This window comes from Micromonospora sp. AMSO1212t (genome assembly GCF_008868145.1).
In the GTDB taxonomy this organism is placed as follows: Bacteria; Actinomycetota; Actinomycetes; order Mycobacteriales; family Micromonosporaceae; genus Micromonospora; species Micromonospora tulbaghiae.
Genome location: NZ_WBKS01000032.1, coordinates 1 through 48,677 on the forward strand (window position 1 = coordinate 1; position 48,677 = coordinate 48,677).

Sequence of the window (48,677 nt, forward strand, 5' to 3'; positions counted from 1 at the left end):
GAGGGGGCCGGTGGGATGTGACAGCCCGTTGACTGTTTGATCGATGCATGTAACTGTTTCGACCACCGGTCCCGGCACCCCCGCCCGCCGAACCCCCACGAGGAGTCTCCATGAGACGCAGAACGCCGACCACGAGCCTCGCGCTCGCCCTCGTCGCCACCCTGACGACGGCGAGCCTGGCCGGCACCGCCTCCGCCGCGCCCGCGACGGCCGCCGCCCCCGCCCCGGCCGTCGCCGCGCTCGCCGCGCCGGACGTCTCCCTGAGCAACATCCAGGCCCACCTCACCCAGTTCAATTCCATCGCCACCAGCAACGGCGGCAACCGGCGCTCCGGCTCGGCCGGCTACACGGCGTCGGTCAACTACGTCAAGGGCAAGCTCCAGGCCGCCGGCTACACGGTCACCGAGCAGAACTGCTCCACCTGCACCTACCCGGGCAACAACCTGATCGCCGAGTGGCCGCAGGGCCCCTCCGACCAGGTCGTCATGTTCGGCGCGCACCTGGACGGCGTCGCCGCCGGCCCGGGCATCAACGACAACGCCTCCGGCTCGTCGGCGCTGCTGGAGAACGCGCTGGTGCTGGCCGCGCAGAACCCGACCATGACCAAGCGCGTCCGGTTCGCCTGGTGGAACGGCGAGGAGCAGGGCCTCCAGGGCTCCAAGCACTACGTCAACCAGCTCAGCTCCACCCAGCGGGGCTACATCAAGGGCTACTACAACTTCGACATGGTGGGCTCGCCCAACGGCGGCTACTTCATCAACCGGATCACCTCGGCCACCGCCGCGCCGCTGAAGGCGTACTGGGACTCGTTCGGCATCTCGCCGGAGGAGAACACCGAGGGGCAGGGCCGCTCGGACGACTACTCGTTCGCCAACGCCGGCATCCAGACCTCCGGCTACGCGGCGGGCGCCAGCTACACCAAGAGCTCGGCGCAGGCCAGCAAGTGGGGCGGCACCGCCGGTGCGGCGTACGACGGGTGTTACCACCGCTCCTGCGACAACACCAGCAACATCAACACGACCATCCTCAACCGGGCCGCGGACGGCGTCGCGTACGCGATCTGGGCGCTCGCGGTCGGCGGCGGCACGCCGTCCAACGACTTCTCCGTCTCGGTGAGCCCCACCTCCGGCAGCGTCGCCCGGGGCGGCTCCACCACCGCCACGGTCAGCACCGCCACCACCGCCGGCAGCGCGCAGACCGTGGCGCTGTCCGCCAGCGGCGCCCCGAGCGGCGTCTCGGTGAGCTTCAGCCCGTCGTCGGTCACCTCGGGCGGCTCGGCCACCATGACCGTCACCGCCTCGTCGACGGCCACCACCGGCACGTTCACGCTCACCGTGACCGGCACCGGCTCGGCCACCCGCACCGCCAGCTACACGCTCACCGTGACCGGTGGGAGCGGCGGCTGCACCGGCGGCCAGCTCATCGGCAACAGCAGCTTCGAGTCCGGCACCACGCCGTGGACGGCCAGCTCCGGCGTGATCACCAACAGCTCCAGCCAGGCGGCCCGCACCGGGTCGTACAAGGCGTGGATGAACGGGTACGGCTCCTCGCGTACCGACACGCTGTCCCAGTCGGTCACGCTGCCGGCCGGGTGCAGCAGCTACACGTTCTCGTTCTGGCTGCACATCGACACGGCCGAGACGACCAGCTCGACCGCGTACGACAAGCTGACCGTGCAGGTCGGCTCGACCACGCTGGCCACGTACTCGAACCTGAACAAGGCCACCGGCTACACCCAGCGCACCTTCAACCTGGCCGCGTACGCCGGTCAGACGGTCACGCTGAAGTGGACCGGGGTCGAGGACTCCTCGCTCCAGACCAGCTTCGTCGTGGACGACGTGACGCTGCAGGTCGGCTGAGCGGTCCCGGGCGGGGTGGGCGCCGGCCCGCCCCACCCGGGTCTCAGGTGATCGGCAGCGCCTTGGCGCCCGCGCCCCTGACCGATCGGGTCAGCGAGCGTTCGGAGACCCACAGGAAGCACTGCACGCCCCGGTCGCCGTCGCGCCACTGCTCCTCGAACGGGTGGTAGATGATGGTGCCGGCCCGGTACTGCATGTTGCCGTCGTTCGGCAGCTTCGCGTACTTGGCGATCAGGCCGCGGCACGCCTTGTGCGTGCGCAGCGGCGTGCGCTCGAACTCGGCGTAGGTGATGTCCGGCGCCTGGTAGACGCCGACGAACTCGGCGTGGTGCCGGGAGGTGCAGGCCACCGGCCGCATCGACTGCACCTCGTCCTTGCTCAGCTTCGGGTTGAAACAGCCGAACGCGAGCTTCGAGCCGGGCTTCAACGCGCCCCGCAGGCTGCCGGTGCGCTGGGCCACGGCGCCCTCGTCCAGATCGGTGATCTCGGCGACGTCGCAGCGGTACCAGCGGGCCCCGCCGGACCACGCGAGCGCCGAGGGGAACACCACGGCAAGGCGCAGCCGGCCGCCGCGCCAGTCCGCGCCGACGGCCCGGGTGACCTGCCGGGCGCAGTCGGCGTGCGCGGCGCGCATCCCGGCCGAGCCGGTCCGTGGCGGCGCGGAACGCTCCGCCTCCGCGCCGGTCATCGTGCCCACGTGCAGCGTCTCGGTGCGGTGCGGGGTGGCGCAGTCGACCGGCTGGTAGCCGCTGAGGTAGCCGACGTCGGCGACTGTGGGGTGACAGGCCCCGGACTTCGGCACGAAACCGACCGGCGCGGCGAACGCCGGCCAGTCGTCGATCAGGTCGCGGTCCACTCCGGCCGGCGCGGCACAGCCGCCGAGCGCCAGCGCCAGCGCCGCGCCCACGGTGACCGCCACCCGCCATCGCCGCATCCCGACCGACCTCCCCGCGCATCCGGCGCCGCCCGGTCGACCGGTACGCCTCGGCGGTGCAGCATACGACAGCCGCTCAGGTGACCGGGAGTCCCTCGGGTCCGGCGCCGCGCACCGAGCGGTTCAGCTTGCGGTCGTCACTCCACAGGAAACAGCGCACGCCCCGGTCGCCCTCCTCCCACTCCCGCTGCGACGGCGGGTAGAAGATGGACCCGGCCCGGTACGGCAGTTCGGCGTTGTCCGGCACCTCGGCGAACGCGGCGATGAGCGTCATGCAGCGCCGGTGCGTGGCGGGCGCGCCCCGGGTGAACTCCGCCCAGCTCATGTCGCCTTCCTCGTACACCCCGACGAACTCGGCCCGGTGCGGTTCGGTGCACAGCACCGGGGCCATGTAGTTGAGGTTCTGGCCGATCAGCTTCGGGTCGAAGCACCTGTGCACCAGCGGGTTGTCGCCGACGAGCGCGCCGCGCAGGCTGCCGACCCGGTTGACCGGGCGGGTGTTGTCGATGCTGTCGGTCTCGGCCAGGTCGCAGCGGAACCAGCGGGCGCCGGACGTCCAGGCGGTGACGGTGGGCAGCGCGATGTTCAGGGTCAGCCGGGCGGCGTGCCAGTCCCCGCCGATCATCTCCCGGGCCCGCTGGTCGCACTCCGCGCGCGCGGTCCGCAGCGCGGGTGAGCCCGGTTCCGGGCGTACGCCCTGCGCCGCCGGCCCGCTGAACCGGCCGACGTGCACGGTCTCGGCCAGGTGGCTGCCCGCGCAGTTCACCGTCTCGTACGTGGCGGCGGCCACCACAGTGCTCAGCCGGGGCAGGCACGCCTCGGTCGCCGGGACGAACAGCTGCGGCACCGGCAGCGCAGCCCAGTCGTCGATCAGGTCGCCGTCGGCCCGGTGTGTCTGAGCGCATCCGGCGATCACCGCAGTCACGGCGCCGGCCAGCGCGAGCACGTGGAGCCACCGTCGCATCGTCCGCCCCTTCCGGGAGAGATGACAGCCGGTCGCCACAGGCCCGACCGGCGTCCCCCGCGCCCGGGCGTGCAGCATACGTGACCGTCCCTGTAGGAGTTTCGTCATCTTTCAATCGATCGGCCAGTCACCGGCGACTATTCGTGCCGATTTTCTCTCCGGACGGCCGGATGGTGCACCACCGGTGAATGGGACATCACCACCTGTCACTCCGGGAGACGTGCCGCGACCTCCGGATCACCGCGTTCGTACACTGGCCCGGTGACCGTACCGCCGCCGATCGTCGCGCCGAGCATCCTGGCCGCCGATTTCGCCCGCCTCGCCGACGAGGTCCGTGCCGTGGAGCCCGCCGCCGACTGGCTGCACGTCGACGTCATGGACAACCACTTCGTGCCCAACCTGACCATCGGACTGCCGGTGGTGCAGAGCCTGCGTGCCGTCACCGGGATCCCGTTCGACGTGCACCTGATGATCACCGACCCGCGCCGCTGGGCGCCCGGGTACGCCGACGCCGGGGCGTACAACGTCACGTTCCACGCCGAGGCGTGCGACGACCCGGTGGCGCTGGCGAAGGACCTGCGCTCGGCCGGGGCGAAGGCGGGGCTGGCGATCGACCGGGACACCCCGATCGAGCCGTACCTGGAGCTGCTGCCGAGCTTCGACACGTTGCTGATCATGACGATCAAGGCCGGCTTCGGCGGCCAGCGTTTCCTGCCGCAGCTGCTGGACAAGGTGCGCGCGGCCCGCCGGCACGTCGACAGCGGGCACCTGGAGCTGCGCATCGAGGTCGACGGCGGCATCGCCGCGGACACCATCGAGCAGGCCGCCGCGGCCGGCGCCGACGCGTTCGTCGCGGGCACCGCCGTCTACGGCGCCGACGATCCCGCGGAGGCGGTACGCCGCCTGCGGGGCCTGGCGGAACGCGCGATGACCGGGGCCTGAGGTGGACCCGGCCGGCGAGCGACCCGACGTGATCCTCGTCGTCGACGACGACGAGGACATCGCCCGCTTCGTCGAGTTCAACCTGCGCCTGCACGGCTTCGAGGTGCTGCACGCCGCCGACGGCCAGGAGGCGCTGGAGATCATCGAGCGGCAGCGGCCCGACCTCGCGGTGGTCGACCTGATGATGCCCCGCATCGACGGGCTGGAACTGACCCGGCGGCTGCGCGCCGATCCGATGACCTCGGCCCTGCCGGTGATCATGCTGACCGCCAAGGGGATGACCCAGGACAAGGTCAACGGGCTCAGCGTCGGCGCGGACGACTACCTGGTCAAGCCGTTCGACACGCTGGAACTGGTGGCCCGGGTCAACTCCACGCTGCGGCGCAACAAGGAGTTCCGGGAGGTCTCGCCGCTGACCGGGCTGCCCGGCAACAGCCGGATCCGGCGGGAGATCAGCGACCGGGTACGCAACGGCGTCGACTACGCCGTCGGCTACATCGACATCGACCGGTTCAAGAGCGTCAACGACCGGTACGGCTTCGTGCGCGGCGACGAGTTCATCTCGGCGCTGGCCCGCAGCCTGCACCGGGCGGTGGTGTCGATCGGGCTGCCGCCGGCGTTCCTCGGCCACGTCGGCGGTGACGACTTCGTCATCGTCTGCACCCCCGGCCAGGTCCGGCCGCTGACCAGCCGGGCCGTCGTCGACTTCGAGAAGGCCGCGGACGCGCTCTACGACGCGACCGACCGGGAGCGCGGTTTCGTGGAGCTGAAGGACCGGCGCGGCAACATCCGCCGCGCCGCGCTCGTCACGCTCTCCATCGGCGTGTCGCTGTCCGATTCCGGCAAGCGGTTCACCGATCCGCTGGAGGCGATCGCGGTGGCGTCGGAGATGAAGACGGTGGCCAAGAGCCAGCCCGGCTCGTACGTGGCGGTGGACCGCCGGCGCGGTGTCACCTGACCGGTCCTGTGAGGTAGCTCGCCTCTGTGGCGCGCGCCCGGGCGGAACGTGTAAGACTTCCCCTATACCCACCACGCGCTGGCGGGGCTCGGTGAAATTCCGAACCGGCGGTGATCCACGGTCCGACCGTGGTAAGCCCGCGACCCGGACGGCTTCGGCCGGACGGTGGACCTGGTGAGAATCCGGGGCCGACGGTTGGGGTGCGGCTCGTCCGTCCCCAGAAAGTCCGGATGGGAGACAGCGCGCGGAACGGGGGAGGCCCCTGCCGGCCGCTGAGCACCCTCAGCCGCCGCGTGGGCTTCTCGGGGTCGGCGTCGCCGTCCCCCGGGTTCTCCGCCGCCGCGTGTCCGCGGCTTTCGTGGCCGTTCCTCCCGAACCCGCCCGCGCGTGACCGGCGAGCGGGAGGACAGGCGGCCATGGCGAGCGTCTCCGTCGACGAGGCGATGCGTCGTGCCATCGAACTGGCCGCGCGCGGCCTCGGCGCCACGAGCCCCAACCCGGTCGTCGGCTGCGTGCTGCTCGACGCCGACGGCGAGGTCGTCGGCGAGGGCTTCCACGCGTACGCCGGCGGCCCGCACGCGGAGATCGTCGCGCTGGCACAGGCCGGCACGCGCGCCCGCGGCGGCACCGCCGTGGTCACCCTGGAGCCCTGCGACCACACCGGCCGCACCGGCCCGTGCAGCCACGCGCTCATCGCCGCCGGGGTGTCCCGCGTGGTCATCGCGGTGCCCGACCCCAATCCGGTCGCCTCCGGCGGCGCGGCCACGCTGCGCGCCGCCGGGCTCCAGGTCGCCCTGGGGGTACGCACGCAGGAGGCCGAGGCCGGCAACGTGGCCTGGCTGACCTCGATGCGCCGCGGCTGGCCGTACGTGATCTGGAAGTACGCGGCCACGCTCGACGGACGCTCCGCCGCCGCCGACGGCACCAGCATGTGGATCACCTCCGAGGCGGCCCGGATCGACGTGCACGCGCTGCGCGGCACCGTCGACGCGGTGCTCGCCGGGGTGGGCACCGTGCTCGCCGACGATCCCCGTCTCACCGCCCGCAACCTGCGCGACGGCACCATGGCCATCCGGCAGCCGCTGCGGGTGGTGGTGGACAGCTCGGGGCGTACCCCCGCCGACGCCCGGGTCCGCGACGGCGCCGCCCGCACCTGGGTGGCCACCGCCGCGGAGGTCGGCGCCGGGCCGGACGGCCGGGTCGACCTGCCGGCGCTGCTCGCGGAGCTGCACCACCGGGGCGTGCGGGCCGCCCTGCTGGAGGGCGGGCCGACGCTGGCCGGCGCGTTCCTCGCCGCCGGCCTGGTCGACCGGATCGTCGGGTACGTCGCGCCGAAGCTGCTCGGCGCCGGCCCGACCGCGCTGCTCGACGCCGGCGTGAGCACCATCGCCGACGCCATCGATCTGGAGATCACCGACGTTACGCGGGTCGGTCCCGACCTGCGGATCACCGCGCTGCCCCGGAAGAGGGAGGCCTGACATGTTCACCGGCATCGTCGAGGAACTGGGCGAGATCGTCCGGAGCACCGAGACCGGCGACGACTCCGCGCTGGTCGCCATCCGCGGCCCGCTCGTCACCTCGGACGCCCGGCACGGCGACTCGATCGCGGTCAACGGCGTCTGCCTGACGGTGGTCGACGTCGACGGCGGCGTCTTCACCGCCGACGTGATGGGCGAGACGCTGCGCCGCACCGCGCTCGGTGCGCTGCGCCCCGGCGACCCGGTCAACCTGGAACGGGCCGCCGCGCTCAACAGCCGCCTGGGCGGGCACCTGGTGCAGGGCCACGTCGACGGCGTCGGCGAGGTCGTCGCCCGGGAGCCGGCCGCACAGTGGGAGACGGTCCGGTTCCGGCTGCCCGCCGGGCTGGCCCGGTACGTGGTGGAGAAGGGCTCGATCACCGTCGACGGCGTGTCCCTGACCGTCGCCGAGGTGGGCGACGACTGGTTCTCGGTCGGCCTGATCCCGACCACGCTGAAGCTCACCGTGCTCGGCACGAAGCGGGTCGGCGACCCGGTCAACCTGGAGGTGGACGTGCTGGCCAAGTACGTCGAGCGGCTGCTCGGCGACCGCACCGGGGAAGGTGCGCGGTGATGGGCCCGCTCGGCTGGCTGCTCGACGCCCAGGTGCACGTGGCCGGCTCGCCGGTGCTGGTCCGGGAGATCGTCGGCAACGGCTTCGGGCTCGCCTCGGCGCTGCTCGGGCTGCGCCGGGTGGTCTGGGCCTGGCCGGTCGGCATGATCGGCAACGCGCTGCTGTTCACCGTGTTCCTCGGCGGCGTCTTCGTCACGCCGCAGGCGCACGACCTCTACGGCCAGGCCGGCCGGCAGGTCTTCTTCTTCGCCGTCAGCGTGTACGGCTGGTGGCGCTGGTCGCGTAACCGGCGCTCCGGCGGCGGGGACCAGCCGGCCGTGGTGCCGCGCTGGGCCACCTGGCCGGAGCGGCTCGGCCTGCTCGTGGCAGCCGCCGTCGGCACCGCCGCCGCGTACCCGGTCCTCGCCGCGCTCGGTTCGTGGGGGCCGCTGCCGGACGCCTGGATCCTGGTCGGCAGCCTGCTCGCCACGTACGGCATGGCCCGCGGCTGGGTGGAGTTCTGGCTGATCTGGATCGCCGTCGACGCGGTCGGCGTACCGCTGCTGCTGCGCGGCGGCTTCTACCCGTCGGCCGCCATGTACCTGGTCTACGGCGCGTTCTGCGCGGCCGGCCTGTACAGCTGGTGGCGCACCTCCCGGGCCGTCGCGACCGCGTCCGCCCCGATCCCGGCGACGTACTCGGAGGCCGCGGCATGAGCACGTTCGGTTCGATCGAGCAGGCGGTGGCGGACATCGCCGCCGGGCGTCCGGTGGTCGTCGTCGACGACGAGGACCGCGAGAACGAGGGCGACCTGATCTTCGCGGCCGAGCTGGCCACGCCGGAGCTGGTCGCGTTCATGGTCCGCTACACCTCCGGATACATCTGCGTGCCGCTGACCGAGGACGAGTGCGACCGGCTGGACCTGCCGCCGATGCACCACACGAACCAGGACCGGCGCGGCACCGCGTACACGGTGACGGTGGACGCCCGGGAGGGCGTCAGCACCGGCATCTCGGCCGCCGACCGGTCGCACACCATCCGGCTGCTCGCCGACGCCGCCACCGACCCGACCGACCTGGCCCGGCCCGGTCACGTGGTGCCGCTGCGCGCCCGCGCCGGCGGGGTGCTGCGCCGCCCCGGGCACACCGAGGCGGCGGTGGACCTGACCCGGCTGGCCGGGCTGCGCCCGGCCGGGGTGCTCTGCGAGCTGGTGAACGACGACGGCACCATGATGCGCCTGCCGGACCTGGAGAAGTTCTGCGCCGAGCACGGGCTGACGCTGGTCACCATCGCCGACCTGATCGCCTACCGGCGGCGTACCGAGAAGCAGGTCGAACTGGCCGCCGAGGCCCGGATGCCCACCCCGTACGGCGTGTTCCGGGCGCTCGGCTACCGCGCCGAGCACGACCCGGCCGAGCACGTCGCGCTGGTCATGGGCGACCTCGGCGACGGGCGGGACGTGCTGGTGCGGGTGCACTCCGAGTGCCTCACCGGCGACGTGTTCGGCTCGCTGCGCTGCGACTGCGGGCCGCAGTTGCAGGCCGCGCTGGCCCGGGTCGCCGCGGAGGGGCGCGGCGTGGTCCTCTACGTGCGCGGGCACGAGGGCCGGGGCATCGGCCTGCTGCACAAGCTGCAGGCGTACCAGCTCCAGGACCAGGGCCGCGACACCGTGGACGCGAACCTCGACCTCGGGCTGCCGGCCGACGCCCGCGACTACGGCACCGGCGCGCAGATCCTCTACGACCTCGGCGTCCGGACGATGCGGCTGCTGACGAACAACCCGGCCAAGCGGGCCGGCCTGGAGGGGTACGGCCTCACCGTGACCGGCCGGGAGGGCCTGCCGGTGCGGTCCAACCCGGAGAACGTGCGCTACCTGCGCACCAAGCGGGACCGGATGGGTCACCTGCTGGACGGACTGGACGAGGTGACCGAGGCGCCGATGGGCCGCCCGGTCGCCGGTGACGAGATCGGAGCGTAGGGCCATGGCGGGTTTCGGTGAGCCGGGCGTGACCGCGGTGGACGCCGCCGGGATGACGGTCGGCGTGGTGGCCGCCCGGTGGCACGGCGACCTGACCGACCACATGACCGAGCGGGCGGTGGCCGCCGCGCAGGCGTGCGGGGCGCGGGCCGTGGTGGCCCGGGTGGCCGGCTCGGTGGAGCTGCCCGTGGTGGCCCAGGCGATGGCCCGCCGCTTCGACGTGGTGGTCGCGCTCGGCGTGGTGGTACGCGGCGCGACGGCGCACTTCGACTACGTGTGCCAGTCGGTCACCGAGGGGCTGACCCGGGTGGCGCTGGACGAGGGCAAGCCGGTGGCGCACGGGGTGCTGACCGTGGACACCATCGAGCAGGCCCGGGACCGGGCCGGGCTGCCCGGCTCGGCCGAGGACAAGGGCTGGTCGGCGACAGTCGCCGCGCTGGACGCCGCCCTGGCCGTGCGCGCGCTGGACGCCCAGTCCGCCCACCGGGTCGGCTTCGCGTGACCCACCCGGCCCGTCACCAGCAGCGGCTGGAAGAATCGCCTTCCGTGAAGACGTTCGAGGAGTTGTTCGCCGAGCTGCAGGCCAAGGCCGCCGCCGGCACCCCGGGCTCGGGCACGGTCGAGGCGCTCGCCAAGGGCGTGCACTTCATCGGCAAGAAGGTCGTCGAGGAGGCGGCCGAGTCGTGGATGGCCGCCGAGCACGAGGGCCCGGAGCGGGCCGCCGAGGAGATCTCCCAGCTGCTCTACCAGGCGCAGGTGCTGATGCTCGCCACCGGCCTGGAACTGAAGGACGTCTACCGACATCTGTGAGTGCCCGTCCGCTGATCATCCGATCGAACGAAGGAGCACTCTCATGCTGCGTGTCGCAGTACCCAACAAGGGCGCCCTGGCCGAGTCGGCCGCCGGGATGCTGCGCGAGGCGGGCTACCGCCAGCGCACCGACCCGAAGGACCTGGTCTGCCGGGACGAGCAGAACGACATCGAGTTCTTCTACCTGCGCCCCAAGGACATCGCCACCTACGTCGGATCCGGCGATCTGGACGTCGGCATCACGGGCCGCGACCTGCTGATCGACTCGGGCGCGCCGGCCGAGGAGGTGGTCGACCTCAACTTCGGTCGGGCCACGTTCCGGTTCGCCGCCCGGCCCGACGACGTCGGCTCGGTCCAGCAGCTCGGCGGGCACCGGATCGCCACCGCGTACCCCGGTCTGGTCGAGCGGCACCTGGCCGAGCTGGGCGTCAAGGCCGACGTGATCCGCCTGGACGGCGCGGTGGAGAACGCCATCCGCCTCGGTGTGGCCGACGTGGTCGCCGACGTGGTGGAGACCGGCGCGACGCTGCGCCAGGCCGGCCTGGTGGTCTTCGGCGAGCCGCTGCTGCGCTCCTCGGCGGTGCTGGTCCGCCGCGCGGGCGCGCCCGGCGGCGCGCAGCAGGAGCAGTTGCAGCGGCGGCTGCACGGCGTCCTGGTCGCCCGCAGGTACGTGATGCTCGCCTACGACGTGCCGGCCGGCCTGCTCGACCGGGCCAGCTCGCTGACCCCGGGCATCGAGTCGCCGACGGTCTCGCCGCTGCACCGGGAGGGCTGGGTCGCCGTGCAGGCGATGGTGCTCCGCGACGACGTGCACCGGATCATGGACGAGCTGTACGAGCTGGGCGCCCGCGCCATCCTGGTCACCAACATCCACGCCTGCCGGCTGTGAGGCCGCTGCCGCTCCCGGCCGCGTTGGCCGTGGTCGTGCTGGGCGGCGTGGCCTCGGCCGCCCAGGGTGCGGTCAACGCAGAGCTGGGGGAGCGGACCGGTGACCCGGTCCTCGGCTCGGTGGTCAACAACCTCGGCGGCTGCCTGCTGGTGCTGGCCGGCCTGGCGGTGCTGCCGTCGATGCGCGCCGGGCTGGCCGGGCTGCGCCGCTCCGGGCTGCCGTGGTGGACGTACCTCGGCGGGGTGGGCGGCGCGGTGATCGTGCTGGTCGCGCCGGTGGTGGTGCCCGTGCTCGGGGTGGCGGTGTTCACGATCGCCCAGGTGGCCGGCGGCAGCCTCGGCGGCCTCGCGGTGGACCGGGCCGGGCTGGCCGCGACCGGCCGGATGCCGCTCACCCTGCCCCGGGTCGGCGGGGCGCTGCTCGGCGTCGGCGCTGTCGCTCTGGCGCAGCTCGGCCGCCCGGTCGGCGACCTGGCGGTCGGGCTGGTGCTGCTCTGCGTGCTGGGCGGGCTGGCGGTGGCCGGGCAGTCCGCGCTCAACGGACGGGTCGCCGCATCGGTCGGTCCGGCCGCCGGGCTCGCTGTCAACTTCGCGGTCAGCACCGTGGTGATCGGCGCGGTCGCGGCGATCACCGGCGCGCTCGTCACCGCGCCCGACTGGCCGACCCAGTGGTGGCTCTACCTCGGCGGCCTGCTCGGCGTCGGCATCGTGCTCACCCTGCTGATCGGGGTACGCGCCGCCGGGGTGCTGCGTACCGGCCTGGCGCTGGTGGCCGGGCAGCTCGGCGGCGCGCTGCTGCTGGACCTGGCGCTGCCCGGCGGCCCCGGTGTCCGGCTGCCGGTGCTGGCCGGCGCCCTGCTCACGCTGCTCGCCGTGGTGGTCACCGGGCTGCGCCGGCGCGGCCCGGACCGTGTGGCGGCCGAAGGCGCGCGCGAACCGGATGGCAGACTGGTCGGGTGAGCGATTCCGTGGTGACCGTGCGACCCCGCCGCGTCCGGGTCGTCTGCTGGGTGTCGGCCGTCACGCTGCTCGTGGTGTTCAGCCTCGTCGCGACGTCGTTGACCGGCGCCACCGGCAACGGCTACGGCACGTTCCAGCGCGGCGACCAGTTCGCCATGATCGGCCTGGGTGTCTTCGGCGCGCTCGGCTTCCTGCTGTTCACCCGCCCTCGCGTGGTCGCCGACGCCAAGGGTGTACGGGTGCGCAACGTGATCAGCTCGTACGAGCTGCCCTGGGAGGTGATCCGCGGGGTCCGGTTCGATCGGGGCGCCCCGTGGGCCAGCCTGGAACTGCACGACGACGACCTGCTGCCGATGGTCGCGCTGCAGGCCGCCGACAAGGAGAGCGCCGTCGAGGCGGTGCGCGCGCTGCGCCGCCTGCACCAGGCACATCTGGCGGCGCTGTCCGCCGGCCAGTCGGCACCCCGCTGACCTGCGAGCCCGGTTTGGGCGGGCCTGGGCCGGGGGTGTAGTGTTGCGGAGTCGACCAGACTGCCCCCGTCCCTGACGAGCGGGCGGTCTTGAAGCGGAGCGCCCGCTCCCACCCGAGTCGCCGCCACGGTGGCCGGGTCCGGTCCCCGGTTTCGGGCACGTCCCGAGGCCGGATGCGCGATCCTGTGATCGTGCCGACCGGTCGAGTGGGCCCTGGCATACGCCGGGGCCTTCTGCTTTCCGGGTCGGCTCCCACCCGGGAGCCCGCGGAGTCGGCACGGAGAAGACTCGACTCGAGGAGGCCCCATCAGCGTCGAACCACGCGTGAACGAGCAGATCCGGGCACGTGAGGTCCGACTGGTCGGTCCTGAGGGTGAGCAGGTGGGCATCGTCCCGCTGGAGCGCGCCCTGCAGCTGGCCGCGGACGTCGACCTGGACCTGGTCGAGGTTGCGCCGATGGCGCGCCCGCCGGTGTGCAAGCTCATGGACTTCGGCAAGTTCAAGTACGAGAGCGCACTCAAGGCGCGCGAAGCGCGGCGTAACCAGCAGCAGACCGTCATCAAGGAAATGAAGCTCCGGCCGAAGATCGACCCGCACGACTACGAGACCAAGAAGGGTCACGTGGTGCGGTTCCTCAAGGCGGGCGACAAGGTCAAGGTGACGATCATGTTCCGCGGTCGGGAGCAGAGCCGCCCGGAGCTGGGTTACCGGCTCCTGCGCCGGCTCGAGTCCGAGATCACGGAACTGGGATACGTCGAGGCCGCGCCGAAGCAGGACGGCCGAAACATGATCATGGTTCTCGCTCCGCACCGGGCCGTGAAGGCCTCCGCGGTCGCCGCCACGGCGTCCCGCGTTGGACCGCGCGACCGGGCTGCGGAGGAACCGGCCGCTCCGGCCGGCGAGACCCCGGCGGCCGGCGAGACCGCAGCAGCCGGTGAGACCGGCACGACCGCTGAGACCAGCGGCCAGTAACAGGGGAGAGACGTTCCAATGCCGAAGATGAAGAGCCACACGGGCATGGGCAAGCGGGTCAAGGTGACCGGCAAGGGCAAGATCGTTGCCCAGCAGGCCGGCCTTCGCCACAACCTGGAGAAGAAGCCCAGCACCCAGACCCGTCGGCTGACCGGCACCGTCGAGCTGGCCAAGGCCGACACCAAGCGCATCAAGAAGCTGCTCGGCCGCTGACGCGAGCCACCTGAACCGAAGAAGGAGTTGAGATGGCACGCGTCAAGCGGGCTGTGAATGCCCAGAAGAAGCGTCGTACCCTGCTGGAGACCGCGAGCGGTTACCGCGGTCAGCGCTCCCGGCTGTACCGCAAGGCCAAGGAGCAGGTGCTGCACTCGATGCAGTACTCCTACCGGGACCGTCGCGACCGCAAGGGCGACTTCCGGCAGCTCTGGATCCAGCGGATCAACGCCGGCGCCCGGGCCAACGGCCTGACCTACAACCGGCTGATCCAGGGCCTGCGCCTGGCCGGCATCGAGGTCGACCGGAAGATCCTGGCCGACATGGCCGTCAACGACGCCGCCTCGTTCGCGGCGATCGTCGAGCTGGCCCGCGCCGCCGTGGCGGCCGAGGGCACCGGTGGCGCCGCGGCCCAGGCCGCCTGACCCACCCCGTACGGCAGATCGAGGCGTCTCCCATGCAGTCACAGTCGCAGGGGAGGCGCCTCGACGCCGTTCCCGGACCGTTCACCCCGCGTACCCCGAGGGTCGTGGCGGCCCGTCGGCTCCAGCGTCGGCGCGACCGCGACCAGACCGGCCGGTTCCTGGCCGAGGGGCCGCAGGCGGTCCGGGAGGCGCTCGTCCGCGCCGGCACCGTGGTCGAGCTGTTCGGCACCCCGGCGGCGCTCGACCGGTACGCCGACCTCGCCGCCACCGCCGCCCGGGCCGACGTGCCGGTCTCCGAGGTGACCGACGACGCGCTGGCCGCGCTCACCGAGACGGTCGCACCGCAGGGCCTGGTGGCGGTCTGCCGGCACCTCGACGTACCCCTGGAGCAGGCCGTGGCGCGCGGCCCGCGACTGGTCGCGGTGCTTGCCGGGATCCGCGACCCGGGCAACGCCGGCACGGTGCTGCGCACGGCCGACGCGGCGGGCGCGGGCGCGGTGGTCTTCGCCGGCGAGGCGGTCGACCCCTACAACGGCAAGTGTGTGCGGGCCTCCGCCGGCAGCCTCTTCCACGTCGACGTGGTGCGGGCCGCCGACCCGCTCGCCGCCGTCGGGGCGCTGCGGGCCGCCGGCCTCACGATCTTCGCCACCACCGGGTACGGCGACAGCGACCTGGACGACCTGGCCGACGCCGGTCGGCTGGCCACACCTGCCGCGTGGCTGTTCGGCTCCGAGGCGCACGGCCTGCCCGACGAGCTGACCGGCGCGGCCGACGCCCGGGTCCGGGTGCCGCTGCACGGGCGCGCGGAGAGCCTGAACCTGGCTGCGGCGGCGGCCGTCTGCCTGTATTCTTCCGCCAGAGCACTGCGTCGGCCCACGGTCACGCACGACACAGCAGGGGAGTCCGCCTCGTCATGAACGCGCCACGGCGTTCGTTTAGCCAGCCCGCCGGTGTCGGCGGGCGGCGGGCCTGACCCTTCCCCCTGCACGACTCCCCACCGGCGGGCTGCGGCGAAGCCGCGCGTCCGTAGACTCGCCTAGCCACCCGCGAGGGTCGGCGCCGCCGTGAGGGAGTGCCCGTTCACCATGAGCTACCGCAACGATCCGTACGACCCGAAGCAGGTCGCCCTGCTCGACCCGGACGCCCTGGCCGGAGCAGTGGCCGACGCCGAGAAGGCGTTCGCCGAGGCCGCCGACCCGGACGCGCTCGCCGCGCTGCGCCCCGCGCACCTCGGTGACCGATCGCCGGTGTCGCTGGCCCGCCGGGAGATCGGCGCGCTGCCGCCGGCCGCGAAGGCCGACGCCGGCAAGCGGGTCAACGAGGCCCGCAAGGCCGTCGAGTCCGCGTACGCGGCCCGGCAGGAGATCCTGGACCGGGAGCGGGCCGCGCGGGTGCTGGTCGAGGAGCGGGTCGACGTGACCCTGCCGTACGACCGCCGGCCGCGCGGCGCCCGCCACCCGCTGAGCGTGTTGATGGAGCAGATCAGCGACCTGTTCATCGGCATGGGATACGAGGTGGCCGAGGGCCCCGAGGTCGAGCTGGAGTGGACCAACTTCGACGCCCTCAACATCCCCGCCGACCACCCGGCGCGCGGCCTGATGGACACGTTCCACATCGCACCCGAAGGCAGTGGCCTGGTGCTGCGGACCCACACGTCGCCGGTGCAGGCGCGCACCATGCTCACCCGCAAACCGCCGATCTACGTGGTGGTGCCGGGCCGGGTCTACCGCACCGACGAGCTGGACGCCACCCACGCGCCGGTGTTCCACCAGGTCGAGGGCCTGGTGGTGGACAAGGGCATCACCATGGCGCACCTGCGCGGCACGCTCGACCACTTCGCCCGGGCCATGTTCGGCGAGGGCGCGAAGACGCGCTGGCGGCCGCACTACTTCCCGTTCACCGAGCCGTCGGCGGAGTTCGACGTCTGGTTCCCGGAGCACCGGGACGGTCCGCAGTGGGTCGAGTGGGGCGGCTGCGGCATGGTCAACCCGCGGGTGCTGCGCGCCTGCGGCATCGACCCGGAGGTCTACTCCGGATTCGCGTTCGGCATGGGCATCGATCGGACCGCGATGGTCCGGCACGGCGTCAGCGACATGCGGGACATGGCCGAGGGCGACGTGCGGTTCACCCGCGCGTTCGGCGCCTGAGCTACGGGAACGGTGGTTTAACAGTCATGCGAGTCTCTGTCAGTTGGCTGCGGGAGTATGTGGACCTGCCGGCCGACCTGCCCACCGGCGACCTGGAGCAGGCGCTGGTCGACCTCGGCATCGAGGTCGAGTCCGTCGTGGACCTGCGCGAGTCCGTCACCGGCCCGCTGGTCGTGGGCGAGGTCCTGGAGATCGAGGAGCTGACCGGCTTCAAGAAGCCGATCCGCTTCTGCCGGGTCGACGTCGGCGCCGCGAACGGCACCGGCGAGCCGCAGGAGATCGTCTGCGGGGCGCGCAACTTCGCCCAGGGCGACAAGGTCGTGGTGATCCTCCCCGGCGGCGTGCTGCCCGGCGGCTTCGCCATCGGCGCGCGCAAGACGTACGGGCGCAACTCCCACGGCATGATCTGCTCCGCGCAGGAGCTGGGGCTCGGCGACGACCACTCGGGCATCATCGTGCTGCCCGAGGACGTCAAGGCCCAGCCCGGCGACGACGCGCGGCCCGTCGTCGGCCTGGACGACGTCGTGGTCGAGATGGAGATCACCCCGGACCGCGGGTACGCGCTGAGCGTGCGCGGCATCGCCCGGGAACTGTCGCACGCGCTCGGTGTGCCGTTCCGCGACCCGGCCGACGCGCCCGCGCCCGGCGCGACCGCCGAGCCGGCGTACCCGGTGGAGGTTCGTGACCCGGTCGGCTGCGACCGGTTCGCGGCGCGGATGGTGCGCGGCGCCGACCCGACGGTCGAGACGCCCGGCTGGATGCGGCAGCGGCTCACCGTGGCGGGCGTGCGCAGCATCTCGCTCGCAGTGGACATCACCAACTATCTGATGCTCGAACTCGGCCAGCCGATGCACGCCTTCGACGCGGACCGGATCGCCGGGACGCTCGTGGTGCGCCGCGCCGAGGCGGGGGAGAAGCTGACCACGCTGGACGGGGTGACCCGCACCCTGTCCGCCGAGGACCTGGTCATCTGCGACGAGACCGGTCCGATCTCGCTGGCCGCGGTGATGGGCGGCGAGACCAGCGAGGTGCTCGCCTCCACCACGAACGTGCTCTTCGAGGCGGCGCACTGGGATCCGGCCACTGTCGGTCGTACCGCGCGGCGGCACAAGCTGTTCAGCGAGGCCGCGAAGCGGTGGGAGCGGGGCGTCGACCCGGCGCTGCCGCTCGTCGCGCTGGAGAAGGCGGTCCGGCTGCTCACCGACCTGGCCGGCGGCACGGCCGGCGAGGAGGTGCTCGACATCGACCACGTCGCGCCGCGTACGCCTGTCACGCTGCCGGCGGACCTGCCGTCGCGCCGCGTGGGTGTGACCTACTCGCCGGACCGGGTGGTGGAGCTGCTGGAGCAGGTCGGCTGCACCGTCACCCGCGGCGCCGACCGGCTCGCCGAGGACCCGGGCACGGTCGGCACGGCCGCCGGTGGCGGTTCCGCCGCCGGGGGTGGCGAGGTGCTGACCGTGACGCCGCCGAGCTGGCGGCCCGACCTGACCGACCCGGCCGACCTGGTGGAGGAGGTGGTACGCCTCGACGGCTACGACCGGGTGCCGTCGGTGCTGCCGACCGCGCCGCCCGGCCGAGGGCTGACCTGGCAGCAGCAGCGCCGCCGGGCCGTCGCCCGTTCCCTCGCGGAGCGCGGCTACGTCGAGGTGCTGGCACAGCCGTTCGTCGCGCCGGAGCTGGTCGACCAGCTCGGCCTGCCCGCCGACGACCCGCGCCGCCCGGCGGTACGGCTGGCGAACCCGCTGTCGGAGGAGGAGCCGCTGCTGCGCACCACGCTGCTCGGCCCGCTGCTCGGCATCGTCAAGCGCAACGTCGGCCGGGGCCAGCGGGACGTGGCGATCTACGAGATCGGCACGGTCTTCCACCCGCGTCCGGGCGCGGGCACCCCGCCCGCCATGGGCGTGGACCGGCGACCCACCGACGAGGAGTTCGCCGCCGCCGACGCGGTGGTGCCGGCCCAGCCGCGGCACGTCGCGGTGGCGCTCACCGGCGAGATCGAACCGGCCGGCTGGTGGGGCGCGGGCCGCACGGCCGGCTGGGCGGACGCCGTCGAGGCGGGCCGGGCGGTGCTCGACGCCGCCGGCATCCCCGCCGACCGGGTGACGGTACGGGCCGGCGAGCGGGCCCCCTGGCATCCGGGCCGCTGCGCCGAACTGGTGGTGGACGACGTGGTCGTCGGTCACGCCGGCGAACTGCACCCGGCCGTGCTGGCCACGCTGGAGCTGCCCCGGCGTACCAGCGCCATGGAGCTCGACCTGGACGCGCTGCCGGCCGCGCCGCTGGCGACCGGCCCGACCATCTCCACGTTCCCGCCGGCCCTGATCGACGTGGCGCTGGTGGTGGACGCCTCGGTGCCGGCCGCCGAGGTGCGGGCGGCGCTCGTCGAGGGTGCGGGCCCGCTGCTGGAGGACGTCCGCCTGTTCGACGTCTACACCTCCGAGCAGCTCGGTGAGGGACGCAAGTCGCTGGCGTACAAGCTGACGTTCCGCGCCCCGGACCGGACCCTCGCGGGCGAGGAGGCGGTGGCCGCGCGGGACGCGGCCGTCGCGGTCGCCGCCGAGCGCTTCGGCGCCACGCTGCGCGGCGCCTGACGCCCTGCCCGTCGTGGAGTTGCGGCCCGGAATCGGGCCGCAACTCCACGGCTGGCGAGAGACCCGCCTCATTCCTATGCACTCGACTGTATGACCTTGCGGTGGTGTGGCCCCGGCGGGTAACCTTCTCTGCATAGTCATGCGGAGGTGGGTATGGGCATTCGGGTTGCTGTTGCCGGGGCGAGTGGATACGCCGGGGGCGAACTGCTGCGCCTGCTCGCCGGTCACCCCGAGTTCGAGCTGATCGCCGCCACCGCGCACAGCCAGGCCGGTCAGCCCGTCACCGCCGTACACCCGCACCTCGCCGGCCTCGACCTGGTGTTCGCCGCGACCGAACCGGCGACCCTTGCCGACGCGGACCTGGTCTTCCTGGCCCTGCCGCACGGGCAGTCCGCGGCGCTCGCCGCGGCGCTGCCCAACACGGTCAAGGTGGTCGACCTCGGCGCGGACCACCGGCTGCGCGACGCCGGCGCCTGGTCCCGCTACTACGGCGGGGAGCACGCCGGCGCCTGGACCTACGGCCTACCCGAGCTGCCCGGCCGGCGGACCGAGATCGCCGCCGCGACGCGGGTGGCCAGCACCGGCTGCTACGCGGTGGCGACCACGCTGGCGCTGGCCCCGCTGATCGCCGCCGGCGCGGTACGCCCCGACGACGTGGTCGTGGTCGCCGCCTCCGGCACCTCCGGCGCGGGCCGGGCCGCCAAGGCCCACCTGCTCGGCAGCGAGGTGATGGGCGATCTGACGCCCTACAAGGTGGGCGCGCACCAGCACGTGCCGGAGATCAAGCAGGCCACCGGCGCGACCGGTCTCTCCTTCACACCGGTGCTCGCGCCGATGCCCCGGGGCATCCTGGCCACCGTCACCGCGGTGCCCACCGGCGATGCCGACCCGCGCGCGGTGCTGGCCGCCGCGTACGCCGACGCGCCGTTCGTGCACGTGCTGCCCGAGGGGGCGTGGCCGCACACCGCCGCGACCGCCGGCTCGAACTCCTGCCACCTCCAGGCGACGGTCGACGTCGACTCGGGGCGGGTGATCGTGGTCAGCGCGATCGACAACCTCGGCAAGGGCGCGGCCGGCCAGGCCGTGCAGAACGCCAACCTGATGGTGGGTCTCCCGGAGACCACCGGTCTGTCCGTGTTTGGAGTGGCCCCGTGAGCGTCACCGTCCCCCGTGGGTTCCGCGCCGCAGGTGTCGCCGCCGGACTGAAGTCCTCCGGCGCCGCCGACGTCGCCCTCGTGATCAACGACGGCCCGGACGCCGGCGTGGCCGGTGTCTTCACCGCCAACCGGGTCAAGGCCGCGCCGGTGCTGTGGAGCCAGCAGGTCGTGCACGGCGGCGTCGTCCGAGCCGTGGTGCTCAACTCCGGCGGCGCGAACGCCTGCACCGGACCGGCCGGCTTCCAGGACACCCACGCCACCGCCGAGCACACCGCCGCCGCGATCACCGCGGCGAACGCCCGGCTCATCGTCGGCGCGGGCGAGGTCGCGGTCTGCTCAACCGGTCTGATCGGCGAGCGGCTGCCGATGGACAAGCTGCTTCCCGGCGTACGCGACGCGGTGCGCGGCCTGTCCCGCGACGGCGGCCCGGCCGCAGCCGAGGCGATCATGACCACCGACACCCGGCCGAAGACGACAGTGGCGCAGGGTACGGGCTGGACCGTCGGCGGGATGGCCAAGGGCGCGGGCATGCTCGCCCCGGCCATGGCCACCATGCTCTGCGTGCTCACCACCGACGCGGTGGCCGGGCCGGACGCCCTGGACGCCGCGCTGCGCGCCGCCACCCGGATCACGTTCGACCGGATCGACTCCGACGGCTGCATGTCCACCAACGACACGGTGCTGCTGCTGGCCAGCGGCGCCTCCGGCATCGAGCCGACCGCCGAGGAACTGACCGCCGCGGTCACCGCCGCCTGCCACGACCTGGCCCAGCAGCTCCTGGCCGACGCCGAGGGCGCGACCAAGGAGGTCGCGATCGAGGTGGTCGGCGCGGCGAGCGAGGACGACGCGGTCGAGGTGGGCCGCACGGTGGCCCGCAACAACCTGGTGAAGACCGCGTTGTTCGGCAACGACCCGAACTGGGGCCGGATCCTGGCCGCGGTCGGCACCACCGCCGCCGTGTTCGAGCCGGACGACGTGGACGTCGCGGTCAACGGCATCTGGGTGTGCCGGGGCGGCGCCGCCGCCGAGGACCGCGCCAAGGTGGACCTCACCGGCCGCGGCGTGACGGTCCGGATCGACCTGCACGCCGGTGCCGAGGCGGCCACCATCTGGACCAACGACCTGTCCCACGCGTACGTCCACGAGAACTCGGCTTATTCCACATGAACTTGAGTGCTGACCTCACCCGGGCCCAGGCCAAGGCCGCCACGCTGATCGAGGCGCTGCCCTGGCTGGCCCGTTTCTCCGGCGCCACGGTCGTGGTCAAGTACGGCGGCAACGCCATGGTCGACCCCGAACTCCAGCGGGCGTTCGCCGCCGACATGGTGTTCCTGCGCTACGCGGGCCTGAAGCCCGTCGTGGTGCACGGCGGCGGTCCGCAGATCTCCGCCATGCTCGGCCGTCTCGGCATCGCCAGCGAGTTCCGGGGCGGCCTGCGGGTCACCACCCCGGAGGCGATGGACGTGGTCCGGATGGTCCTCGTCGGTCAGGTCGGCCGGGAACTGGTCGGCCTGATCAACGCGCACGGCCCGTGCGCGGTCGGTCTCTCCGGTGAGGACGCCGGGCTGTTCACCGCGGTGCGCCGCCCCGCGTACGTGGACGGGGAACCGGTCGACGTGGGGCAGGTCGGCGACGTGGAGTCGGTGAACGTCTCGGCGGTGACCGACCTGATCGAGGCCGGCCGGATCCCGGTCATCTCGACTGTCGCGCCGGACGCCGACGGGGTGCTGCACAACCTCAACGCGGACACCGCCGCCGCCGCGCTCGCGGTGGCGCTGGACGCCCGCAAGCTCGTCGTGCTGACCGACGTGCCGGGCCTGTACGCCGACTGGCCGGACACGTCCAGCCTGGTCAGCGAGATCACCGCGGACGACCTGGCGAAGCTGCTGCCGTCCCTGGAGTCGGGCATGGTCCCGAAGATGGAGGCATGCCTGCGGGCGGTGCGCGGGGGAGTGCCGGCCGCGCACGTCGTCGACGGCCGGGTCGCCCACTCCACGCTGCTGGAAGTGTTCACGTCGGAGGGCTTCGGAACCATGGTGATCGAGTCATGAGCACGCTGGTGCAGCGGTGGAACGCCACCATGATGGACAACTACGGCACGCCGCCGCTGGCGCTCGTCTCCGGCTCCGGCGCCGTCGTGGTCGACGAGACCGGCCGGGAGTACGTCGACCTGCTCGGCGGCATCGCCGTCAACGCGCTCGGCCACGCCCACCCGGCGGTGGTGGCGGCCGTCAGCAAGCAGGTCGCGACGCTCGGGCACGTGTCCAACCTGTTCGTCGCCGAGCCGCCGGTGGCGCTGGCCGAGCTGCTGCTCGCGCTGGCCGGCCGCCCGGGCCGGGTGTTCTTCGCCAACTCCGGCGCGGAGGCCAACGAGGCCGCGTTCAAGCTGTCCCGGCTCACCGGCCGCCGGCACGTGGTCGCCACCCACGGCGGTTTCCACGGCCGGACCATGGGCGCGCTGGCGCTGACCGGGCAGCCCGCGAAGGCCGACCCGTTCCGCCCGCTGCCCGGCGACGTGACCCACGTGCCGTTCGGCGACGCCGACGCGCTGGCCGAGGCGGTCACCGACGACACCGCCATGCTGATCATCGAGCCGATCCAGGGCGAGAACGGTGTGGTCGTCCCGCCGCCGGGCTACCTGGCCGCGGCCCGGCGGATCACCGCCGCGCACGGCGCGCTGCTGGTGCTCGACGAGGTGCAGACCGGCGTCGGCCGGACCGGCCACTGGTTCGCCCACCAGGCCGAGGGCGTCGAGCCGGACGTGATCACGCTCGCCAAGGGCCTCGGCGGCGGGCTGCCGCTGGGCGCCTGCCTGGCCTTCGGCCGGGCCGCCGACCTGCTCACCCCCGGCTCGCACGGCACCACGTTCGGCGGCAATCCGGTCAGCTGCGCCGCCGCGCTCGCTGTCGTCTCCACGATCGCGCACGAGGGCCTGCTCGACCACGTGAAGCGCGTCGGCGAGCGGCTCCGGCGCGGCGTCGAGGCGCTCGGGCACCCGCTGGTGCGCGAGGTACGCGGTGCCGGGCTGCTGCTCGGCATCGTGCTCGACCAGCCGGTGTCCGGTGCGGCCGCGGCGGCCCTGCGCGACGCGGGCTTCCTGGTCAACCCGGTGCAGCCGGACGTGGTCCGGCTCGCCCCGCCGCTGATCCTCACCGCCGCACAGGCAGACGCGTTCCTCGCCGCCCTGCCGGCCGCGCTGTCCGCCGCCGCGCCCGCCAACACCCCGACGGAGGCTCCCGCATGATCCGCCACTTCCTGCGCGACGACGACCTCACGCCCGCCGAGCAGGCCGCCGTGCTCGACCTCGCCGCCCGGATGAAGGCCGACCGGTACGGGCACCAGCCGCTGGCCGGACCGAAGTCGGTGGCGGTGCTGTTCGACAAGCAGAGCCTGCGGACCCGGATCTCGTTCGACGTGGGCATCGCCGAGCTGGGCGGGCACCCGCTCGTGGTGGACACCCAGGTCACCCACTTCGGCCGGGGCGAGACACTTGGCGACGCCGGCCGGGTGCTGTCCCGCTACGTCGCCGCGATCGTGCTGCGCACCCACGGCGACGACCGGATCGCCGAGGTCGCCGCGCAGGCCACGGTGCCGGTGGTCAACGCGCTCACCGACACGTACCACCCCTGCCAGCTGCTGGCCGACCTGCTCACCGTGCGGGAACGCTTCGGCGGCACCGCCGGACGGATCCTCACGTACGTGGGCGACGCGGCGAACAACATGGCCCACTCGTACCTGCTGGCCGGGGCGACCGCCGGGATGCACGTGCGGATCGCCGGGCCGGAGGGGTTCCAGCCGGACCCGGAGATCGTGGGACGCGCCGAGAAGATCGCCGCCACCACCGGCGGATCGGTCCAGGTGCTCACCGACCCGGCCGAGGCGGTACGCGGCGCGCACGTGGTCGCCACCGACACCTGGACGTCGATGGGGCAGGAGTCCGACGGGCTGGACCGGATCACCCCGTTCCTGCCGTACCAGGTCAACGACGCGCTGCTCGGCCACGCCGACGCCGACGTGATCGTGCTGCACTGCCTGCCCGCCCACCGGGGCGAGGAGATCACCGACGAGGCGCTCGACGGCCCGCACAGCGCGGTGTTCGACCAGGCGGAGAATCGGCTGCACGCCCAGAAGGCGCTGCTGACGTTTCTCCTGGAGGAATCCGCATGACCGCTCCGCTGACCCGCGCCGCGCGGCACGCCCGCATCGTCGAGCTGATCCGCGACACCCCCATCCACTCGCAGACCGAGCTGGCCGACCTGCTCGCCGGGGACGGCATCCAGGTCACCCAGGCCACCCTGTCGCGCGACCTGAAGGAACTGGGAGCGGTGACCGCGCGGGGCGGCGACGGGCGGGGCGTCTACCTGATCCCGGAGGACGGGCACCGGCCGCTGCGCGACGCCGAGGGCGCGCCGGCCCGGCTGGTCCGGCTGCTGCGTGAGCTGCTCAACGGCGTCGACTCCAGCGGCAACATCGCGGTGCTGCGCACCCCGCCGGGCGCCGCCCAGTACCTGGCCAGCGCGCTGGACCGGGCCGGCCTGTCCGAGATCGTCGGCACCATCGCCGGCGACGACACCATCCTCGTCGTGGCCCGCGAGGCCGACGGCGGCGCCGCGCTGGGTGAGCGGCTCGCCGCCTGGGCCCGCCGCGACGACACAGCCGAAGGGGGCACCTCGTGACCGAACGGGTCGTGCTCGCGTACTCCGGGGGCCTGGACACCTCGGTCGCCATCCCGTACCTGGCCGAGCGGACCGGCGCGGAGGTGATCGCGGTCGCGGTCGACGTCGGCCAGGGCGGCGAGGACATGACAGTGATCCGGCAGCGGGCGCTCGACTGCGGCGCCGCCGAGTCCGAGGTGGTCGACGCCCGCGACGAGTTCGCCGCGGACTACTGCCTGCCGGCGATCCGGGCCAACGCCCTCTACATGGACCGGTATCCGCTGGTGTCCGCGCTGTCCCGGCCGCTGATCGTCAGGCACCTGGTCGCGGCGGCACGTGCCCACGGCGGCACGATCGTGTCGCACGGCTGCACCGGCAAGGGCAACGACCAGGTCCGGTTCGAGGTCGGCCTGGCCGCGCTCGCGCCCGACCTGAAGGTCGTCGCCCCCGCCCGGGACTTCGCCTGGACCCGGGACAAGGCGATCGCGTTCGCCGAGGAGAAGGGGCTGCCGATCGACGTGTCGGCGAAGTCGCCGTACTCGATCGACCAGAACCTGTGGGGCCGGGCCGTGGAGACCGGTTTCCTGGAGGACATCTGGAACGCGCCGGTCGAGGACCTCTACGCGTACACCGAGGACCCGGCGTCGGAACGCGACCCGGACGACGTGGTGATCACGTTCGACGGCGGCGTCCCGGTCGCGATCGACGGCGAGACGGTCACCCCGTACCAGGCCATCCGGGAGCTGAACCGGCGGGCCGGGGCGCAGGGTGTGGGCCGGCTGGACATGGTCGAGGACCGGCTGGTCGGCATCAAGAGCCGCGAGGTGTACGAGGCGCCCGGCGCGCTCGCCCTGATCACCGCCCACCAGGAGCTGGAGGCGGTGACCGTCGAGCGGGACCTGGGCCGGTTCAAGCGCGGCGTCGACCAGCGCTGGGGCGAGCTCGTCTACGACGGGCTCTGGTTCTCGCCGCTGAAGCGGTCGCTGGACGCGTTCATCGACGACGCCCAGCGGCACGTCACGGGCGAGGTACGGCTGCGCCTGCACGGCGGCCGGGCGGTGGTGACCGGCCGGCGCTCCGAGGCGAGCCTGTACGACTTCGGCCTGGCCACCTACGACACCGGCGACACGTTCGACCAGTCGCTGGCGAAGGGATTCGTGCAACTGTGGGGACTGCCCAGCAAGATGGCCGCGCAACGGGACGCCCGGATGGGAGGGGCCTGATGGGGGGCACCACAATGGGTGGGGTGGACGACAAGAGCCTGACCGAGAACAGCGCCCCCGCCAACCGGACGAGCCTCTGGGGTGGCCGGTTCGCCGGCGGTCCCGCCGAGGCGCTCGCGCGGCTGTCGGTGAGCGTCCAGTTCGACTGGCGTCTCGCCCCGTACGACATCGCCGGTTCCCGCGCGCACGCCCGGGTCCTCGCCGGCGCCGGCCTGCTCGACCCGGACGAACTGGGCCGGATGCTGGCCGCGCTGGACGACCTGGAGGCGGCGTGCGCCTCCGGCGCGTTCCGCCCGACCGTGGACGACGAGGACGTGCACACCGCGCTGGAGCGCGGCCTGCTGGAGCGGCTCGGCAGCCTCGGCGGCAAGCTGCGCGCCGGCCGGTCCCGCAACGACCAGGTCGCCACCGACCTGCGGCTCTACCTGCGTGATCACGCCCGCGGCGTGGCGGCCCGGCTGGTCGAGCTGGCCGAGGCCCTCGTCGAGCAGGCGGAGCGGCACGTGGACACCGCCGCGCCCGGCATGACGCACCTGCAGCACGCCCAGCCGGTTACGTTCGGACACTGGCTGCTGGCCCACGTGCAGCCGCTGCTGCGCGACCTGGAGCGGATGCGCGACTGGGACGAGCGGACCGCGATCAGCCCGCTCGGCGCGGGCGCGCTGGCCGGGTCGGGGCTGCCGCTGGACCCGGTGGCGGTCGCCAAGGAGCTGGGTTTCCGCACCTCGTTCGCCAACTCGATGGACGCGGTCGCGGACCGCGACTTCGTCGCCGAGTTCCTGTTCGTCACCGCGATGATCGGCGTGCACCTGTCCCGCCTCGGCGAGGAGGTGGTGCTCTGGACGTCGCAGGAGTTCGGCTGGGTCGAGCTGGACGACGCCTTCGCCACCGGATCGTCGATCATGCCGCAGAAGAAGAACGCGGACATCGCCGAGCTGGCCCGGGGCAAGTCCGGCCGGCTGGTCGGCGGCCTGATGAGCGTGCTCACCATGCTCAAGGGCCTGCCCATGACGTACGACCGGGACATGCAGGAGGACAAGGAGCCGGCGTTCGACGCGGTCGACACGCTGGAACTGCTGCTGCCCGCGCTGGCCGGGATGATCTCCACGATGACGGTCCGGGTGGACCGCCTGGTGGCGAGCGCGCCGTCGGGCTTCTCGCTGGCCACCGAGGTCGCCGACTGGCTGGTCCGGCGCAACGTGCCGTTCCGCGATGCGCACGAGATCACCGGCAAGCTGGTGGCGCTCTGCGCGGTCCGCGACTGCGCGCTGGACGAGGTGTCCGACGCCGACCTGGCGGCGGTGAGCGAGCACCTGGACCCGTCGGTGCGTGACGTGCTGTCGGTGCGCTCGGCGCTGGCCGCGCGCATCACGCCCGGCTCCACCGGCCCGGGACCGGTCGCCGACCAGCTCGCCGCCGCGGCGGACAAGCTGACCGGCTGGCGGGAGTGGGCCGCCGAGCGGGTCGTCCCGCGCTGAGCTTTACGGCTGCCCCGAGATCTTGGTACGGAACGGCCCCTGTAGGGGCGCTTTCGTACCAAGATCTGCGGGTAGCGCTTCCCGGTCAGCCGCTGGGTCGCTCGCGCTTCGGGAGCTTCGCCACGACCGCGTCGTACGACCCGTCGACGGCCTCGATCAGTTCGTCGTCGGGGATGCCGCCGGAGAGCCGGAGCGTGTTCCACCCCGACCGGCCGATGTAGGGGGAGGGGCGCGCGTCGGCCGGGAACCGGTGCAGCCACTCGTCGGCCACCTCCCGGGACGGCCCGCACTTCACCCGAGCCGGGCCTCGCCCTCCGGGGAGCCGAGGAACGCGAAGATGCGGCTGCCCACCTTCACCACCTCGTCGCCCTCCCACGGCCGGTCCAACCAGGCACCCGGCTTGGCCAGACAGTAGGCCAGCATCTCCTCGCGCGTCATCGCGTCCTCCCGTGCCGTCTCGTCCGGCACAGTCTCGCCCGCCGCTGTGACAGCCCGCGTCGCCCGGCCGCCGGTCAGTCGCCGGTGCCGGTGCGGACGGTGAGCCGCTCGTAGCGCTGCCGGGCCGCCTGGGCGCTGCCCAGCCCCAGCCCGAAGGCGATCGCCTGCCAGGTCATGCCCCGGCCGCGGGCCACCTGCAACAGGCCGGCCTCCAGCGCGTCCACCTCCGCCCGTACGTGCGGGATGAGCGTCAGCGCGGCCATCAGGTCGGCCTGGTCGACGGGCTCCTCACCCTCGTCCAGCTCGGCGCCACCGGCGAGCGCCATCACCAGCGTGGCCGCCTCGTAGGCGTCGGGCACGTCGGGATGGGCGTAACGCCGGCGGCGGGAGTTGGTGCCGGCGTGCCGCTCGGCGATCCGCAGCAGCGCCGCGTAGTTGCGGTGGGCCCGGGCCTGGGCAGCATCCGGAGCGGTGAACGGGTCGTTGTCCACGGTGACCATGTCGTCCATCCCACACCCGAGAATGGCTTGTTGTCAACACCTCGTTGAAAGTCATTCGCGCAAGATGCCGTGCCCTCGGGACGTGGTGAGAAGGCGGCGCGTCATGCACCACAGACGCGCCGCGGAGTGTTCGGGTTGCCCGGAACGGCCGATTCAGGCCGGTGAGTTGCGGACCGAGGCGGCCGGGGCGGGACGGCGGCGCGGCGTGTGCCGCCGGTAGACGCTGACGCTCGGCTCGTCGGCCAGCCAGAACCGCCACGGCAGGTCGTGCGCGGCGGCGACCCCGACTCGCGGCCCGGCGACGATCCGCGCCGGGTCCACCGGGCTCGCCGGTGGCGTCAGCAGCAGCGGGCCGCTGCCGTCGATCGCCGAGGTGCCGTTCGCCTCCCGCCCGAGCCCGAGCGCGGTGACCAGCCGGGCCGGTCCGCGGGCCAGCTCCCGGTCGGTGGCGCGCGGCCGGCGCTCGCGGGCGGTCTCGACGCCGTCGACCACCTCGCCCGCGCGCAGCAGCACCGCCGCCGCCTCGCCGTCGCGGCCGCAGACGATGTTCGCGCACCAGTGCATGCCGAACACGAAGTACACGTACACGTGCCCGGCGGGCCCGAACATGACCTTGTTGCGCGGCGTCGGGCCGCGGTGGGCGTGTGACGCCGGGTCCTCGCCGGTGCCCGCGTACGCCTCGACCTCGGTGAGCCGGACGGTGACGCCGCCGGCCGACACGGTCCAGCCGAGCAGCGTCCGCGCGGTGTCGGCGACCTGCGCGGCGGGTGCGTCGAGCCAGGGGTACGTCATCGCGGCAAGGGTAGTCGGTGGGTGGCGCGTGATCCGGGCCACGCCGCGGTGGGCGGCCGCCGGAATAGTTGACTCGTCAAATATGTTGTGAGGAGCGATCCCGGGCCGACCGGTCCGGACCCCACGCGAGGAGCTGGTCATGCAGTTCGGAGTCTTCACCGTCGGTGACGTCACCGTCGACCCCACGAACGGGCGGCTGCCGTCCGAGCGTGAGCGGATCAAGGCCATGACCGCCATCGCGCTCAAGGCCGAGGAGGTCGGCCTCGACGTCTTCGCCACCGGCGAGCACCACAACCCGCCGTTCGTGCCGTCGTCGCCGACCACCATGCTCGGCTGGATCGCCGCACGCACCGAACGGCTGCTGCTGTCGACCTCGACCACGCTGATCACCACGAACGACCCGGTGAAGATCGCCGAGGACTACGCGATGCTCCAGCACCTGGCCGACGGCCGGGTGGACCTGATGATGGGCCGCGGCAACACCGGCCCGGTCTACCCGTGGTTCGGGCAGGACATCCGCAACGGCATCCCGCTGGCCATCGAGAACTACGACCTGCTGCACCGGCTGTGGCGGGAGGACGTGGTCGACTGGAAGGGCCGGTTCCGTACGCCGTTGCAGTCGTTCACCTCGACCCCGCGCCCGCTCGACGGCGTGCCGCCGTTCGTCTGGCACGGCTCGATCCGCAGTCCGGAGATCGCCGAGCAGGCCGCCTACTACGGTGACGGCTTCTTCGCCAACCACATCTTCTGGCCCAAGGAGCACACCCAGCGGATGGTCGGCCTCTACCGGGAGCGGTTCGCGCACTACGGCCACGGCTCGCCGGACCAGGCCGTCGTCGGCCTCGGCGGGCAGGTGTTCATGCGCCGCAACTCCCAGGACGCGGTACGCGAGTTCCGCCCCTACTTCGACAACGCCCCGGTCTACGGGCACGGCCCGTCGCTGGAGGAGTTCACCCGGGAGACGCCGCTGACCGTGGGCAGCCCGCAGCAGGTCATCGACCGGACGCTGGGCTTCCGCGAGTACGTCGGCGACTACCAGCGGCAGCTGTTCCTCATGGACCACGCCGGACTGCCGCTGAAGACCGTGCTGGAGCAGCTCGACCTGCTGGGCGAGGAGGTGGTGCCGGTGCTGCGCAAGGAGTTCGACTCGATGCGTCCCGCGCACGTGCCCGACGCGCCCACCCACGCGAGCCTGCTGGCCGCCCGCGACGCCGCCCCGGCCGCCGGGGAGCAGCGATGACCAGCCGTACCCTCGCGGTGGTCTCGGCCGGTCTCGGCCAGCCGTCGTCCACCCGCCTGCTCGCCGACCAGCTCGCCGCGGCCGCCCGCGACGAGCTGGCCGGCCGCGGCGCGACGGTGGAACTGCGCGTGGTCGAGCTGCGCGAGCACGCCCACGACGTGGTGAACCACCTGCTCACCGGCTTCCCGCCGGCCGCGCTGCGGCGCACGCTCGACGAGGTGGCCGCCGCCGACGGGCTGATCGCGGTGACGCCGATCTTCAACGCGTCGTACAACGGGCTGTTCAAGTCGTTCTTCGACGTGGTCGACCGGGACGCGCTGGCCGGCAAGCCGGTGCTGCTCGGGGCGACCGGCGGCACCGCCCGGCACTCGCTTGCCCTGGAGCACGCGGTCCGGCCGATGTTCACCTACCTGCGGGCGGCGACGCTGCCCACGGCGGTGTTCGCCGCGCCCGAGGACTGGGCCGGTGACGACGGCGACAGCGCGCTGCGGTCCCGGATCCGCCGGGCCGGAGCCGAGCTGGCCGAGCAGGTGGACCGCCGTCCGCCCGCGACCGGCCCGGCCGACCCGTTCGCGCTCACCACCGACTTCGCCGACCTGCTCGCGGGCCGCGACCCGTCCTGACGCCGGGGCGGTTCGGCGCGGAGCAGGGCCGCCCCGCGCGGGTCCTCAGTCGTCGGCCGGCTCGGGCCGGTGGGCGACGAGCACCGGGCAGTGGGAGTGCTGCACCAGCGCCTGGCTGACCGAGCCGAGCAGCAGCCCGGCGAAGCCGCCCCGGCCCCGTGAGCCGACCACCACGAGCGACGCCTCGCCGCTGGCCTCCCGGAGCGCGGTCTCCGGCGAGGCGGCGGTCACGGACCGCTCCGTCACCCGCAGGCCCGGATGCGCCGCCCGGACCCGGTCCGCGGCCTCGGCCAGCAGCCCTGCCGCCTCGGCCCGCTCGGCGGTGGACGCCTCCGCCGCGACCTCCGGCGCCACCGCGCCGCGTTCCGGCGACCGGACGTGCATCAGCACCAGCTCCGCGTCGCGCCGCTCGGCCTCGTCCGCGGCCAGCTCGATCGCGTACGCGGCCGAGTCGGAACCGTCCACGCCGACCAGCACCGGACCGTCCACCGGGATCGGCTGCTCCTCCGGGCGGACGATGAGCACCGGGCAGTGCCCGTGCTGCGCGAGCTGCCCGCTGACCGAGCCGAGCAGCAGACCGGCGAAGCCGCCCACGCCCCGGCTTCCCACCACGGCCAGCTCGGCGCGGCGGGACTCCTCGACCATCGTGGCGCCCGGCCCGCCGGCGACCTGGCGCACCTGCACCCGCAGGCCCGGGTGCCGCTCGGCCAGATCGGCGGCGACCGACTCCAGCATCTTCTCCGACTCCGCGGTGGGCGCCGGCACCCCCAGGTCGTACGGGTTGAGCGGCACGCCGTAGCCGAGCGGGTGCAGGTAGCCGTGCACCAGCAGCAGCGGCCGGGAACGGGCGACGGCGGTCGCGGCGGCCAGGTCGGCGGCGGCCAGGCTGGACGGCGATCCGTCCACTCCCGCAACGACGGGTCGGTTCATCTGGTGCTTTCCCTCCGGTCGGTTCAGGCCATTGTGGCGGTGCTCGCCCCGCCCGGGCCGGGGAACCGGCTCAGTGGGCGCGGTCGCCGCGGTGCCGGACGACGGCCAGCGGGCTGTGGCAGTGGTGCAGCACGGCGTGGCTGACCGAGCCGAGCAGCAGCGCACCGAGGCTACCGCGACCGTGCGCGCCGACCACCGTCAGCTGCGCGCCGACGGACTCCTCGACGAGCACCCGGGACGGGGTGGCGGCGGCGACCAGCTTCGGCCGTACCGTGACCTCCGGGTAGCGCTCGGCCCAGCCGGCGACCGCCTCGGCCAGCACCCGCTGCTCGTCGGCGCGCAGCTCCCGCGGGTCGTACGCCAGGGGCAGGACGTCGCCGAACGCCTCCCGGTAGGTCACCGGTTGCGGGTAGAGCCAGGTGTGCACCACCACCAGTTCGGCGCCGCGCGCCGCGGCCTCGGCGAACGCGAAGCCGACGGCCTCCTCGGACAGCGCGGAGCCGTCCACGCCGACCACCACCGGGCCGTCGGCGCGGGCCTCACCCCGGGCCACGAGCACCGGGCAGTCCGCGCGGGCGGAGAGCTGCACCGCGGCGGAGCCGACCAGCAGTTCGGCGAATCCGCCGAGTCCCCGGTGGCCCAGCACGAGCAACGAGGCGTCGCGGCTCTCCCGCAGCAGCACCGCGACCGGCCCGCCGTCGACCACCGCCCCGGTCACGGTCAGCTCCGCGTCGACCTTGCGGGCCTCGTCCACCGCCTCCTCGACGAGCTTCTCGGCCTCCTGCCGCAGCTCGACGTCGGGCAGCACCGGGGCGACCATGCCCAGCGGTGTGCCGACCAGCGGCCAGAGGAACGCGTTCACCACCCGCAGCGGCCGGTGCCGCAGCACCGCCTCGCGCGCGGCCAGCCGTACCGCGTCCAGCGCGGACGGGGAGCCGTCCACACCCACCACGACGGGGGCACCGGTTCTGTCGGTCATCACGTCCTCCTTCGGTTCCCCTCCAGCCTGCGCCGACGGCTCCGAACTGGGCAGAGTCGATCCGCCCGGCCCGCTCGGGACCATCGGCCCCTACCGGCCGGGGCGACGGCGGGGTGAAATGGAACCAGTGCTCCCCTCCTGTCGACCCTGGAGGCGCGATGACCCCGCTGGAGATGCTCCGCGTCCACCCCTTCCTGGCCGGGCTGCCCGACGAGTGGCTGCCCCGGCTCACCGGTTACGCCCGTCCGGTGGTCTGGCACCCCGGGCACCGGCTGTTCCGCGCCGGCCAGCCGGCCGACCGGTTCTGGCTGGTCCGCGGCGGCCAGGTGGCGCTCGACTTCCCGGTGCCGGGCCGCGGCGACGTGGGCATCGAGACGATCGGGCCGGGCGGGGTGCTCGGCTGGTCCTGGCTGTTCCCGCCGTACCGCTGGCAGTTCGGCGCGGTCGCCACCCAGCGCAGCACCGCCGTCGAACTCGACGCCGACGGGGTACGCCGGCTGATGGAGTCCGACGACACGCTCGGCCGTCAGCTCACCAGCCGGTTCATGAGCGTGGTGGTGGACCGGCTCCAGGCGTCCCGGGTCCGGCTGCTCGACCTCTACGGCTATCCGACGGCGGCGGCCAGCTAACTAGCGGTCGCGGACGACCAGCTCGTCCACCTCGAGGCGGCCGATGCGCAGCTCGCGGATCACCGCGCGGCGCACGGCCAGCCGGCCGATCACGAGTGAGCCCACAGCCACCGCGCCGAGCGCGAACGCGCCGAAGGCGATTGCGCCGACGGCCGTGGCGCCCAGCGCCCGAGCGCCGGTCGCGCCCGCGCCGGTGGCCTGCGCGCCGACGGCCCGCGCTCCGGTGGCCTGCGCGCCGGTCGCGACCAGGGCGCGGATACGTGCGGTCGGAAGCGGGTTCGGCATGTCCCGATCGTAGTGCGCCGCGGCCGGACCGGTCAGGTGACGGTGAGGCCGCGGGCGGCGAACTGGGCGCGTACCCGGGCCAGCAGGTCGGCGTCAGGCGGCTCGGTGTCGGCCAGCGGGAACGTCAGCCCCAGCTCGGCGTACTTGTGCGCGCCGAGCCGGTGGAACGGCAGCACCTCGACGCGCTGCACGGTGGCCAGCCCGGCGGCGATGTCGGCCACCCGTTCCACCTCGTCGACCGCGTCGGTCAGGCCGGGCACCAGCACGTACCGGATCCAGATCGGCGTACCCCGGTCGGCCAGTCGTTGCGCGAACCGCAGCGTCGGCGCGAGCCGGCCGGTGCCGGTGACCCGGCGGTACGTCTGCGGGTTGCCCGCCTTGACGTCGAGCAGCACCAGGTCGGTGGCGTCCAGCAGCGCGTCGTCGGCGCGGACACCGAGGAAGCCGGAGGTGTCCAGCGCGGTGTGCAGGCCGAGGTCGTGGCAGCGGCGCAGCAACTCGCCGGTGAACGCCGGTTGCAGCAGCGGCTCCCCGCCGCTCACGGTGACGCCGCCGCCCGCGACCTGGATGAACCGGCGGTACCGGCCGGCGAGCGTGACCATCTCGTCCACGGTGCGGCGCCGGCCGCTGCGGCCGTACCAGGTGTCCGGGCTGTGGCAGTAGCGGCAGCGCAACGGGCAGCCGGCCAGGAAGACCACGAACCGGGTACCCGGGCCGTCCACCCCGACCGACGTGTCCCACGAGTGCACCGCGCCGGTGACGGCACCCGGCGCCGCCGGAGTCACCTCCGGCGGCGCGGGCGGGCGGCCGTTCACAGCGACCCGTGGAAGGTCCGCGACACCACGTCGCGCTGCTGCTCCGGCGTGAGCCGGACGAAGTTCACCGCGTACCCGGAGACCCGGACGGTGAGCTGCGGGTACCGCTCCGGGTGCGCCATCGCGTCCAGCAGCGTGGCCCGGTCCAGCACGTTGACGTTGAGGTGGAACCCACCGGCGTCGGCGTAGCCGTCGAGCACCCCGGCCAGATTCGCGATCCGCTCGTCGCGGGTGTGGCCCAGGCCGTCCGGCGTGACGGTGCCGGTCAGCGAGATGCCGTCGCGGGCCGCGTCGTACGGCAGCTTCGCTACCGACAGCGCCGACGCGACCAGGCCGTGCGTGTCCCGCCCGTTCATCGGGTTCGCCCCCGGCGCGAACGGCTCACCGGCGCGCCGCCCGTCCGGCGTGTTACCGGTGTGCTTGCCGTACACCACGTTCGAGGTGATGGTCAGCACCGACATGGTCAGCTCCGCGTCGCGGTACGTGCGCTGCCGGCGCAGCTTCTCCGCGAACGTCTCGACCAGCCACACCGCGATCTCGTCGGCCCGGTCGTCGTCGTTGCCGTACGTCGGGAACTCGCCCTCGACCGCGAAGTCGACGGCCAGCCCGTTGTCGTCGCGCAGCACCTTCACCCGCCCGTACCGGATGGCCGACAGGCTGTCCACGGCGACCGACAGTCCGGCGATGCCGGTGGCCATGAACCGGCGCACCGGGTGGTCGTGCAGCGCCATCTCCAGCCGCTCGTACGCGTACCTGTCGTGCTGGTGGTGGATCACGTTCAGCGCGTCCACGTACGTCTCGGCGAGCCAGTCCAGTGTCCGGTCGTACGCGGCCAGCACCTCGTCGTAGTCGAGCGTCTCGCCGCCGGCCGGCGCGGCCGGCGGTGCCACCTGGGCGCCGGTCAGCTCGTCCCGGCCGCCGTTGATCGCGTACAGCAGCGCCTTCGCCAGGTTCGCGCGGGCGCCGAAGAACTGCATGTCCCGCCCGACGCGCATGGCCGACACGCAGCAGGCGATCGCGGTGTCGTCGTCGTACGCCGGGCGGATCAGCTCGTCGTTCTCGTACTGGATGGCGCTGGTGTCCAGCGACACCTGGGCGCAGAACCGCTTGAACCCCTCGGGCAGGCGGGGCGACCAGAGCACCGTCAGGTTCGGCTCGGGCGCCGGGCCGAGGTTGTAGAGCGTCTGGAGGTAGCGGAACGCGGTGCGGGTGACCAGCGGCCGTCCGTCCGCCCCCATCCCGCCGAGCGACTCGGTGACCCAGGTGGGGTCGCCGGAGAAGAGCTGGTCGTACTCGGGGGTGCGCAGGAAGCGGATGATCCGCAGCTTGATCACGAAGTCGTCGATCAGCTCCTGCGCGCTGCTCTCGTCCAGCCGCCCCTCGGCGATGTCCCGCCGCAGGTACGCGTCGACGAACCCGGCGGTGCGGCCCAGCGACATCGCGGCGCCGTTCTGCTCCTTCGTGGCCGCCAGGTAGGCGAAGTAGAGCCACTGGATCGCCTGCGCGCCGGTGGCCGCCGGGCGGGAGATGTCGAAGCCGTACGAGGCGGCCATCTCCTTCAGCTCACCGAGCGCACGGATCTGCTCGGCCAGTTCCTCCCGGTCGCGGATCACGTCGTCGGTGCTGCGCCGGTCGTCGAGCGCCGCCTTGAGCGCACGGCGCTCCTCGACCAGCCGGTCCACGCCGTACAGCGCCACCCGGCGGTAGTCGCCGATGATCCGCCCGCGCCCGTACGCGTCGGGCAGCCCGGTGATGACGTGCGAGCGCCGCGCCGCGAGCACATTCGCCGGGTACGCGTCGAAGACCGCGTCGTTGTGCGTGCGCCGGTACCGGGTGAAGATCTCGTGCACCCGCGGGTCCGGTTCGCGTCCGTACGCGCGCAGCGCCGTCTCCACCATCCGCAGTCCGCCGGCCGGCATGATCGCCCGCCGTAGCGGCGCGTCGGTCTGCAGCCCGACGATCAGCTCCCGCTCCCGGTCGATGTAGCCGGGTGCGTGCGAGGTGATCGTCGACGGAGTGGCCGCGTCGACGTCGTACACGCCGCGCCGCCGCTCCTCGCCGAACATCTCCCGCAGCCCTTCCCACACCGCGAGGGTGCGCGGCGTCGGCCCGGCGAGGAACGACGCGTCCCCGGTGTACGGCTCGTGGTTGTGGCGGACGAAGTCGGCCACGTCGACTGTCTCCTGCCACGCTCCGGCGTGGAATCCGCGCCAGGGGGCCAGGGGTTCGGTGGCGGTCATGTCGGTCCCTCTCCGGGCGTCGGCGGTGGTCCGGTCCCCGCGGGGTGCGGGGACCGGGGGCGGGGGTCAGGGCTGGAGCACGAGCCGGGCGGCGACCCGGCCGGCGAGGACGTCGTCCACCGCGTCGTTGATGTCGTCGAGCTTGCGGGTCTCGTAGACGACCCGGGTGCGGCCGGCGGCGTGCAGCGCGAAGACCTCGGCCAGGTCGGCGCGGGTGCCGACGATCGAGCCGAGCACCGTGATGCCCTTGAGCACCGTCTCGAAGACGGGCAGGGTGATCGCGTTGTCGGCCGGCAGCGACACCAGCACCAGCCGGCCGCCGCGGCGCAGCGAGCGGTGGGCCTGCTCGATCACCCGAGGGCTCGCGGCGAGCACGATCGCCACGTCCACGCCGCCCAGGGCGGTGATCCGCTCGACCGGGTCGGTGGTGGCGGCGTCGACCGTGTGCGCCGCGCCCAGCGACGTGGCCAGTTCCAGCTTCTCGGCGGTCACGTCCACCGCGACCGTCTCGGCGCCGAAGATCTGCGCGTACTGCTGGGCGAGGTGGCCCAGGCCGCCGATGCCGAAGATCGCGACCCGCTCGCCCGGCCGTACCCCGGCGACCTTGACGGCCTTGTACGTGGTGACGCCCGCGCAGGTCAGCGGCGCGGCCTCGAGGGGGTCCACGCCGTCGGGCACACGGACCGCGTAGCGGGCGGCGGCGACCGCGTACTCGGCGTGCGCGCCGTCGATGCTGTAGCCGGTGTTGCGCTGCGACTCGCACAGCGTCTCCCAGCCGGTCACGCAGTAGGAGCAGGTGCCGCAGGCCCAGCCGAGCCAGGGCAGCGCGACCCGGTCGCCGACGGCGTGCTCGGTGACGCCGGGGCCGACCTGTTCGACCAGGCCGACGCCCTCGTGACCGGGTACGAACGGCGGGGTGGGCTTCACCGGCCACTCGCCGCGGGCGGCGTGGATGTCGGTGTGGCAGAGTCCGCTGGCTTCGACGCGGACCAGGATCTCGCCCGGGCCGACCTCCGGCACGGGACGCTCGATGATTTCCATCGGACGGTCGAACGCGGTGACGACACTGGCGCGCATCGGGGGCCTCCCTCGGTCTCGTTCTCACCCTCAGCGTCGTCCGTCCGGGCGCTGCCGGGCAGGGGCGCAGGACCGCGGTGACCCGGGACCAACGGCCCCCTGTCGGACGGGCGAGGGAACGGCGGTACGGCCGCCGGTGACGTACCGGCGGCCGTACCCCCTGGGTGGTCAGCGGTCGACGACCAGGCGGCGGGCCCGCAGCAGGCGCGCCCACCAGGGCCGGTGGTCCGGGCGCAGCCGCGGCGCCGGCACGCCGCGCAGGCTGACCCAGCCGCCCGGCCCCATGGTGACGGTGCCGACCGACGGCGGTCGGCGGCGCGACCACACCGCCACTGCGGCGGTGAGCGCGGCGACCGCGAACGCGCCGGTGGCGGCGGCGACGAGCTGGTCGGGTTCGACCACGCGCCGGTAGCGGACCCGGCCGCCGGCCGCGACGAACACGCCGACCGGGCGGCCGTCGCGGTTCACCGGCACCAGCGCGGCGTCCCCGGGCAGCTCCAGCACCGGGCCGACGGCTCCGGCCGGCGCGGTGGCGGGCGTAGCGGCCTGCGGTGGCGCGGGGCGGGGGACCGGCGCGACCGCCGGTCCGGTCGGGTTGAAGATGGCGGTCATGACGCTGCCCTCCTAGCGGGAGTCGGACTTCTCGGTGCGGGCCTCGACCGCGGCCCGGCCGGCGGCCAGCCGCGCCACCGGCACCCGGTACGGCGAGCAGGAGACGTAGTCGAGCCCGGCCGCGGCGAAGAACCCGATCGATTCCGGGTCGCCGCCGTGCTCACCGCAGACCCCGACGGTCAGGTCCGGTCGGGCCGCCCGCCCTTCGGCGACGGCGAGGCGAACCAGCCGGCCCACCCCGGTGGCGTCGATGCTCTCGAACGGCGACACCGGGAAGATCCCCCGTTCCAGGTACGTGGAGAAGAACGCCCCCTCCACGTCGTCCCGGGAGAACGCCCAGGTCATCTGCGTCAGGTCGTTGGTGCCGAAGGAGAAGAAGTGCGCCTCGGCGGCGATGTCCCCGGCCGTCAGCGCCGCCCGGGGCGTCTCGATCATGGTGCCGACCGGGATCTCCGGGGCGTCCGGCACCTCGGCCAGCACCCGCCGCGCCTCGTCCGCCACCGCGGCGAGTTCCCGCACGTCACCGACCAGCGGCACCATGATTTCCGGGCGCGGGTCGCCACCGGCCCGGACCCGCTGCGCGGCCGCCTCGGCGAGCGCCCGCACCTGCATCGCGAACAGGCCCGGCACCACCAGCCCGAGCCGTACGCCCCGCAGCCCCAGCATCGGGTTCGTCTCGTGCATCCGGCGCACCGCCGTCAGCAGCACACCGTCGTGGCCCGGTTCCTCGCCGCGCGCCTGCGCGCCCGCCACCCGGGCGGTGAGCTCGGCCAGCGGAGGCAGGAACTCGTGCAGCGGCGGGTCGAGCAGCCGGACGGTGACCGGCAGCCCGTCCATCGCGGTGAGCAGCCCGAGGAAGTCGGCCCGCTGCAACGGCAGCAGCTCGTCGAGCGCCGCGCCGACCTCGGCCGGGCCGTCGGCCAGGATCAGCCGCTCGACCAGTTCCCGGCGCTCGCCGAGGAACATGTGCTCGGTGCGGCACAGCCCGATCCCGGCGGCGCCCAGCTCACGGGCCCGCCGCGCGTCGTCAGGGGTGTCGGCGTTGGCGCGTACGCCGAGCGTGCGCACCGCGTCGGCGTGCCCGAGCAGCCGGTGCACGGCGGCTACCAGCGGGTCGGCCTCCGGCCGCAGCTCACCGGTCAGGTACCGGGCCACCGGGGACGGCTGCACCGGCACCTCGCCGAGCCAGATCCGCCCGCTGGTGCCGTCGATGGAGATCACCTCGCCGGCGCGCACCACGTGCTCGCCCACCGTGAACTCGCCGCGCTCCACGTCGATGGTCAGCGCCTCGGCCCCGCACACGCAGGTCCGGCCCATGCCCCGGGCCACCACCGCGGCGTGCGACGTCTTCCCGCCGCGCGAGGTCAGCACCCCGGCCGCGGCGATCATGCCGGGCAGGTCGTCCGGGTTGGTCTCCGGGCGGACCAGGATCACCGGTCCGGTGGACGCCGCCGCGGCGGCCGAGTCGAAGACCACCCGCCCGACCGCGGCGCCGGGGGAGGCGCCGACGCCGACGGCGAGCGGCTCGGGCGCGCCGGCGGCGTCGAAGGCCGGGAACATCAGCTGGGCGAGCTGCGCCCCGGTGACCCGGGTCAGCGCCTCGTCGGCCGTGATCAGCCCCTCCTCGGCCAGCTGCGCGGCGATCACGAACGCCGCCGCCGCGGTGCGCTTGCCGACCCGGGTCTGCAGCATCCACAGCCGGCCGCGCTCGATGGTGAACTCGACGTCGCACAGGTCGCGGTAGTGCCGCTCCAGCGTCGCCATGATCTCCCGCAGCCGGTGGAAGCTCGCCGGGTCCAGCCGGGCCAGCTCGGTCAGCGGCACCGTGTTGCGGATGCCCGCCACCACGTCCTCGCCCTGCGCGTCGGTCAGGTAGTCGCCGTACACGCCGGGGGCGCCGGTGGCCGGGTCACGGGTGAACGCCACCCCGGTGCCGGAGTCCGGGCCGAGGTTGCCGAACACCATCGCCATCACGTTGACGGCGGTGCCCAGGTCGTCCGGGATGCGCTCCTGCCGTCGGTAGATCCGGGCCCGCTCCGAGTGCCAGGACTCGAACACCGCGCGCACGGCCAGGAACAGCTGCTCGTGCGGGGCCTGCGGGAAGTCGTGCCCGGCGTGCCGGGCGAAGATCTTCTTGTACGTGTCGACCAGGCCGCGCAACTGGCCGGCGCCCGGCCCGTCCGGTCCGGCGGTGGCCCGCAGCGCGGCCAGCTCGTGCTCGAACTCGTCTGCCGGGATGCCGTGCACGGTACGGCCGAACATCTGGATCAGCCGCCGGTACGAGTCCCAGGCGAACCGCTCGTCGCCGGTGCGGGCGGCCAGCCCCGCCACGGTGGTGTCGTTGAGCCCGATGTCGAGGATCGTCTCCATCATCCCCGGCATCGAGAACCGCCCGCCGGAGCGCACCGCCAGCAGCAGCGGGTCCCGCGGGTCGCCCAGCCACCGGTCCAGCCGCGCCTCCACCTCCTTCAGATGCGCGTTGATCTCCTCGTACAGGCCGTCCGGCGGCGCGCCGGTGGCCAGGTACGCCCGGCACGCGTCGGTGGTGACGGTGAACCCGGGCGGCACCGGCAACCCGAGCCGGGTCATCTCGGCGAGGTTCGCGCCCTTGCCGCCGAGCAGGTCGGCCTGGCTGCGATCACCTTCGATGAAGTCGTAGACGTACTTCGACATGGTCCGGCCTCCTCGACTGAGTCGTTCCACCTCCTTGGTAGCCGGGCCGGCCGGCGGCGCGGCAGGGCCGGACGGGACACACACCGGACCGGAGGTCCCGACCGTGTCGGTGGGTGCCCGTATCGTTCCGGCCGTGACCAACGAGGTGCTGCTCCGCCCGGTGCGAGACGACGACCTGCCCACCTTCTTCGCCCACGAGCAGGACCCGCAGGCCAACTGGATGGCCGCGTTCGGCCCGAAGGACCCGTCCGACCGGACCGCGTTCGACGCGCACTGGGCGCGGATCCGCGCCGACGAGCGCATCGTCAACCGCACGGTCACCGCCGACGGCGAGGTGGTCGGGCATGTGGCGGCGTTCCCGGTCGACGACCGGACCGAGGTGAGCTACTGGATCGACCCGGGGCGCTGGGGGCGTGGCTACGCCACCGCCGGGCTCGCCGCGCTGTTGCGGGAGCTGCCGCAGCGGCCGGTGCGCGCCCGCGCCGCGAAGGACAACGCCGCGTCCCTGGCGGTGCTGCGCAAGTGCGGCTTCGTCGTGGTCGGCGAGGACTCCGGGTACTCCCCGAGCCGCGGCACCGAGGTCGAGGAGTACGTGCTGGAGCTGCCCGCCGAGGGGTCTGACCAGGGCGACCGCTAGTCTCCCCGGGTGAACTGGCTGGAACTCGTCGGCTGGGCCGGCTCCGCGCTGCTGGTCTGGTCCCTGCTGCAGACCCGGATCCTGCGGCTGCGCGCGCTCAACCTGGTCGGCTGCCTCATCCTGATCGGCTACAACGCCGCCGTGCAGGTCTGGCCGATGGTGGGCCTGAACGTCGTGCTCACCGTGATCAACGTCTGGTATCTGCGCAAGCTGCTGGCCACCCGGCACGACGAGCAGACCTACCAGGTGGTCGAGGTGGGCACCGGCGACGCGTTCCTGGCGCACACCCTGCGCGTGCACGCCGCCGACATCGCCCGCTTCAACCCCGGCTTCCACTGGGACCCGGCCGCCGAAGACCGCTCGGCGTTCCTCGTGGTACGCGCCGACGAGGTGGTCGGCGTGATGCTCTCGCACGCCGAACCGGGCGGGGTGGCCCAGGTCGACCTGGACTACGTGACCCCGCCGTTCCGCGACTTCACGCCGGGGGAGTTCGTCTACCGGCGCAGCCGGCTGTTCACCGACCGGGGTTTCCGCCGGGTGGTCAGCCCGCCCGGCATGATCGCTCCCTACTACCACCGGCTCGGGTTCCGCCCCGAGGGCGGCGCGTACGTGCTCGACCTGCCCGTACCGGCCTGAGCCGGCTCCCGTCCGGCTCCGGCCGGTGACGCCGAGGGGCCGGTCATGATTCGGCGGCGGTCTCGCGGGGCAACAGAGGGGCCACGCCGACCGGATCTGCCGGCCGGCGAGTCGGCCATCGGCCGACCCGGATCGGGCCGAGGGAGATAACCGGTCGTGCAGAGCTACTGGAGCCAGCTTGCCCTGGTCGGTGTGCTGGTGATCCTCAACGCGGTGTTCGCCGGCAGCGAGATGGCCCTGGTGTCCCTGCGCGACAGCCAGGTGCAGCGGCTGGAGCGCAGCAGCCGCGGCGGACGGACCCTCGCCCGCCTCGCGAAGGACCCGAACCGGTTCCTGGCCACCATCCAGATCGGCATCACACTCGCCGGGTTCCTCGCCTCCGCCGCCGCCGCGGTGTCCCTGGCCAAGCCGCTCGTCCCGCTGCTGACCGTCTTCGGCAACGCCGCCGAGACCGTCGCCATCGTCGCTGTCACGCTGGTGCTCACGTTCGTCACGCTCGTCTTCGGTGAGCTGGCCCCGAAGCGGATCGCCATGCAGTCGGCCGAGCGGTGGGCGCTGCTGGTGGCCCGCCCGCTGGACGTGCTGTCCAGCATCACCCGGCCCGCCGTCTGGTTGCTGGGCGCCACCACCGACCTGGTGGTACGCCTGTTCGGCCTGGACCCGAAGGCCGAACCGGACGAGATCGGTCCGGACGAACTGCGTGACATCGTGGCCGGCAACCACGGCTTCACCAAGGAACAGCGCACGATCATCGCCGGTGCGGTGGAGATCGCCGACCGGCAGTTGCGGGCTGTGCTCGTACCCCGGTTGCAGGTCTTCACGCTCGACAGCGGCACCACCGCGGAGGCCGCCCGGCTCGTTCTGGCCGCGACCGGCCACTCCCGGGCCCCGGTGGTCCGCCACGGCGGCCTGGACGAGGCGGTGGGCGTCATCCACCTGCGGGACCTGGTCGGCGTCTCCGACGACCGGCCGGTCGACGAGATCGCTCGCCCGCCGATGCTGCTGCCCGACTCGCTGCCGGTGGTCGACGCGCTGCGCCAGTTCAAGGCCGAACGCCAGCACATCGCGCTCGTGGTCGACGAGCGCGGCGCGGTCGACGGGATCGTGACGCTGGAGGACATCCTGGAGGAGATCGTCGGCGAGATCTACGACGAGACCGACCGGGACCTGCGCGCCGTGCGCACCGAGGCCGACGGCACGCTGGTGCTGCCCGGCACGTTCCCGGTCCACGACCTGACCGACCTCGGCGTGGAGCTGCCGAACCGGCCCGCGGGCGACTACACCACGGTCGCCGGGCTGGTGCTGATCTGCCTCGGGCACATCCCGACCGTGGCGGGGGAGCAGGTGACCGTGGACGGCTGGGAACTGTCGGTGGCCGACGTCGACCAGCGGGCCATCACCGAGGTGCACGTACGCCGCCGCGGCCGCCACGACGGCTCCCCGGACGGCGACACCACCGACGACGCCGCCGAGCCTGCCGACGCCCCCGAACTGGACGACGCGCGCCGCTGACCGGCACCCGGTCTCTGCGCGCCCGGCTCAGCGGCGCCCGGTCGGCGGGCCGAACGGGAAACCGGGCACCGGCGGGAGCAGCTGCACCGCGTCGGCGGGCAGCTGACGGGTGCTCCGCCCGACCAGCCGGGCCACCACCCGCAGCAGCCACGGCCCGGACGGATGCAGCTCCGGGCCGATCAGCCGGCTGATCACCCGGGTCCACCAGTGCCCGGCGACGATCACGTCGGTGATCCGCAGCCGGTCCGGCGGCCACCCGCCGCGCACCACCACGTCCACCACCCGGCCCAGCCGCCGCCCGTGCAGGTCGTACGCGGTGCGGCCGAGCAGTTCACCCGCTCGCACGGCCGGACCCCGGGATCCGCTCGATCAGGTGCCGGCGCAGCCACGCCTCCACCGGCGACGGCGGCAGGTCCGCCGCCCGGCAGCGCAGCCGCACCGCGCTGTCCACGCGGGCGACCTGGGACAGCGGTACGCGCAACGGTGGCATCGGCGGGTCGTCGGTGAACCTGTCCGCCACCGCCACCAGCAGCCGCCCGGTCCGCCCGCCGATCCGCGCCCCGAGCGCGCCCTGCCCGGTGAGCAGGCAGTCCACGTACGGGAAACCCTCGTCGTCGACCGCGAACGCGATGTCGTCGACGCGCCCGACCAGCAGCCCGTCCACGTCGACGATCTGCCGGTCGAGCAGCCGCCGGGCGAGCTGAACCCTCATCGCCCCATCCCCGTCATGATCGCCAGTGGGATCGCCGCCACCGAGGCCGCGACGATGAGCAGCAGGAACACCGCGCCGAGCAGGTTCATCCACCGCCCGTTGACCCGGTCGCCGAGGTACCCCCTGTCGTTCGCCACCACCAGGATCGGCAGGTACGTCAGCGGCAGCACCACAGCGCTCAGCACCAGCATGTACTCGGTCAGCCGCACCGGGTCCACCGTCGTCATCAGCATCACCACACCGAGCAGCAGACCGACGAGCAGCACGCTGTGGAACCGGGCCGCCTCCCGGGGGCGGACCCGCTTGCCCCACTGCCACCCGAAGTACTGCGCCGCCGCGTACGCCGCCGACAGCCCGGTCTCCAGCGCCGCGCCGAACGTCACCGCGAAGAACGCCAGCACCGCGGCGGCCAGGCCGGCGCCACCGAGCGCTGTCGCCACCGGCCGCGCCACCTCGTCCAGCGTGCTCAACGACGCCTCGGACGGGTGGTAGGCCACCGTCGCCACGGCGATCAGGGACAACGCCAGGAACCCGCCCACCGGGAAGCCGATCAGCACGTTCGAGCGGGCCCGCGCCAGGTCCGCCGCGCTCCACCGCTCCTCGACGCCGCCGGAGGAGAAGAAGAACACCTCGTACGGGCTGACCGTCGAGGCGAACAGCGCCACCGCCACGAACCAGTACAGCGGCCAGCCGTGCCCGGCCGTGCTGACCTGCCACACGCCCTGCCCGAGTTCCGGCCAGTCGGTCGGCAGCGCCACCAACGCGACCGCGAACACCAGCAGCGACAGCCCGGCCAGCCCGAAGATCCGCTCCATCAGCTCGAACCGCAGCCGCCACAGCACCAGCCAGACGGCCAGCGCGGCGAGCGGCACCCAGAACAGGTGGCTCAGCCTGGTCGCCAGTTGCAGCGCCAGCGCCACCCCACCCAGCTCCGCGGCGAGCGTGACGACAGTGACCAGCCACGTCGCGACCAGGTTGAGCAGCGCCACGCGCGGCCCGAGCCGCTCCCGGACCAGATCGAACACCGCCCGTCCGCTCACCGCCGCGATCCGGCCGGCCATTTCCGCGTACGCGCAGATGCCGACCACGCCGATCAGCAGCACCCAGGTGTGGGCCATGCCGAACAGCGCGCCGGCCTGACTGGCCGCCACCAGATCACCGATGTCGACGAAACCGCCGACCGCCGACAGCACGCCGAGCGTGGCGGCGAACAGCTTCCTCACGTCGGGTCGGGAGCGGACGATCTCACCGAGGCGACGATATCGGCGTCAGTGCCCCTTTTCGGGCTGAATCGGCCAGCCTGCGGGTGTCAGGCGACGGTGAGGTTCTGCAGCCGCACCTGACCGCGGGCCACCAGACGGCCGTCGGCGTCGGTGATCTCGACGAGCCAGAGCTGCTGGCTGCGGCCCCGGTGCACCGGCGTGCCGACAGCGGTCAGCTCGCCGTCACGCACCGCCCGCAGGAAGTCCGTCTGGTTCGACACCCCGACGACGTTGCCCTTGTCGCCCAGCCAGAGCGCGCCGCCGATGCTCGCCGCCGTCTCCACCACCGAGCAGTAGACGCCGCCGTGCTGGATCCCGTACGGCTGGTGCAACTCCGGACGCACCTTCCAGCGGATCACCACCCGGTCCCCGCTGACCTCGTCGAACGTCAGGCCCAGCAGGGCCACGAAGCCACCGGTCAGGTTCGGCATGTCCACCGCGGTTCCTCCTCGCGTTCGACGGCGCCGCCAGCCTAGTCGCCGCCACGTCGGCAAACCCGGTACGGGCCGGGCCCGGGAATGGGGGAGAATCGGTGACCGTGACCGACAGCAACCTCCCGCAGGGGCGGGACTCCCTGACCGAAGACCTGCTGTGGCGGGGCCTGATCCAGGACTCGACCGGCCTTGACGAGCTGCGTGAGCTGCTCGACGGCGGGAGCACCACCTTCTACGTGGGCTTCGACCCCACCGCGCCGAGCCTGCACATCGGCAACCTGATGCAGGTCGTCATGGCCCGCCGGCTCCAGCAGGCCGGGCACCGGCCGCTGCTGCTGGTCGGTGGTGCCACCGGGCAGATCGGCGACCCGAAGGAGAGCGCCGAGCGGACGCTGAACCCGCCCGAGGTGATCGCCGGCTGGGTGGAGCGCATCCGCGAGCAGCTCTCGCCGTTCGTCACGTACTCCGGGGAGAACGCGGCGAAACTGGTCAACAACCTGGACTGGACCGGCGAGATGTCGGTGGTGGAGTTCCTCCGGGACGTCGGCAAGCACTTCCCGGTGAACAAGATGCTCGCCCGCGAGGTGGTCAAGGCGCGGCTGGAGACGGGCATCAGCTACACCGAGTTCAGCTACCAGCTCCTCCAGGCCAACGACTACTTCGAGCTGCACCGCCGGCACGGCTGCCGGCTCCAGTACGGCGGCTCCGACCAGTGGGGCAACATCACCGCCGGGGTGGACTACATCCGGCGGCGCGGCGCCGGGCCGGTGGAGGCGTTCACCACGCCGCTGGTGACCAAGGCCGACGGCACCAAGTTCGGCAAGAGCGAGACCGGCACGATCTGGCTCGACCCGCAGATGACCAGCCCGTACGCGTTCTACCAGTTCTGGGTCAACGCCGACGACCGGGACGTCAGCCGTTACCTGCGCTACTTCAGCTTCCGCTCCCGCGAGGAGCTGGAGGAGCTGGAGAAGGCCACGGCGGAGCGGCCGCAGGCGCGCCTCGCTCAGCGGGCACTGGCCGAGGAGCTGACCACGCTGGTGCACGGCGAGCGGGAGACGGCCCAGGCGGTGGCGGCCAGCCAGGCGTTGTTCGGGCGCGGCTCGCTCGACGAGCTGGCCCCGGAGACGCTGCGCGCCGCGCTCACCGAGGCCGGCCTGGTGCATCTCGACGAGCTGCCGGACGTGGCCGGCCTGCTCAAGGAGTCGGGCCTGGTGCCGAGCATGAAGGAGGCGCGCCGGGTCATCGCCGAGGGCGGCGCCTACGTGAACAACACCCGGGTCTCCGAGGTGGACGCGATGGTGTCGGCTGACGACCTGCTGCACGGCCGGTACCTCGTGCTGCGCCGGGGGAAGCGCTCGTTCGCCGGCGTCGAGCTGCGCGGATAGTTGCCTGTCGACTGTGTGACGCGGGACGCGCCCAGCGGATTTGACGATCACTCCGCTGGGCGCGTAACTTTCTCTCTGCCAGCGCGGAACGGACGAACAGGGCGAAAGACCTGGAAGGCCGGAGCGCAGGACCTGAGAACCGGGTGGTGCCCCGGATTCGCCGGAAGGCGGATTTGGTGAGGCGGAACCGACCGGGTAAGGTTGCCAGTCGGCAGGGAAACGGGCGAACACGCGGGTGACCGCGACGGCCGTCCTGTCGAAAACCTCGGAAACCGTCCGACGGAAGTCGGATGAATCGGGGTGCCCGGCAAAAGGGTGATGCACGACAAACCGGGAAACACCGGTTTGACACGGCAGAAACCGCCGGGTAACGTAGTAAAAGTGCCTGGCGCGAGAGCGGCGGGCAGTTGAACGAGATGCCCCGGTCGGGGTTCCACGGTGTGGGGCTTCTGGTTGGTGTGTGGTTGTTCTTTGAGAACTCAACAGGGTGCTTGTAAAGCCAGTGCCAATTGTTTTATACCCCGGACTGGTGGCCATTCTTTTGGGAGTGGTTGCTGGTTGGGATTCCT

At 73.4% G+C, this 48,677-nt stretch carries 51 protein-coding genes and 1 riboswitch; of the genes, 33 read left to right on the forward strand and 18 right to left on the reverse strand.

Annotated features, from left to right (window positions below):
* Positions 1-110: 110 nt before the first annotated feature.
* A complete protein-coding gene (locus tag F8279_RS11335; RefSeq protein WP_091424356.1) occupies positions 111-1,859 on the forward strand; it encodes a M28 family peptidase in 1,749 nt (582 codons plus the stop codon).
* A gap of 43 nt (positions 1,860-1,902) precedes the next feature.
* Here F8279_RS11335 and F8279_RS11340 read toward each other — a convergent pair whose 3' ends face one another.
* Complete coding sequence (locus tag F8279_RS11340) at positions 1,903-2,793, reverse strand: septum formation family protein (RefSeq protein WP_091424360.1); 891 nt, start codon at positions 2,791-2,793, stop codon at positions 1,903-1,905.
* Between the two features lie 76 nt (positions 2,794-2,869).
* On the reverse strand, positions 2,870-3,757 hold the full coding sequence (locus F8279_RS11345) for a septum formation family protein (RefSeq protein ID WP_091424363.1): 888 nt from the start codon (positions 3,755-3,757) through the stop codon (positions 2,870-2,872).
* 261 nt (positions 3,758-4,018) lie between these two features.
* Between F8279_RS11345 and rpe the strand changes: the two genes are divergently transcribed.
* The 25 genes from rpe (at position 4,019) to argH (ending at position 27,694) form a co-directional block, all read left to right on the forward strand.
* The gene (gene rpe / locus F8279_RS11350; protein ID WP_013285529.1) at positions 4,019-4,699 is read left to right on the forward strand and encodes a ribulose-phosphate 3-epimerase; all 681 of its coding nucleotides are present in this window, start codon (positions 4,019-4,021) and stop codon (positions 4,697-4,699) included.
* A gap of 1 nt (position 4,700) precedes the next feature.
* Entirely contained in the window at positions 4,701-5,657 is a 957-nt protein-coding gene (locus tag F8279_RS11355) for a response regulator (protein WP_091424366.1), read from the forward strand.
* Positions 5,658-5,730: 73 nt separating this feature from the next.
* Positions 5,731-5,903, forward strand: a riboswitch (FMN riboswitch).
* A gap of 170 nt (positions 5,904-6,073) precedes the next feature.
* The gene (gene ribD / locus F8279_RS11360) at positions 6,074-7,135 is read left to right on the forward strand and encodes a bifunctional diaminohydroxyphosphoribosylaminopyrimidine deaminase/5-amino-6-(5-phosphoribosylamino)uracil reductase RibD (protein WP_151499896.1); all 1,062 of its coding nucleotides are present in this window, start codon (positions 6,074-6,076) and stop codon (positions 7,133-7,135) included.
* A 1-nt stretch (position 7,136) separates the two neighbouring features.
* The gene (locus F8279_RS11365) at positions 7,137-7,748 is read left to right on the forward strand and encodes a riboflavin synthase (protein WP_151499897.1); all 612 of its coding nucleotides are present in this window, start codon (positions 7,137-7,139) and stop codon (positions 7,746-7,748) included.
* A complete protein-coding gene (gene pnuC, locus F8279_RS11370; protein ID WP_151499898.1) occupies positions 7,748-8,443 on the forward strand; it encodes a nicotinamide riboside transporter PnuC in 696 nt (231 codons plus the stop codon). The genes F8279_RS11365 and pnuC overlap by 1 nt, the downstream gene beginning before the upstream one ends.
* Positions 8,440-9,705: a bifunctional 3,4-dihydroxy-2-butanone-4-phosphate synthase/GTP cyclohydrolase II gene (locus tag F8279_RS11375; RefSeq protein ID WP_151499899.1), complete on the forward strand. Its 1,266-nt coding sequence runs from the start codon at positions 8,440-8,442 to the stop codon at positions 9,703-9,705. The genes pnuC and F8279_RS11375 overlap by 4 nt, the downstream gene beginning before the upstream one ends.
* 4 nt (positions 9,706-9,709) lie before the next feature.
* A complete protein-coding gene (gene ribH, locus F8279_RS11380; protein ID WP_091424378.1) occupies positions 9,710-10,207 on the forward strand; it encodes a 6,7-dimethyl-8-ribityllumazine synthase in 498 nt (165 codons plus the stop codon).
* Positions 10,208-10,233: 26 nt separating this feature from the next.
* A complete protein-coding gene (locus tag F8279_RS11385) occupies positions 10,234-10,515 on the forward strand; it encodes a phosphoribosyl-ATP diphosphatase (RefSeq protein ID WP_198039659.1) in 282 nt (93 codons plus the stop codon).
* A 43-nt stretch (positions 10,516-10,558) separates the two neighbouring features.
* Complete coding sequence (hisG, locus tag F8279_RS11390; RefSeq protein WP_091424380.1) at positions 10,559-11,404, forward strand: ATP phosphoribosyltransferase; 846 nt, start codon at positions 10,559-10,561, stop codon at positions 11,402-11,404.
* Positions 11,401-12,363 carry a DMT family transporter gene (locus F8279_RS11395; protein ID WP_091424383.1) on the forward strand — a complete coding sequence of 321 codons (963 nt, stop codon included), beginning with the start codon at positions 11,401-11,403 and terminating at the stop codon, positions 12,361-12,363. Before hisG ends, F8279_RS11395 begins: the two co-directional genes overlap by 4 nt.
* Complete coding sequence (locus tag F8279_RS11400; protein WP_175438802.1) at positions 12,360-12,833, forward strand: PH domain-containing protein; 474 nt, start codon at positions 12,360-12,362, stop codon at positions 12,831-12,833. The genes F8279_RS11395 and F8279_RS11400 overlap by 4 nt, the downstream gene beginning before the upstream one ends.
* A gap of 324 nt (positions 12,834-13,157) precedes the next feature.
* Positions 13,158-13,805 carry a translation initiation factor IF-3 gene (gene infC / locus F8279_RS11405; protein ID WP_091424387.1) on the forward strand — a complete coding sequence of 216 codons (648 nt, stop codon included), beginning with the start codon at positions 13,158-13,160 and terminating at the stop codon, positions 13,803-13,805.
* An 18-nt stretch (positions 13,806-13,823) separates the two neighbouring features.
* A complete protein-coding gene (gene rpmI / locus F8279_RS11410) occupies positions 13,824-14,018 on the forward strand; it encodes a 50S ribosomal protein L35 (RefSeq protein WP_007075851.1) in 195 nt (64 codons plus the stop codon).
* Between the two features lie 32 nt (positions 14,019-14,050).
* Positions 14,051-14,443 carry a 50S ribosomal protein L20 gene (gene rplT, locus F8279_RS11415; protein WP_043324928.1) on the forward strand — a complete coding sequence of 131 codons (393 nt, stop codon included), beginning with the start codon at positions 14,051-14,053 and terminating at the stop codon, positions 14,441-14,443.
* 32 nt (positions 14,444-14,475) lie between these two features.
* Positions 14,476-15,360 carry an RNA methyltransferase gene (locus F8279_RS11420; protein WP_151499900.1) on the forward strand — a complete coding sequence of 295 codons (885 nt, stop codon included), beginning with the start codon at positions 14,476-14,478 and terminating at the stop codon, positions 15,358-15,360.
* A 168-nt stretch (positions 15,361-15,528) separates the two neighbouring features.
* Entirely contained in the window at positions 15,529-16,590 is a 1,062-nt protein-coding gene (gene pheS, locus F8279_RS11425; protein WP_151499901.1) for a phenylalanine--tRNA ligase subunit alpha, read from the forward strand.
* A gap of 26 nt (positions 16,591-16,616) precedes the next feature.
* The gene (locus tag F8279_RS11430) at positions 16,617-19,181 is read left to right on the forward strand and encodes a phenylalanine--tRNA ligase subunit beta (protein ID WP_151499902.1); all 2,565 of its coding nucleotides are present in this window, start codon (positions 16,617-16,619) and stop codon (positions 19,179-19,181) included.
* Positions 19,182-19,334: 153 nt separating this feature from the next.
* Positions 19,335-20,336 carry an N-acetyl-gamma-glutamyl-phosphate reductase gene (gene argC, locus F8279_RS11435; protein ID WP_151499903.1) on the forward strand — a complete coding sequence of 334 codons (1,002 nt, stop codon included), beginning with the start codon at positions 19,335-19,337 and terminating at the stop codon, positions 20,334-20,336.
* Positions 20,333-21,505 carry a bifunctional glutamate N-acetyltransferase/amino-acid acetyltransferase ArgJ gene (gene argJ, locus F8279_RS11440; protein ID WP_151499904.1) on the forward strand — a complete coding sequence of 391 codons (1,173 nt, stop codon included), beginning with the start codon at positions 20,333-20,335 and terminating at the stop codon, positions 21,503-21,505. The genes argC and argJ overlap by 4 nt, the downstream gene beginning before the upstream one ends.
* Complete coding sequence (gene argB / locus F8279_RS11445) at positions 21,502-22,389, forward strand: acetylglutamate kinase (protein WP_151499905.1); 888 nt, start codon at positions 21,502-21,504, stop codon at positions 22,387-22,389. The genes argJ and argB overlap by 4 nt, the downstream gene beginning before the upstream one ends.
* On the forward strand, positions 22,386-23,582 hold the full coding sequence (locus F8279_RS11450) for an acetylornithine transaminase (RefSeq protein ID WP_151499906.1): 1,197 nt from the start codon (positions 22,386-22,388) through the stop codon (positions 23,580-23,582). Before argB ends, F8279_RS11450 begins: the two co-directional genes overlap by 4 nt.
* Positions 23,579-24,505: an ornithine carbamoyltransferase gene (gene argF, locus F8279_RS11455; RefSeq protein WP_091424419.1), complete on the forward strand. Its 927-nt coding sequence runs from the start codon at positions 23,579-23,581 to the stop codon at positions 24,503-24,505. Before F8279_RS11450 ends, argF begins: the two co-directional genes overlap by 4 nt.
* Positions 24,502-25,014 carry an arginine repressor gene (locus tag F8279_RS11460; protein WP_013474917.1) on the forward strand — a complete coding sequence of 171 codons (513 nt, stop codon included), beginning with the start codon at positions 24,502-24,504 and terminating at the stop codon, positions 25,012-25,014. Before argF ends, F8279_RS11460 begins: the two co-directional genes overlap by 4 nt.
* Positions 25,011-26,216 carry an argininosuccinate synthase gene (locus F8279_RS11465; protein ID WP_151499907.1) on the forward strand — a complete coding sequence of 402 codons (1,206 nt, stop codon included), beginning with the start codon at positions 25,011-25,013 and terminating at the stop codon, positions 26,214-26,216. The genes F8279_RS11460 and F8279_RS11465 overlap by 4 nt, the downstream gene beginning before the upstream one ends.
* A 14-nt stretch (positions 26,217-26,230) precedes the next feature.
* On the forward strand, positions 26,231-27,694 hold the full coding sequence (argH, locus tag F8279_RS11470) for an argininosuccinate lyase (RefSeq protein ID WP_091424425.1): 1,464 nt from the start codon (positions 26,231-26,233) through the stop codon (positions 27,692-27,694).
* A gap of 85 nt (positions 27,695-27,779) precedes the next feature.
* On the opposite strand, the gene F8279_RS30565 is transcribed toward argH, so the two are convergent.
* The 4 genes from F8279_RS30565 to F8279_RS11485 form a co-directional block, all read right to left on the reverse strand.
* Entirely contained in the window at positions 27,780-27,989 is a 210-nt protein-coding gene (locus F8279_RS30565; protein ID WP_225853230.1) for an MmcQ/YjbR family DNA-binding protein, read from the reverse strand.
* Complete coding sequence (locus F8279_RS30570) at positions 27,986-28,132, reverse strand: MmcQ/YjbR family DNA-binding protein (protein WP_225853231.1); 147 nt, start codon at positions 28,130-28,132, stop codon at positions 27,986-27,988. Before F8279_RS30570 ends, F8279_RS30565 begins: the two co-directional genes overlap by 4 nt.
* Positions 28,133-28,206: 74 nt before the next feature.
* Positions 28,207-28,641 carry a DNA-binding protein gene (locus tag F8279_RS11480; protein WP_225853232.1) on the reverse strand — a complete coding sequence of 145 codons (435 nt, stop codon included), beginning with the start codon at positions 28,639-28,641 and terminating at the stop codon, positions 28,207-28,209.
* Positions 28,642-28,785: 144 nt separating this feature from the next.
* The gene (locus F8279_RS11485) at positions 28,786-29,424 is read right to left on the reverse strand and encodes a DNA-3-methyladenine glycosylase (protein WP_151499908.1); all 639 of its coding nucleotides are present in this window, start codon (positions 29,422-29,424) and stop codon (positions 28,786-28,788) included.
* A gap of 139 nt (positions 29,425-29,563) precedes the next feature.
* Here F8279_RS11485 and F8279_RS11490 point away from each other — a divergent pair, with 139 nt between their 5' ends.
* Together F8279_RS11490 and F8279_RS11495 are read left to right on the forward strand one after the other, a co-directional pair.
* Positions 29,564-30,664 carry an LLM class flavin-dependent oxidoreductase gene (locus tag F8279_RS11490; protein WP_091424431.1) on the forward strand — a complete coding sequence of 367 codons (1,101 nt, stop codon included), beginning with the start codon at positions 29,564-29,566 and terminating at the stop codon, positions 30,662-30,664.
* Positions 30,661-31,287, forward strand: a complete 627-nt coding sequence (locus F8279_RS11495) for a CE1759 family FMN reductase (RefSeq protein ID WP_091424434.1) — start codon at positions 30,661-30,663, stop codon at positions 31,285-31,287. The genes F8279_RS11490 and F8279_RS11495 overlap by 4 nt, the downstream gene beginning before the upstream one ends.
* A 45-nt stretch (positions 31,288-31,332) precedes the next feature.
* On the opposite strand, the gene F8279_RS11500 is transcribed toward F8279_RS11495, so the two are convergent.
* Together F8279_RS11500 and F8279_RS11505 are read right to left on the reverse strand one after the other, a co-directional pair.
* Entirely contained in the window at positions 31,333-32,217 is an 885-nt protein-coding gene (locus F8279_RS11500; protein WP_091424437.1) for a universal stress protein, read from the reverse strand.
* A 70-nt stretch (positions 32,218-32,287) separates the two neighbouring features.
* The gene (locus tag F8279_RS11505) at positions 32,288-33,196 is read right to left on the reverse strand and encodes a universal stress protein (RefSeq protein WP_151499909.1); all 909 of its coding nucleotides are present in this window, start codon (positions 33,194-33,196) and stop codon (positions 32,288-32,290) included.
* A gap of 158 nt (positions 33,197-33,354) precedes the next feature.
* Here F8279_RS11505 and F8279_RS11510 point away from each other — a divergent pair, with 158 nt between their 5' ends.
* Positions 33,355-33,825 (forward strand): cyclic nucleotide-binding domain-containing protein, encoded by a 471-nt coding sequence (locus F8279_RS11510; protein WP_030502451.1) that lies wholly within the window; start codon positions 33,355-33,357, stop codon positions 33,823-33,825.
* Here the strand turns inward: F8279_RS11510 and F8279_RS11515 are convergent, their stop codons facing one another.
* From F8279_RS11515 to ppdK, 6 genes are all read right to left on the reverse strand, one after another.
* On the reverse strand, positions 33,826-34,110 hold the full coding sequence (locus F8279_RS11515; RefSeq protein WP_151499910.1) for a hypothetical protein: 285 nt from the start codon (positions 34,108-34,110) through the stop codon (positions 33,826-33,828).
* Between the two features lie 32 nt (positions 34,111-34,142).
* A complete protein-coding gene (gene pflA / locus F8279_RS11520) occupies positions 34,143-34,925 on the reverse strand; it encodes a pyruvate formate-lyase-activating protein (protein WP_151499911.1) in 783 nt (260 codons plus the stop codon).
* Entirely contained in the window at positions 34,922-37,165 is a 2,244-nt protein-coding gene (pflB, locus tag F8279_RS11525; RefSeq protein WP_151499912.1) for a formate C-acetyltransferase, read from the reverse strand. Before pflB ends, pflA begins: the two co-directional genes overlap by 4 nt.
* 66 nt (positions 37,166-37,231) lie before the next feature.
* The gene (adhP, locus tag F8279_RS11530) at positions 37,232-38,242 is read right to left on the reverse strand and encodes an alcohol dehydrogenase AdhP (protein ID WP_151499913.1); all 1,011 of its coding nucleotides are present in this window, start codon (positions 38,240-38,242) and stop codon (positions 37,232-37,234) included.
* 168 nt (positions 38,243-38,410) lie between these two features.
* Positions 38,411-38,854, reverse strand: coding sequence for a hypothetical protein (locus F8279_RS11535; protein WP_091424454.1), 444 nt, complete (start codon positions 38,852-38,854; stop codon positions 38,411-38,413).
* 12 nt (positions 38,855-38,866) lie between these two features.
* The gene (gene ppdK / locus F8279_RS11540) at positions 38,867-41,527 is read right to left on the reverse strand and encodes a pyruvate, phosphate dikinase (protein ID WP_151499914.1); all 2,661 of its coding nucleotides are present in this window, start codon (positions 41,525-41,527) and stop codon (positions 38,867-38,869) included.
* Positions 41,528-41,660: 133 nt separating this feature from the next.
* Between ppdK and F8279_RS11545 the strand changes: the two genes are divergently transcribed.
* The 3 genes from F8279_RS11545 (at position 41,661) to F8279_RS11555 (ending at position 44,312) form a co-directional block, all read left to right on the forward strand.
* Positions 41,661-42,164 (forward strand): GNAT family N-acetyltransferase, encoded by a 504-nt coding sequence (locus F8279_RS11545; RefSeq protein WP_151499915.1) that lies wholly within the window; start codon positions 41,661-41,663, stop codon positions 42,162-42,164.
* A gap of 9 nt (positions 42,165-42,173) precedes the next feature.
* Positions 42,174-42,800, forward strand: coding sequence for a hypothetical protein (locus F8279_RS11550; protein ID WP_091424463.1), 627 nt, complete (start codon positions 42,174-42,176; stop codon positions 42,798-42,800).
* 156 nt (positions 42,801-42,956) lie between these two features.
* Positions 42,957-44,312, forward strand: coding sequence for a hemolysin family protein (locus F8279_RS11555; RefSeq protein ID WP_151499916.1), 1,356 nt, complete (start codon positions 42,957-42,959; stop codon positions 44,310-44,312).
* A 27-nt stretch (positions 44,313-44,339) separates the two neighbouring features.
* Here F8279_RS11555 and F8279_RS11560 read toward each other — a convergent pair whose 3' ends face one another.
* The 4 genes from F8279_RS11560 to F8279_RS11575 form a co-directional block, all read right to left on the reverse strand.
* Positions 44,340-44,657 carry a hypothetical protein gene (locus F8279_RS11560; protein WP_091424470.1) on the reverse strand — a complete coding sequence of 106 codons (318 nt, stop codon included), beginning with the start codon at positions 44,655-44,657 and terminating at the stop codon, positions 44,340-44,342.
* Entirely contained in the window at positions 44,644-45,024 is a 381-nt protein-coding gene (locus tag F8279_RS11565; protein ID WP_091424473.1) for a hypothetical protein, read from the reverse strand. The genes F8279_RS11560 and F8279_RS11565 overlap by 14 nt, the downstream gene beginning before the upstream one ends.
* Positions 45,021-46,247: an NRAMP family divalent metal transporter gene (locus tag F8279_RS11570; protein ID WP_091424476.1), complete on the reverse strand. Its 1,227-nt coding sequence runs from the start codon at positions 46,245-46,247 to the stop codon at positions 45,021-45,023. Before F8279_RS11570 ends, F8279_RS11565 begins: the two co-directional genes overlap by 4 nt.
* Positions 46,248-46,333: 86 nt before the next feature.
* On the reverse strand, positions 46,334-46,723 hold the full coding sequence (locus F8279_RS11575; protein ID WP_151499917.1) for a PaaI family thioesterase: 390 nt from the start codon (positions 46,721-46,723) through the stop codon (positions 46,334-46,336).
* A 101-nt stretch (positions 46,724-46,824) separates the two neighbouring features.
* Here F8279_RS11575 and tyrS point away from each other — a divergent pair, with 101 nt between their 5' ends.
* Positions 46,825-48,108, forward strand: coding sequence for a tyrosine--tRNA ligase (gene tyrS / locus F8279_RS11580; RefSeq protein WP_151499918.1), 1,284 nt, complete (start codon positions 46,825-46,827; stop codon positions 48,106-48,108).
* Positions 48,109-48,677 lie beyond the last annotated feature (569 nt).

Excerpts from the sequence above, each read along its gene's own strand:
- F8279_RS11335 (WP_091424356.1), top strand. The coding sequence starts at position 111 with ATGAGACGCAGAACGCCGACCACGAGCCTCGCGCTCGCCCTCGTCGCC.
- F8279_RS11340 (WP_091424360.1), bottom strand. The coding sequence starts at position 2,793 with ATGCGGCGATGGCGGGTGGCGGTCACCGTGGGCGCGGCGCTGGCGCTG.
- F8279_RS11345 (WP_091424363.1), bottom strand. The coding sequence starts at position 3,757 with ATGCGACGGTGGCTCCACGTGCTCGCGCTGGCCGGCGCCGTGACTGCG.
- ribD (WP_151499896.1), top strand. The coding sequence starts at position 6,074 with ATGGCGAGCGTCTCCGTCGACGAGGCGATGCGTCGTGCCATCGAACTG.
- F8279_RS11365 (WP_151499897.1), top strand. The coding sequence starts at position 7,137 with ATGTTCACCGGCATCGTCGAGGAACTGGGCGAGATCGTCCGGAGCACC.
- pnuC (WP_151499898.1), top strand. The coding sequence starts at position 7,748 with ATGGGCCCGCTCGGCTGGCTGCTCGACGCCCAGGTGCACGTGGCCGGC.
- F8279_RS11375 (WP_151499899.1), top strand. The coding sequence starts at position 8,440 with ATGAGCACGTTCGGTTCGATCGAGCAGGCGGTGGCGGACATCGCCGCC.
- ribH (WP_091424378.1), top strand. The coding sequence starts at position 9,710 with ATGGCGGGTTTCGGTGAGCCGGGCGTGACCGCGGTGGACGCCGCCGGG.
- hisG (WP_091424380.1), top strand. The coding sequence starts at position 10,559 with ATGCTGCGTGTCGCAGTACCCAACAAGGGCGCCCTGGCCGAGTCGGCC.
- rpmI (WP_007075851.1), top strand. The coding sequence starts at position 13,824 with ATGCCGAAGATGAAGAGCCACACGGGCATGGGCAAGCGGGTCAAGGTG.
- rplT (WP_043324928.1), top strand. The coding sequence starts at position 14,051 with ATGGCACGCGTCAAGCGGGCTGTGAATGCCCAGAAGAAGCGTCGTACC.
- F8279_RS11420 (WP_151499900.1), top strand. The coding sequence starts at position 14,476 with ATGCAGTCACAGTCGCAGGGGAGGCGCCTCGACGCCGTTCCCGGACCG.
- pheS (WP_151499901.1), top strand. The coding sequence starts at position 15,529 with ATGAGCTACCGCAACGATCCGTACGACCCGAAGCAGGTCGCCCTGCTC.
- F8279_RS11430 (WP_151499902.1), top strand. The coding sequence starts at position 16,617 with ATGCGAGTCTCTGTCAGTTGGCTGCGGGAGTATGTGGACCTGCCGGCC.
- argC (WP_151499903.1), top strand. The coding sequence starts at position 19,335 with ATGGGCATTCGGGTTGCTGTTGCCGGGGCGAGTGGATACGCCGGGGGC.
- argB (WP_151499905.1), top strand. The coding sequence starts at position 21,502 with ATGAACTTGAGTGCTGACCTCACCCGGGCCCAGGCCAAGGCCGCCACG.
- F8279_RS11450 (WP_151499906.1), top strand. The coding sequence starts at position 22,386 with ATGAGCACGCTGGTGCAGCGGTGGAACGCCACCATGATGGACAACTAC.
- argF (WP_091424419.1), top strand. The coding sequence starts at position 23,579 with ATGATCCGCCACTTCCTGCGCGACGACGACCTCACGCCCGCCGAGCAG.
- F8279_RS11460 (WP_013474917.1), top strand. The coding sequence starts at position 24,502 with ATGACCGCTCCGCTGACCCGCGCCGCGCGGCACGCCCGCATCGTCGAG.
- argH (WP_091424425.1), top strand. The coding sequence starts at position 26,231 with ATGGGTGGGGTGGACGACAAGAGCCTGACCGAGAACAGCGCCCCCGCC.
- F8279_RS30570 (WP_225853231.1), bottom strand. The coding sequence starts at position 28,132 with ATGACGCGCGAGGAGATGCTGGCCTACTGTCTGGCCAAGCCGGGTGCC.
- F8279_RS11480 (WP_225853232.1), bottom strand. The coding sequence starts at position 28,641 with ATGGACGACATGGTCACCGTGGACAACGACCCGTTCACCGCTCCGGAT.
- F8279_RS11485 (WP_151499908.1), bottom strand. The coding sequence starts at position 29,424 with ATGACGTACCCCTGGCTCGACGCACCCGCCGCGCAGGTCGCCGACACC.
- F8279_RS11490 (WP_091424431.1), top strand. The coding sequence starts at position 29,564 with ATGCAGTTCGGAGTCTTCACCGTCGGTGACGTCACCGTCGACCCCACG.
- F8279_RS11495 (WP_091424434.1), top strand. The coding sequence starts at position 30,661 with ATGACCAGCCGTACCCTCGCGGTGGTCTCGGCCGGTCTCGGCCAGCCG.
- F8279_RS11500 (WP_091424437.1), bottom strand. The coding sequence starts at position 32,217 with ATGAACCGACCCGTCGTTGCGGGAGTGGACGGATCGCCGTCCAGCCTG.
- F8279_RS11505 (WP_151499909.1), bottom strand. The coding sequence starts at position 33,196 with ATGACCGACAGAACCGGTGCCCCCGTCGTGGTGGGTGTGGACGGCTCC.
- F8279_RS11510 (WP_030502451.1), top strand. The coding sequence starts at position 33,355 with ATGACCCCGCTGGAGATGCTCCGCGTCCACCCCTTCCTGGCCGGGCTG.
- F8279_RS11515 (WP_151499910.1), bottom strand. The coding sequence starts at position 34,110 with ATGCCGAACCCGCTTCCGACCGCACGTATCCGCGCCCTGGTCGCGACC.
- pflB (WP_151499912.1), bottom strand. The coding sequence starts at position 37,165 with ATGACCGCCACCGAACCCCTGGCCCCCTGGCGCGGATTCCACGCCGGA.
- adhP (WP_151499913.1), bottom strand. The coding sequence starts at position 38,242 with ATGCGCGCCAGTGTCGTCACCGCGTTCGACCGTCCGATGGAAATCATC.
- F8279_RS11535 (WP_091424454.1), bottom strand. The coding sequence starts at position 38,854 with ATGACCGCCATCTTCAACCCGACCGGACCGGCGGTCGCGCCGGTCCCC.
- ppdK (WP_151499914.1), bottom strand. The coding sequence starts at position 41,527 with ATGTCGAAGTACGTCTACGACTTCATCGAAGGTGATCGCAGCCAGGCC.
- F8279_RS11565 (WP_091424473.1), bottom strand. The coding sequence starts at position 45,024 with ATGAGGGTTCAGCTCGCCCGGCGGCTGCTCGACCGGCAGATCGTCGAC.